The organism is Janibacter corallicola NBRC 107790 (assembly GCF_001570965.1).
Taxonomy (GTDB): domain Bacteria; phylum Actinomycetota; class Actinomycetes; order Actinomycetales; family Dermatophilaceae; genus Janibacter; species Janibacter corallicola.
Genome location: NZ_BCSR01000001.1, coordinates 163,724 through 219,335, shown reverse-complemented (window position 1 = coordinate 219,335; position 55,612 = coordinate 163,724). Strand labels below are relative to the sequence as shown.

Annotated in this window: 55 protein-coding genes (2 of these 55 cut by a window edge); 27 read left to right on the top strand and 28 right to left on the bottom strand. The window is 71.6% G+C overall.

The features are described from left to right. On the bottom strand, positions 1-673 hold the 5' portion of the coding sequence (locus JCO01S_RS01135; RefSeq protein ID WP_068249577.1) for an HNH endonuclease signature motif containing protein. The gene continues 647 nt to the left of window position 1, outside the view; the window shows 673 of its 1,320 coding nt (coding positions 1-673); the start codon lies at positions 671-673; its stop codon lies off the left edge, out of view. A gap of 104 nt (positions 674-777) precedes the next feature. Next, on the bottom strand, positions 778-2,121 hold the full coding sequence (locus tag JCO01S_RS01130) for an alpha-hydroxy-acid oxidizing protein (RefSeq protein WP_068249574.1): 1,344 nt from the start codon (positions 2,119-2,121) through the stop codon (positions 778-780). 60 nt (positions 2,122-2,181) lie between these two features. On the opposite strand from JCO01S_RS01130, the gene JCO01S_RS01125 reads away from it, so the two are divergent. Together JCO01S_RS01125 and JCO01S_RS01120 are read left to right on the top strand one after the other, a co-directional pair. Continuing rightward, on the top strand, positions 2,182-2,967 hold the full coding sequence (locus JCO01S_RS01125; RefSeq protein WP_068249572.1) for a phytanoyl-CoA dioxygenase family protein: 786 nt from the start codon (positions 2,182-2,184) through the stop codon (positions 2,965-2,967). Positions 2,968-3,052: 85 nt separating this feature from the next. Beyond that, positions 3,053-5,194 carry a DUF5005 domain-containing protein gene (locus JCO01S_RS01120; protein WP_068249570.1) on the top strand — a complete coding sequence of 714 codons (2,142 nt, stop codon included), beginning with the start codon at positions 3,053-3,055 and terminating at the stop codon, positions 5,192-5,194. Here the strand turns inward: JCO01S_RS01120 and JCO01S_RS01115 are convergent. Further along, positions 5,155-6,024 (bottom strand): arylamine N-acetyltransferase family protein, encoded by an 870-nt coding sequence (locus tag JCO01S_RS01115; RefSeq protein WP_068249568.1) that lies wholly within the window; start codon positions 6,022-6,024, stop codon positions 5,155-5,157. The genes JCO01S_RS01120 and JCO01S_RS01115 overlap by 40 nt on opposite strands. Before the next feature lie 56 nt (positions 6,025-6,080). On the opposite strand from JCO01S_RS01115, the gene JCO01S_RS01110 reads away from it, so the two are divergent. Further along, positions 6,081-6,599, top strand: coding sequence for a 2'-5' RNA ligase family protein (locus JCO01S_RS01110; protein ID WP_068249566.1), 519 nt, complete (start codon positions 6,081-6,083; stop codon positions 6,597-6,599). Between the two features lie 7 nt (positions 6,600-6,606). Here JCO01S_RS01110 and JCO01S_RS01105 read toward each other — a convergent pair whose 3' ends face one another. After that, positions 6,607-7,341 carry a hypothetical protein gene (locus JCO01S_RS01105; RefSeq protein ID WP_157074425.1) on the bottom strand — a complete coding sequence of 245 codons (735 nt, stop codon included), beginning with the start codon at positions 7,339-7,341 and terminating at the stop codon, positions 6,607-6,609. 64 nt (positions 7,342-7,405) lie between these two features. Between JCO01S_RS01105 and JCO01S_RS01100 the strand changes: the two genes are divergently transcribed. The 4 genes from JCO01S_RS01100 to JCO01S_RS01090 all read left to right on the top strand — a co-directional run bounded on the left by JCO01S_RS01100 (position 7,406) and on the right by JCO01S_RS01090 (position 11,671). After that, complete coding sequence (locus JCO01S_RS01100) at positions 7,406-8,014, top strand: class I SAM-dependent methyltransferase (RefSeq protein ID WP_068249562.1); 609 nt, start codon at positions 7,406-7,408, stop codon at positions 8,012-8,014. Between the two features lie 216 nt (positions 8,015-8,230). Beyond that, positions 8,231-9,931 carry a sodium:solute symporter family transporter gene (locus JCO01S_RS01095; protein ID WP_068249560.1) on the top strand — a complete coding sequence of 567 codons (1,701 nt, stop codon included), beginning with the start codon at positions 8,231-8,233 and terminating at the stop codon, positions 9,929-9,931. A 15-nt stretch (positions 9,932-9,946) separates the two neighbouring features. Continuing rightward, the gene (locus JCO01S_RS16055; protein ID WP_218002198.1) at positions 9,947-10,078 is read left to right on the top strand and encodes a putative transporter small subunit; all 132 of its coding nucleotides are present in this window, start codon (positions 9,947-9,949) and stop codon (positions 10,076-10,078) included. Positions 10,079-10,135: 57 nt separating this feature from the next. Beyond that, complete coding sequence (locus JCO01S_RS01090) at positions 10,136-11,671, top strand: FMN-binding glutamate synthase family protein (protein ID WP_068249558.1); 1,536 nt, start codon at positions 10,136-10,138, stop codon at positions 11,669-11,671. A 6-nt stretch (positions 11,672-11,677) separates the two neighbouring features. Here JCO01S_RS01090 and JCO01S_RS01085 read toward each other — a convergent pair whose 3' ends face one another. Together JCO01S_RS01085 and JCO01S_RS01080 are read right to left on the bottom strand one after the other, a co-directional pair. After that, positions 11,678-12,580 (bottom strand): SDR family oxidoreductase, encoded by a 903-nt coding sequence (locus tag JCO01S_RS01085; protein WP_068249555.1) that lies wholly within the window; start codon positions 12,578-12,580, stop codon positions 11,678-11,680. 98 nt (positions 12,581-12,678) lie between these two features. After that, on the bottom strand, positions 12,679-13,923 hold the full coding sequence (locus JCO01S_RS01080) for an MFS transporter (protein ID WP_068249632.1): 1,245 nt from the start codon (positions 13,921-13,923) through the stop codon (positions 12,679-12,681). Between the two features lie 92 nt (positions 13,924-14,015). Here JCO01S_RS01080 and JCO01S_RS01075 point away from each other — a divergent pair, with 92 nt between their 5' ends. The 5 genes from JCO01S_RS01075 to JCO01S_RS01055 are packed head-to-tail and all read left to right on the top strand — an operon-like array spanning position 14,016 to position 21,595. Then, on the top strand, positions 14,016-15,515 hold the full coding sequence (locus JCO01S_RS01075; RefSeq protein WP_068249553.1) for a pyridoxal phosphate-dependent decarboxylase family protein: 1,500 nt from the start codon (positions 14,016-14,018) through the stop codon (positions 15,513-15,515). Next, positions 15,512-16,918 (top strand): lysine N(6)-hydroxylase/L-ornithine N(5)-oxygenase family protein, encoded by a 1,407-nt coding sequence (locus JCO01S_RS01070; protein WP_068249551.1) that lies wholly within the window; start codon positions 15,512-15,514, stop codon positions 16,916-16,918. The genes JCO01S_RS01075 and JCO01S_RS01070 overlap by 4 nt, the downstream gene beginning before the upstream one ends. Continuing rightward, complete coding sequence (locus JCO01S_RS01065) at positions 16,915-19,248, top strand: GNAT family N-acetyltransferase (protein ID WP_068249549.1); 2,334 nt, start codon at positions 16,915-16,917, stop codon at positions 19,246-19,248. The genes JCO01S_RS01070 and JCO01S_RS01065 overlap by 4 nt, the downstream gene beginning before the upstream one ends. After that, positions 19,245-21,074, top strand: a complete 1,830-nt coding sequence (locus JCO01S_RS01060) for a penicillin acylase family protein (RefSeq protein WP_157074424.1) — start codon at positions 19,245-19,247, stop codon at positions 21,072-21,074. The genes JCO01S_RS01065 and JCO01S_RS01060 overlap by 4 nt, the downstream gene beginning before the upstream one ends. After that, complete coding sequence (locus tag JCO01S_RS01055) at positions 21,071-21,595, top strand: GNAT family N-acetyltransferase (protein ID WP_068249545.1); 525 nt, start codon at positions 21,071-21,073, stop codon at positions 21,593-21,595. Before JCO01S_RS01060 ends, JCO01S_RS01055 begins: the two co-directional genes overlap by 4 nt. A gap of 28 nt (positions 21,596-21,623) precedes the next feature. Here JCO01S_RS01055 and JCO01S_RS01050 read toward each other — a convergent pair whose 3' ends face one another. Then, positions 21,624-21,938, bottom strand: a complete 315-nt coding sequence (locus tag JCO01S_RS01050) for a hypothetical protein (protein ID WP_174521055.1) — start codon at positions 21,936-21,938, stop codon at positions 21,624-21,626. A 139-nt stretch (positions 21,939-22,077) separates the two neighbouring features. On the opposite strand from JCO01S_RS01050, the gene JCO01S_RS01045 reads away from it, so the two are divergent. From JCO01S_RS01045 to JCO01S_RS01035, 3 genes are read left to right on the top strand one after another with little or no spacing between them, the layout of a single operon-like run. Beyond that, on the top strand, positions 22,078-23,256 hold the full coding sequence (locus tag JCO01S_RS01045) for a thiolase family protein (protein ID WP_068249628.1): 1,179 nt from the start codon (positions 22,078-22,080) through the stop codon (positions 23,254-23,256). Next, complete coding sequence (locus JCO01S_RS01040; RefSeq protein WP_068249543.1) at positions 23,256-24,008, top strand: enoyl-CoA hydratase/isomerase family protein; 753 nt, start codon at positions 23,256-23,258, stop codon at positions 24,006-24,008. The genes JCO01S_RS01045 and JCO01S_RS01040 overlap by 1 nt, the downstream gene beginning before the upstream one ends. 1 nt (position 24,009) lies before the next feature. Then, complete coding sequence (locus JCO01S_RS01035) at positions 24,010-24,477, top strand: aminoacyl-tRNA deacylase (protein ID WP_068249541.1); 468 nt, start codon at positions 24,010-24,012, stop codon at positions 24,475-24,477. 3 nt (positions 24,478-24,480) lie between these two features. On the opposite strand, the gene aroQ is transcribed toward JCO01S_RS01035, so the two are convergent. Both aroQ and JCO01S_RS01025 read right to left on the bottom strand, forming a co-directional pair. Further along, complete coding sequence (aroQ, locus tag JCO01S_RS01030; protein ID WP_068249539.1) at positions 24,481-24,927, bottom strand: type II 3-dehydroquinate dehydratase; 447 nt, start codon at positions 24,925-24,927, stop codon at positions 24,481-24,483. Positions 24,928-24,955: 28 nt separating this feature from the next. Beyond that, positions 24,956-25,714 carry an SDR family NAD(P)-dependent oxidoreductase gene (locus JCO01S_RS01025; RefSeq protein WP_068249626.1) on the bottom strand — a complete coding sequence of 253 codons (759 nt, stop codon included), beginning with the start codon at positions 25,712-25,714 and terminating at the stop codon, positions 24,956-24,958. Between the two features lie 109 nt (positions 25,715-25,823). On the opposite strand from JCO01S_RS01025, the gene JCO01S_RS01020 reads away from it, so the two are divergent. The 4 genes from JCO01S_RS01020 to JCO01S_RS01005 all read left to right on the top strand — a co-directional run bounded on the left by JCO01S_RS01020 (position 25,824) and on the right by JCO01S_RS01005 (position 29,543). Continuing rightward, a complete protein-coding gene (locus JCO01S_RS01020; protein ID WP_084342522.1) occupies positions 25,824-26,777 on the top strand; it encodes a methylenetetrahydrofolate reductase in 954 nt (317 codons plus the stop codon). 14 nt (positions 26,778-26,791) lie between these two features. After that, complete coding sequence (locus JCO01S_RS01015; protein ID WP_068249622.1) at positions 26,792-27,631, top strand: SMP-30/gluconolactonase/LRE family protein; 840 nt, start codon at positions 26,792-26,794, stop codon at positions 27,629-27,631. Positions 27,632-27,726: 95 nt separating this feature from the next. Continuing rightward, positions 27,727-28,893, top strand: coding sequence for a CE1758 family FMN-dependent luciferase-like monooxygenase (locus tag JCO01S_RS01010; RefSeq protein WP_068249620.1), 1,167 nt, complete (start codon positions 27,727-27,729; stop codon positions 28,891-28,893). Beyond that, positions 28,890-29,543 (top strand): FMN reductase, encoded by a 654-nt coding sequence (locus JCO01S_RS01005; protein ID WP_068249537.1) that lies wholly within the window; start codon positions 28,890-28,892, stop codon positions 29,541-29,543. The genes JCO01S_RS01010 and JCO01S_RS01005 overlap by 4 nt, the downstream gene beginning before the upstream one ends. Before the next feature lie 82 nt (positions 29,544-29,625). Here JCO01S_RS01005 and JCO01S_RS01000 read toward each other — a convergent pair whose 3' ends face one another. From JCO01S_RS01000 to JCO01S_RS00990, 3 genes are all read right to left on the bottom strand, one after another. Next, complete coding sequence (locus JCO01S_RS01000) at positions 29,626-31,095, bottom strand: hypothetical protein (RefSeq protein ID WP_068249535.1); 1,470 nt, start codon at positions 31,093-31,095, stop codon at positions 29,626-29,628. 41 nt (positions 31,096-31,136) lie between these two features. Beyond that, positions 31,137-31,448, bottom strand: coding sequence for a hypothetical protein (locus tag JCO01S_RS00995; protein ID WP_157074423.1), 312 nt, complete (start codon positions 31,446-31,448; stop codon positions 31,137-31,139). A gap of 71 nt (positions 31,449-31,519) precedes the next feature. Continuing rightward, on the bottom strand, positions 31,520-32,479 hold the full coding sequence (locus JCO01S_RS00990; RefSeq protein WP_068249531.1) for an NAD(P)H-dependent flavin oxidoreductase: 960 nt from the start codon (positions 32,477-32,479) through the stop codon (positions 31,520-31,522). Between the two features lie 59 nt (positions 32,480-32,538). On the opposite strand from JCO01S_RS00990, the gene JCO01S_RS00985 reads away from it, so the two are divergent. After that, positions 32,539-33,228 (top strand): peptidylprolyl isomerase, encoded by a 690-nt coding sequence (locus JCO01S_RS00985; protein ID WP_068249529.1) that lies wholly within the window; start codon positions 32,539-32,541, stop codon positions 33,226-33,228. 2 nt (positions 33,229-33,230) lie between these two features. Beyond that, positions 33,231-33,566 carry an MGMT family protein gene (locus tag JCO01S_RS00980; protein WP_068249527.1) on the top strand — a complete coding sequence of 112 codons (336 nt, stop codon included), beginning with the start codon at positions 33,231-33,233 and terminating at the stop codon, positions 33,564-33,566. Between the two features lie 107 nt (positions 33,567-33,673). Here the strand turns inward: JCO01S_RS00980 and JCO01S_RS00975 are convergent, their stop codons facing one another. The 10 genes from JCO01S_RS00975 to JCO01S_RS00930 are packed head-to-tail and all read right to left on the bottom strand — an operon-like array spanning position 33,674 to position 43,986. After that, positions 33,674-34,162: a MarR family winged helix-turn-helix transcriptional regulator gene (locus tag JCO01S_RS00975; RefSeq protein ID WP_068249525.1), complete on the bottom strand. Its 489-nt coding sequence runs from the start codon at positions 34,160-34,162 to the stop codon at positions 33,674-33,676. Between the two features lie 14 nt (positions 34,163-34,176). After that, complete coding sequence (locus tag JCO01S_RS00970) at positions 34,177-35,034, bottom strand: alpha/beta fold hydrolase (RefSeq protein WP_068249523.1); 858 nt, start codon at positions 35,032-35,034, stop codon at positions 34,177-34,179. Next, complete coding sequence (locus tag JCO01S_RS00965; protein WP_068249521.1) at positions 35,031-35,711, bottom strand: isochorismatase family protein; 681 nt, start codon at positions 35,709-35,711, stop codon at positions 35,031-35,033. Before JCO01S_RS00965 ends, JCO01S_RS00970 begins: the two co-directional genes overlap by 4 nt. Next, the gene (locus JCO01S_RS00960) at positions 35,708-36,397 is read right to left on the bottom strand and encodes an SRPBCC family protein (RefSeq protein ID WP_068249519.1); all 690 of its coding nucleotides are present in this window, start codon (positions 36,395-36,397) and stop codon (positions 35,708-35,710) included. Before JCO01S_RS00960 ends, JCO01S_RS00965 begins: the two co-directional genes overlap by 4 nt. Beyond that, positions 36,394-36,903 (bottom strand): (2Fe-2S)-binding protein, encoded by a 510-nt coding sequence (locus tag JCO01S_RS00955; protein ID WP_068249517.1) that lies wholly within the window; start codon positions 36,901-36,903, stop codon positions 36,394-36,396. Before JCO01S_RS00955 ends, JCO01S_RS00960 begins: the two co-directional genes overlap by 4 nt. After that, a complete protein-coding gene (locus tag JCO01S_RS00950; protein WP_218002197.1) occupies positions 36,900-39,308 on the bottom strand; it encodes a xanthine dehydrogenase family protein molybdopterin-binding subunit in 2,409 nt (802 codons plus the stop codon). The genes JCO01S_RS00955 and JCO01S_RS00950 overlap by 4 nt, the downstream gene beginning before the upstream one ends. Continuing rightward, complete coding sequence (locus JCO01S_RS00945) at positions 39,305-40,138, bottom strand: FAD binding domain-containing protein (RefSeq protein ID WP_068249514.1); 834 nt, start codon at positions 40,136-40,138, stop codon at positions 39,305-39,307. Before JCO01S_RS00945 ends, JCO01S_RS00950 begins: the two co-directional genes overlap by 4 nt. Positions 40,139-40,191: 53 nt before the next feature. Further along, a complete protein-coding gene (locus JCO01S_RS00940; RefSeq protein WP_068249512.1) occupies positions 40,192-41,592 on the bottom strand; it encodes an MFS transporter in 1,401 nt (466 codons plus the stop codon). A gap of 46 nt (positions 41,593-41,638) precedes the next feature. Continuing rightward, complete coding sequence (locus JCO01S_RS00935; RefSeq protein WP_218002195.1) at positions 41,639-42,901, bottom strand: FAD-dependent monooxygenase; 1,263 nt, start codon at positions 42,899-42,901, stop codon at positions 41,639-41,641. Between the two features lie 53 nt (positions 42,902-42,954). Next, positions 42,955-43,986 carry a 2,5-dihydroxypyridine 5,6-dioxygenase NicX family protein gene (locus tag JCO01S_RS00930; RefSeq protein WP_068249508.1) on the bottom strand — a complete coding sequence of 344 codons (1,032 nt, stop codon included), beginning with the start codon at positions 43,984-43,986 and terminating at the stop codon, positions 42,955-42,957. Positions 43,987-44,268: 282 nt separating this feature from the next. Between JCO01S_RS00930 and JCO01S_RS00925 the strand changes: the two genes are divergently transcribed. The 6 genes from JCO01S_RS00925 to JCO01S_RS00890 all read left to right on the top strand — a co-directional run bounded on the left by JCO01S_RS00925 (position 44,269) and on the right by JCO01S_RS00890 (position 51,339). After that, complete coding sequence (locus tag JCO01S_RS00925; RefSeq protein WP_068249506.1) at positions 44,269-45,042, top strand: maleate cis-trans isomerase family protein; 774 nt, start codon at positions 44,269-44,271, stop codon at positions 45,040-45,042. A gap of 129 nt (positions 45,043-45,171) precedes the next feature. Beyond that, positions 45,172-45,807 carry a TetR/AcrR family transcriptional regulator gene (locus JCO01S_RS00920; protein WP_068249504.1) on the top strand — a complete coding sequence of 212 codons (636 nt, stop codon included), beginning with the start codon at positions 45,172-45,174 and terminating at the stop codon, positions 45,805-45,807. Positions 45,808-45,810: 3 nt separating this feature from the next. Next, entirely contained in the window at positions 45,811-46,779 is a 969-nt protein-coding gene (locus JCO01S_RS00915; protein WP_068249502.1) for an ABC transporter ATP-binding protein, read from the top strand. Further along, positions 46,776-48,365 carry an ABC transporter permease gene (locus tag JCO01S_RS00910; RefSeq protein ID WP_068249500.1) on the top strand — a complete coding sequence of 530 codons (1,590 nt, stop codon included), beginning with the start codon at positions 46,776-46,778 and terminating at the stop codon, positions 48,363-48,365. Before JCO01S_RS00915 ends, JCO01S_RS00910 begins: the two co-directional genes overlap by 4 nt. A 771-nt stretch (positions 48,366-49,136) precedes the next feature. Continuing rightward, a complete protein-coding gene (locus JCO01S_RS00895) occupies positions 49,137-50,441 on the top strand; it encodes a YncE family protein (protein ID WP_068249494.1) in 1,305 nt (434 codons plus the stop codon). A gap of 10 nt (positions 50,442-50,451) precedes the next feature. After that, a complete protein-coding gene (locus JCO01S_RS00890) occupies positions 50,452-51,339 on the top strand; it encodes a diacylglycerol/lipid kinase family protein (RefSeq protein WP_068249492.1) in 888 nt (295 codons plus the stop codon). Here the strand turns inward: JCO01S_RS00890 and JCO01S_RS00885 are convergent. From JCO01S_RS00885 to JCO01S_RS00860, 6 genes are all read right to left on the bottom strand, one after another. Beyond that, the gene (locus JCO01S_RS00885) at positions 51,315-52,142 is read right to left on the bottom strand and encodes an iron ABC transporter ATP-binding protein (protein ID WP_068249490.1); all 828 of its coding nucleotides are present in this window, start codon (positions 52,140-52,142) and stop codon (positions 51,315-51,317) included. The two genes, JCO01S_RS00890 and JCO01S_RS00885, sit on opposite strands and share 25 nt — an antisense overlap. Next, complete coding sequence (locus JCO01S_RS00880; RefSeq protein WP_245634294.1) at positions 52,139-53,143, bottom strand: iron chelate uptake ABC transporter family permease subunit; 1,005 nt, start codon at positions 53,141-53,143, stop codon at positions 52,139-52,141. Before JCO01S_RS00880 ends, JCO01S_RS00885 begins: the two co-directional genes overlap by 4 nt. Continuing rightward, on the bottom strand, positions 53,133-54,146 hold the full coding sequence (locus JCO01S_RS00875; protein ID WP_245634293.1) for an ABC transporter permease: 1,014 nt from the start codon (positions 54,144-54,146) through the stop codon (positions 53,133-53,135). Before JCO01S_RS00875 ends, JCO01S_RS00880 begins: the two co-directional genes overlap by 11 nt. A gap of 9 nt (positions 54,147-54,155) precedes the next feature. Beyond that, on the bottom strand, positions 54,156-55,094 hold the full coding sequence (locus JCO01S_RS00870) for a siderophore ABC transporter substrate-binding protein (RefSeq protein ID WP_218002194.1): 939 nt from the start codon (positions 55,092-55,094) through the stop codon (positions 54,156-54,158). A gap of 89 nt (positions 55,095-55,183) precedes the next feature. Beyond that, entirely contained in the window at positions 55,184-55,471 is a 288-nt protein-coding gene (locus JCO01S_RS00865; RefSeq protein ID WP_439645683.1) for a WhiB family transcriptional regulator, read from the bottom strand. Then, a protein-coding gene (locus JCO01S_RS00860; RefSeq protein ID WP_068249485.1) for a pyridoxamine 5'-phosphate oxidase family protein crosses the window boundary here: on the bottom strand, positions 55,468-55,612 show its 3' end. Its footprint extends 326 nt past the window's final position; only the last 145 of its 471 coding nucleotides appear in the window; its start codon lies off the right edge, out of view — the gene reads right to left on this strand; it ends in the stop codon at positions 55,468-55,470. Before JCO01S_RS00860 ends, JCO01S_RS00865 begins: the two co-directional genes overlap by 4 nt.

Here is a 55,612-nt window from a genome sequence, read left to right as displayed (position 1 = left end):
GGGCCGACTTGGCCCTGCGGTCCTCGTCCTCCTGGTCCTTCTCCGGCTCCAGCAGCCGCCCGGCCTGGGCGATGGCGACTCCGAGCTGCTTCGGAGTCAGGCCACGCACCCGCTCGGTCACCGCCCCCTCCGGGCCGGAGCGCACGACGTCGTCGCGAGCGCCCTCGAGCAGAGCGCGCAGCGTCCCCTCCAGCGCCTCCTCCTGGGCGACCGGCGCGACCTGGCCGCGGAACTTGGTCAGCTGGTCCGCCTTGCCGAGCGGCAGGTCCCCCGCCTCGAAGGCCTCCCGCACCTCGCCCAGGGCCTCCCCCGCAACGCCCGAGTACCGGCCTGCGCGGTCTGTGCCCACCGTGGCCACCCGGACCACCGAGCCCACGTGGCGAGTCGTCGGGTCCGGAGCACGTTGCCCCTCCGCACGGGTGACCCAGTCGTGCACGGTCCACGCCGACTCCTCGGGCAGGCCGCGGCTCAGCCCCTCACGCACCAGGCCCACCTCGGTGACGTCGAGCAGCTGTCGCAGCCGGCCGAGGTCCCCGAGCGCATCGATCACCTCGCTGTCGCCGAGCTGCCAGAAGTCCTCATCACCACCCGCCGCCCGGACCAGCGACCGCAGCGCGTCCCGCAGGCCGGGGGCGGTCCCGTACCTCTCGTGCAGCTGCGTCATCGTCGACATGCTTCGATCATATGTTCGACCACTGACAATGCACCCGGCCCGACCGGATCTGTGGAGGACACCTCGCCGGTCAGCGGGGTTGTGGACGGGATCCCGACTCGAGGTCAGGGCGCCGTGGGCACGTCCCCGCCGAGCAGGTCGCGCGTGACGTCCGCGATCGAGGCAGCCCCCACCAGTCCCATCATCAGGTCCAGCTCCGCGAGGACGCCGTCGACGACGGCGCTGACCCCCTTCGCACCGTCGAGGGCGAGCCCGTAGATGTGGGGGCGGCCCAGCAGGCAGGCATCGGCGCCGAGCGCCAGCGCGACGAAGAGGTCCGCACCGGTGCGGATCCCGCTGTCCATGAGCAGCGTCGGCTCCGGCCCGACGGCCTCCCGGATCCGCACCAGGGCGTCCAGCGCGGCGATCGAGCGGTCCACCTGCCGGCCACCGTGGTTGGAGACGACGATCGCGTCGACCCCGGCGTCGAGGGCCCTCCGGGCGTCCTCCTCGTGGAGCACCCCCTTGAGCACGACCGGCAGCGAGGTGCGCCGGGTGAGCGTGGCGATGTGCTCCCAGGACAGCCCCGGGTTGGAGTAGATGTCGAGGAAGGTCTCGACCGCCGCCCGCGGCTCCGGCGAGCGCAGGTTGGCCCGCAACCGCCCCGGGTGCTCCCGGGCCATCGACAGCAGGGTGGCGATCCCTCCCTTCGCTGCCCTCGCGAGCTGCACCGGCCGCCGCGGGTCGAGGCCGAGGTCGCCACCACCGGCGCCGCCGGCCAGCCGCTCACGGACGAGTGCCATGAACCGGGGGTCGGAGGTGTACTGCGCGATCCCCTGCCCGCGGGCGAAGGGGAGGCTGCCCAGGTCCAGGTCCTGCGTGCGCCAGCCGAGCATCGTCGTGTCGAGGGTGACGACGAGCGCCTCCGCGCCGGCGGCCTCCGCCCGGGCGATCATCGAGTCGACGAGCTCCTCGTCGACGGACCAGTACAGCTGGTACCAGAAGGGGGTCCCGGCCATCGCGCGCGCCGTCGCCTCCATCGGGCAGCTGCCCTGGCTGGAGAAGACGTACGGGATCCCGCTGGCGTGGGCGCCCCGGGCGATCTGCACGTCCGCCTCGGCGGCGACGAGACCGGCCGCACCCACCGGCGCGAGCAGCAGCGGCGCCGGCAGCTCGGTGTCCAGGACGCGGGTGCTCAGGTCCCGCTGCGTGGTCGCGTGCAGCATCCGGGGCACGACCCGCCAGCGGTCGAAGGCCTCACGATTGGCCCGGGCGGTCGCGCCCGTGCCCGCGCTGCCCGCCACATAGGCCCACGCCCGGCGGCTCATCGCCCGACGGGCGCGGCGCTCCAGCTCGGTGACGTCGGTGGGCACGGTCGGCGTGAGGCCCAGTGCGCCGGGCCGGTAGATCGCGTCCTGCCGGGCACGGCCCGGACCGGGGGGTGGCGGCGACTCGGCGGGGGTGCTCATGACGGGAGCCTAAGGGGCATCCCACCACGACCCCCGCGCACCGCGCATGATGGAGAGACCATGACGCTGACTGACTCCGAGATCGAGGCCTTCGTCCGCAACGGCTTCGTCCGCGTCCCCGGCGCCGTGCCGGAGGAGACTGCGCTCGCCTGCCGCGACGAGCTGTGGCGCGCGAGTGGGTGCCAGCCGGACGACCCGGCGACCTGGACCCGACCGGTGATACGCATCGCCTCGATGTCCACCCCACCCTTCGTGGCCGCCGCCCGCGCCCAGCCGCTCGAGGAGGCCTACGACCAGCTCGTCGGCCCCGGCGGGTGGCAGCCGACGGCGGGCCTCGGCACCTTCCCGCTGCGCTTCCCCAGCGCCGAGGACCCCGGTGACGCCGGCTGGCACGTGGAGGCGAGCCTCGCAGGCGACGAAGGGGAGATGCGCGTCAGCCTGCGTTCGCGGGGGCGCGCGCTGCTCGCGCTCTTCCTCTTCAGCGAGGTCGGTGAGGACGACGCGCCGACACGGGTGCGTGTCGGCTCGCACCTCGACGTGCCGTCGCTGCTGCACGGTGCCGGCGAGGCCGGCAGGGAGTGGATGACCTTGTGCCAGGAGGCGGTCCCCGCGTCCGCGGGACGCCCCGTCGAGCTGGTCACGGGGGCACCGGGCGACGTGTACGTCTGCCACCCCTTCCTCGTCCACGGCGCGCAGCCGCACCGCGGGAGCCGCCCACGCTTCATGGCCCAGCCGCCGGTGGTGCCGACCGGTGAGCTGGACCTCGGGACCGCCGAGCCCACACCCGTGGCCAGGGCCGTCCTGGCAGGACTCGGCTCGGCCGGCGGCGTGGGCAAGCAGGGGTGATCCGAGGATGCGCCGCCGTGGGTGCGATCCGTGCGCGAGGACGACCCGACCGAGCTGGCGACAGGTCCTGCCTCCGGCTGTCGCCGTGCTCCTGGCCGTCGTCGTCATCGGCGAGGTGGCGTGGGCGGCCTTCGTCCTCGCCGGGTCCGAGGACCTGGAGCCGCACGAAGTACCCGCGGTCGTCGCGGCGGACCCGGTCGTCGCCGAGAGCGTGGCCAGGCAGTACAACGGGCTGCCGGGCGCTCCCTTCGACCTGCGTGCCGTGGCTGATGAGGACGCGGCGCACTCGGCGCTGGCCGACGGGTCCGCACGCGCGGCCCTCGTGGTCGCGCTCGACGGGACGAAGGACCGTCTGCTGCTCGCCTCGGGCAACGACGACACCCTCGACGACGCGATCCGCCAGCGGGTCGAACACGCCGAGCAACGTATCGGCCGAGGAGTCACCGTCGACGTCGTCGGGCCTACCGACGCGGACGAGCGAAGGGAGGCAGCCCGACTCGCCGTCGCCCTGGCCATGGTTGTCGGCTTCCTCATCGCCGTCGGCACGAGCCTGCGCGCCGGACCGGTGGCGCCCGGCCTGCGGCAGGGGTTGCGGCGCATGCTCGCCATCGGGGCACTGTCGCTGCTCTGCGGCGGCGTCATCGGGGCCCTCGCCCTCCACGGAGACGCCTGGGCCGTGGTGCTCGTGCCGGCCACCGTCGCCGGCACCAGTGCGGTCACGACCCTCGCCCTCGAGGCGCTCTTCGGGTGGGCGGGTACAGGTCTGGCCGTCGTCGCCTTCTTCGCCACCGGTGCACCGGTGCTCGCCCGGGTCGACCCCCATCTCGTCGGCGAGCCCTGGGCCGGCATCGCCTCCCTCGGACTGCCCGGCGCCGGGCTCGAGGTGGCGACCGAGCTGAGCCTGCGCGGCGGTCTGCCGACGAGCCCGGTCGCCGTGATCCTCGTGTGGCTGGCAACCGCGCCGCTCGTCATCGTCCTGGCCCGGGTCGTTCGCCGGCACCGCGAGGTGCCCGCCCCGGACCACGACCACGGAGGGCACCACATCGGCGGGGTGCGCGGGTGGCGGATTCGTGTCCTCGGGGTCGTCGCCCCCCTCACCGCGGCGATGCTCGTGCTCACCGTCGTCGTACCGCACGCCGAGGTCGCCGCAGCACCACGACGGGCCTCGCTGGCCGCAACCGCCGACTGCGTGCGCTCCGGGAGCGTGACCTCCGTCGCCGACCTCAACCGGATCGCCGAGATGCGCGGAACCGACGAGTTCCGCGGCGGCGACGTCGGAGCCGATGCCCTGCTGCAGGACGGCCGCCGGGCTTGGCTCTTCGGTGACACCCTGCGTGAGGGGGTGGCCGGATCCAGGTACGTACGCAACTCGATGCTCCTGACGGACAAGGAGTGCATCCGTGCCGTCGTGCTCGAGAGCGATGGGGCGCTCATACCGGACCGTCCGGGAGGCGGCGAGAACCCGGTCGGGTACTGGCCGATGTCGACGGTCGTCGACCGGCGCGCCGGCTACGACCTCCTGTACGTCACCACCCAGCGGGTGCGCACGACCGGCTCGGACGCCTTCGGTTTCACGAACCTCGGGCTGTCCATCGCCGTCTTCGTCGTCCCGGTCGGTGGGACTCCGCAGCTGCTCGAGCGACGCGACATCGGACCCGACCGTTCCGATCGCAAGCACCCGACGTGGGGTGCAGCGACGACCCTCACCGGCCGTGGCGACCACCGATGGCTCTACGTCTTCGGAACGGCCAACCCCGGCACCGACGAGGCGTGGGGCTACTCCCTTCGCGTGGCCCGTGTGCGACCCGATGACTTCCTGGACCCGTCCCGATGGCGCTACTGGGACGGCTCGACGTGGTCCGGCAGGGAAGACGACGCGACCGAGATGATCCCGGCCCGCGACGGAGTCTCGCAGACGCTGAGCGTCTTCACGCAGAACGGCAGGTGGTATGCGCTGAGCAAGCGAAACGACCTGCTCGGCAACGACATCACGGTCTGGAGCTCCGACGCCCCGACCGGCCCCTGGTCCTCGGGCACCTCGGTCAAGAAGGTTCCGAAGGGCGGTACCGGTCAGGTGCGCTACATGCCGCTGGCCCACCCGACGCTCTTCCCGAAGGAGGGAAGTGTCGTGACCTCGTACAGCAACAACGACACCGACAGCGAGCGAGTCGCCGCCGACCCGCTGCGCTACCGGCCCCACTTCGTACGCGTGCCGCTCCCGCAGTGAGTGCCCGCTGCCATGTCGAGCGCGACAGGCAGGCGCTCGATCTCCTCGTCGGAGAGGTTCCCCAGCTCCTGCAGCAGGGCCACCCCTTCGTCCCACCCCACCCCACGCCGCTGCGTGGGCGCATCCGGACGCCGGGTCGTCACCGCGAAGCCATCACCCTCGCGCGCGACCCCGACGTGCTCCCCCGGCAGCAGGCACCCGAAGGACAGCCCCGTCGTGAAGTGCGAGTCCGGGTGGGTACTCGTCCAGTGGTGCCCCATCGCCACGTCCACCGGTCGCACCGGCAGCTCGTCGAAGAGGTGCATGGTCTGCCAGCCCTCGTCGGTGGCACGCTCGATCGCCCAGGACGGCTCCCGGGTCGCTCCGGGGAGCACGCGGTAGCGCCAGCCGTCCGCTTCCACCTCGCCCCCCTCGACGAGCGGGAGGGAGGCGCTCGGCGGCCACCCGATCCCGACGTCGACGACCCGTTCCGCGCCCTCGACCCGGACGACGAGCACCATGTGCGTGCGGGCGTGGTCCGCGCCCCCGACACGGCCCAGCCGGCGATCCACGTCGTACCCGAGTCTCTCGAGCACGGCCGCGAAGAGCGTCGCGTGCTCGAAGCAGTACCCACCGCGCCCCCGGCCGACGAACTTCTCCTGCACCTGCGCCAGCGCGACGCCCGGGTGCTGCCCGAGGAGGATGTCGAGGTTGTCGAAGGAGAAGGTCAGCACGTGGGCGCGGGACAGCTCGTCGAGCGCCGGGACCGACGGCGGGCGGGCAGCCACCCCGGTCCGGGAGAGATACCCCTGCAGATCCAGCTCGCCGATGCGCCACGGGTCCTCGGTCATGCCACTCACGCTACGGCCCCTCGCTCGTCGGTGCCCGGGCAGGAGAGGATCCGACCATGCACTCCGTCCTCCAGCTGCCCGTGCCGCCACTGGAGGACTGGGTGCGCGAGCGCACCCACCACTACGACGCGGGCTTCGTCTCGGGCGACCCGCGGTTCGGCCACGCGCACGTCACCGTGCTGGCTCCCTTCGTCCCCGACCCGAGCCCGCAGGACCTGGCGGCCGTGGCCGACATCGTCTCGGCCACACCGCCCTTCGAGGTCCGGCTGGGTGAGGTGGACACCTTCCCCGACGGGACCATCCACCTGCGCGTCGAGCCGGAGGGCGCGGTGCGCGGGCTGACCCGGGCGGTGCTCGCGGCCTTCCCCGGGCTGACTCCCTACGAGGGGATCTACGGCCCCGAGCCGCGACCCCACCTGACCCTCGACGCCGCCTCCGGGGAGGTCTCGGAGCAGAGCACCCGGGCCCTGCTCTCCGACCTCGTGCCGGTGACCTGTGTGCTGGAGCGCCTCCAGCTCGCGTGGTGGGAGTCGGGCAACTGCCACGTCGTCCGTGGCTGGGACCTGGGCGCCTGAGCCCCGCTCAGGCGGCGACCGTCCGGCCCTGCAGGATGCGCCAGGTGAAGACCAGCCCGATCGTGTAGACGGGGCCGACGACGACGGAGGCGAGCCCACAGGTGCACAGCACCACGACGGTCCCGACGACTCCGGTCAGCAGGAGGTAGATCAGCACGTCGCCGACGCGCGTCTTGGCCAGCTCGAAGCTGGAGCGCATCGCGTCGATCGCCTCCTGCCCCTCGAGCACCCCGACCTGGGTGAAGACCAGCAGGAACGCGGCGATGATCCCGGGGATGATGCACAGGACGGTGCCCACCATGACGACGAGCGTCACGAGGATCCCCGCCAGGAGAACCTGCAGCCAGGGGATCCGGGTGAACATCCGCCCGAGGTCGGTGCGACCTGTGTCGACCACGTCGAGGGCACCACGGACCATGGCGACCGACAGCACCCACCCCGCGACGGTCATCACGAGGCCGAACAGCAGCCGCACGAGTCCGGCCACAGCCATCTCGCCGCCCGACGGCACACCCGAGTCGAACGGCCCACCGGGCAGCAGGAGGTTCGTGACCACGGCGTAGATGTAGTAGAGCACCAGGCCGATGCCCGCGAGGATGGCGAAGGGGGCCACGTTCTCCGTGAACTTCTGCCACGCGTACTTGATCGCCTCGATGGCGTCGTAGGGCGCACCCACCGGTGCGGGGCCTCCGGGAGGCGGCGGCATGGCCGGGGGCGGTGGTGCGGGCGGCTGCTGACTCATGGGGTCAGCCAACCCGAGGCGGCCCCGCGGGGCAAGTTCCGAGCCGCGCTCGTATCGTGTCGTCATGGCGCCTGAGCAGAGTGAGTGGATGCGGATCGTCGAGCAGGACCCGAGCCACTCGAGCTGGTACATCGAACGCTTCCGCGAGATGGCGGCGAAGGGAGACGACCTGCACGGCGAGGCCCGGCTGGTCGACGCGATGCTCCCCCGCGGCTCCCGCGTCCTGGACGCCGGGTGCGGCCCCGGCCGGGTCGGGGGACGGTTGCACGAGCTGGGGCACCGGGTCGCCGGAGTCGACGTCGACCCCGAGCTCATCGCGGCCGCCGAGGAGGACCACCCCGGGCCCGACTGGCACGTCCAGGATCTCGCCGAGCTCGACCTGCGCGAGGACTCCGGGCAGCGGCGCCGCTTCGACCTGATCGTCTGCGCCGGCAATGTCATGACCTTCCTCGCGCCGAGCACGCGCGGGGACGTCCTCGCCGGCTTCGCCGAGCACCTGGCCGAGGGCGGCCGGGCAGTCATCGGCTTCGGCTCCGGGCGCGGCTACGACTTCGCCGACTTCTTCACCGACGCCGCCCGGGCCGGCCTGCGCGAGCAAGTCCGCCTCGGCGGCTGGGCGCTCGAGCCCTGCAGCGACGACGGAGGATTCCTCGTCGCCGTCCTCGGCCGCTGAGCCGACTCCCCCTTCGCCCGTCGGGGGCCGCGCCATACACCAGTGAAGTGCGCCACACCCACCCGGGGTGCATGGGCATGCACACTTCGTTGATCTCATCGGGCAAAGTGCCCATTTGAGGGCAATTGATGCCGAATGGCACGACTGGCCATGCAGTGTGGGCCGGGGTTATGTTCCGCTCGCCGCACCCCGACAACCACACAGCGAAAGGAAGGCATGCCCAGCGAGCCGCCCTTGGGAATCGTCACCGTCGTCCTCCTCCTGCTCCTCTTCTACGGACTGACCATGTACATGTCCGTGAAGATCTCCCGGGGCGAGGACGAGAACGCCGATGACTACATGACCGCCGGCCACGGCATCGGTTTCGGCATCTCCGCCGCCTCGATGACCGCGACCTGGGTCTGGGCGTCGTCGCTCTACGCCTCGGCGACCTCCGGGTACCTCTACGGGATCTCCGGCCCGATCCACTACGGCCTGTGGGGCGCGCTGATGATCCTCTTCATCTACCCCTTCGGCAAGCGGATCCGCGCCGTCGCGCCACGGGCCCACACGCTGGCCCAGGTCATGGCCGTGCGCCACGGACGCTCCAGCCAGCTGATGCTCGCCGGCTCCAACGTCCTCGGCAGCGTCATCTCGCTGATGTCGAACTTCATCGCCGGGGGCGCGCTCATCGCGATGCTCTCGCCGCTCTCCTTCATCCAGGGCGTCCTCGCGATCGCCGGCGGCGTCCTGCTCTACACGATCTGGTCCGGCTTCCGCGCCTCGGTCCTCACCGACTTCGCCCAGGTCGTCGCCATGCTCGGCGCGGTCGTCGTGCTCGTGCCCGCCTTCTTCTTCATCCTCGGCGGGACCGACCTGCTGCGCGAGGGCGCGACCAACCTGACCCCGCAGCAGGCCAACTTCTTCTCCTCCGAGGCCTTCCTCTCCCAGGGCGCCCCGTACATCGCCGCGGTCCTGGCCTACGCGATCGGCAACCAGACCATCGCCCAGCGGCTCTTCGCCGTGCGCGAGGACCTGATCAAGCCGACCTTCGTCACCGCGACGCTCGGGTACGGCGCGACCGTCATCGGCATCGGCATGCTCGGCGTCCTCGCCCTCTACGCGGGGATCGAGCCCGCGGGCGGCAACCCGAACAACCTGCTCCCGCAGCTGGCCTCGAACCACCTGGCGACACCGCTCATCGTCCTCTTCTTCGTGCTGATCATCGGCTCGCTGTCCTCGACGGCCGACTCCGACCTCGCGGCACTCTCCTCGATCGTCATGACCGACATCTACGGCGTCAGCGCCCGCCGCAGCGGCCACGCCGTCAACCCGCGCACGATGCTGCTCATCGGACGGATGACGATGGTCCTGGCCACGGCGGCGGCGGTCGCCTTCGCGGCACTGCAGCTGAACATCCTCGACCTGCTCGTCTTCGTCGGCGCGCTGTGGGGCTGCCTGGTCTTCCCGGTCATCGCCTCCTTCTACTGGTCGAAGGTGACCAACTCCGCCTTCACCGTCTCGGTGCTCGTCGCGCTGGCGCTCTTCCTCCCGGTCCGCTTCAGCTGGATCCCCCGCACGACGGGGACCGACCTGGTGGTCGAGGTGATCGGCATCGTCGGCATCGGCGTCGTCATCGGCCTGATGCTCTTCGGCTTCTTCGGCCCCCGGGTCGGCATCGTCGGCGGCGCGGTCGGGGCGGCCGTGCTCGCCCCCTTCGCCCTCGGCGTCATCGCGGACTACCCGGCCCTGTCCGGCTCCCTCGTGGCCTATGCCGTCTCCACCCTGGTGTGCGCCGGGATGACCCTGGCCTCCGGGGCCGAGCCGTACGACTTCGCCGACATCGCCCGGCTCACCGACGACTTCGACCCGGAGGACGACCCCGGCTCCCCCGCCGGACTCGTCGACGACAGCGACGACGAGCACGCCACCGTCTGAGGAAAGGAACCGAACATGTCCGTCACCGCACTGACCGTCTACGTCCTGATGTGGCCCGTCATCGTCGCCATCGTGCTCGCCGTGATCTGCACCGGCTTCGTCAAAGAGATGCGGGCCGTCCGGAAGAAGGGGCGCGATCTGGTCTGAGTACCGTCGTGGCGTGGTATCCCGGACTGGGAGACCACGGCTCGGAGGGAGCAGACCATGGCGCGAGGTATCGGCAAGGGACTGATCGGCACGGGTGCGGCGGTGGCCGCGGTCGGCGCCCACGACCTGCTGCAGAGGAAGCACTCGGTGCTGCGCAACTACCCGGTCATCGGGCACATGCGCTACCTGCTGGAGGGGCTGCGCCCCGAGCTGCAGCAGTACTTCATCGAGCGCAACTGGGACGGCCGCCCGTACAACCGTGACGTGCGCTCGGTCATCTACGAGCGGGCGAAGGGGATCCACGGCGAGCTCTCCTTCGGCACCGAGCGCGACGTGCACCGGGCCGGCTACGAGCACCTCGTGCACTCCACCACCCCGCTGGACCCGCCCGACGAGCCGCCTCGGGTGCGAGTCGGCGGGCCGGACTGCAGCCGGCCCTACGACATGTCCCTGCTCAACGTCTCGGCGATGAGCTTCGGGGCCCTGTCCGCCAACGCGATCCTCGCCCTCAACGAGGGCGCCCGGCGAGGCGGCTTCGCCCACGACACCGGCGAAGGAGGCCTCTCGGACCACCACCTGGAGCGGGGCGGCGACCTGGTCTGGGAGATCGGGTCGGGATACTTCGGCGCCCGCACCACTGACGGCGAGTTCGACCCGGACCAGTTCCGGGAGCAATCGGCCCACGAGCAGGTCAAGTGCGTCTCGCTCAAGCTCTCGCAGGGTGCCAAGCCCGGCATCGGGGGCGTGCTGCCCGCGGCGAAGGTCTCACCCGAGATCGCCCGGGTGCGCGGGGTGCCCGAGGGGCAGAAGTGCGTCAGCCCGGCCAGGCACACGGCCTTCTCCACCCCGGTGGAGCTCATCGAGTTCATCGCCCGCATGCGGGAGCTCTCCGGCGGCAAGCCGACCGGCTTCAAGCTGTGCGTCGGCTCCCGCAGGGACGTGCTGGCCATCTGCAAGGCGATCCGCGAGGTCGGCACGGCCCCGGACTTCATCATCGTGGACGGCTCCGAAGGGGGTACCGCCGCCGCCCCGCTGGAGTACGAGGACCACGTCGGGATGCCGCTGACGAACGGGCTGATGCTCGTGCACAACGCCCTCGTGGGCACGGGGATCCGCGACCGGATCAAGGTCGGCGCGAGCGGCAAGGTCGCGACCGGCAACGACATCGTCCGGCGCCTCATCCAGGGCGCCGACTACACCAACGCCGCCCGCGCGATGATGATGGCCGTCGGCTGCATCCAGGCCCAGCGCTGCCACACCGGCACCTGCCCGGTGGGGGTGACGACCCAGGACCCGCGCCGGGCGCGCGCCCTCGACGTCGGGGACAAGAGTGCCCGCGTGCACCGGTACCACGAGGCGACCGTCGACCAGGCCGTGCAGATGATGGCGACCATGGGCGCCCGCCAACCGGAGGATCTGACCCCGGACATGTTGCGGCACAACGTCTCCCACGAAGAGGTGCGCTCCTACGCGGAGCTCTACGAATGGCTCGCGCCCGGTCAGCTCCTCGCCGAGCCGCCGCGGGACTGGGCAGCGGACTGGCAGGCCGCCTCGGCGGACCGCTTCCTCCCCTCGCCCGGCGGGGTGCGCTGAGACGGGTCAGAAGACCGGCTTGCCGCCCGTGACCCCGAGCACGGTGCCCGAGACGTAGCCGGCCTCTGCGGGGGCCGCGAGGTAGACGAAGGCCGGGGCGACCTCGGCCGGCTGCCCCGCCCTGCCGAGGGGGGTGTCGGCGCCGAAGGCCTCGATCTTCTCGACCTTCTGGGTGGCCGGCTGGAGCGGTGTCCAGATCGGACCGGGAGCGACGGCGTTGACGCGGATGCCCTGCGGCCCGAGCTCTGCGGCGAGGTTGACCGTGAAGTTGTTGATGCCCGCCTTGGTCGCCGCGTAGTCCAGCAGCGAGGTCGAGGGCTCGTAGGCCTGGATCGAGCTGACGTTGATGATGCTGCCGCCCTCCCCGAGGTGGGGCACCGCCGCCTGGGTCAGCCAGAGCAGCGCGTGGAGGTTGGTGCGCAGGATGCGCTCGATCCGCTCCGGCCCCATCTCGGCCAGCCCTGCGTCCCTGGCGTACTGGACGCCGGCGTTGTTTACGAGCACGTCGAGACCGCCGAGGTCGGCGACGACCTGCCCGACGAGCTCGGTGCACGTCGCGTGCTCGGTCAGGTCACCGGGGCACAGCAACGCCGTCCGGCCGGCCTCACGCACCCAGCGGGCGGTCTCCTCGGCGTCCTGCTGCTCCTCGGGGAGGTAGGACAGCGCGACGTCCGCTCCCTCGCGGGCGAAGGCGATGGCCACCGCGCGTCCGATGCCGGAGTCACCGCCGGTGATCAGGGCCCGCAGCCCCTGCAGGCGGCCGCTGCCGCGGTAGCTCTCCTCGCCGTGGTCGGGCACGGGGTCCATCTCGGCGGTGGCCCCCGGCAGCTCCTGCTGCTGGGCCGGGAAGCCACCCTGCTCGGTCGTGGGCATCCGGGCTGCCCGGCTGCTGGCGGTGCTCTCAGTCATGGGGACCTCCGTGGTGATTTCCTCAGGGACGTGCACCCCGGTCACCTACCCGGGTCGGGTGGGTCCGACACCCGACCGCCCGGAGTCCTCCGGCGACGTCAGCGGCCTCCGGCGGGCGCGTGCCGCCGCTGGTGCCGGGCACCGAGAACGGTCCCGAGGAGGACGAGGGCCACGGACGCGCCGAGGACGCCGACGTAGCCGATGTACTCGGCGGCCGCGAGCGCCACGCCGGCCGCCACGAAGGAGACCGCGAGCGCGATGCAGCTGAGCATCGTGAAGTCGGTGCCCGCGGAGTCCGCCCGCGCGTAGTCCATGTTGATCGTGTAGACGACGACGTTGGCCATCGCGTAGGCCGCCATGAAGACGCAGAGGGCGATCGTCGTCCACCCGGTCGGGGCGGACCCGAGCGCGAGGGGCACGAGGCAGAGGATGGCCAGCGCGAGCACGACGCCGCCGAGGACGAGCACCCGCAGCCGGCCCCAGCGGGAGACGAGGGCACCGGCGCCGAGCGAGGAGAGCACGGCCGGGACGGAGGCGATCGCCCCCGAGACGACCCCGATCCTCGTCAGGGACCACCCGGCGTCCACGAGCGCCGGGGAGACGATCGCGTAGCCGACGGCCGCACCGATGTAGTACAGCGGGATGACGACGAGGACCCAGCTGCGGCAGCCCGGCTGGCCGAAGACGGTCAGCAGGTCCCGGTAGCCCGCCCGGCGCACGCGCACCTCGCGGGCCGGCTCGCGGTAGGCGATGACGACGACGAGCGCGACGGCGGTGAGCGCGGCGAGGAGGATCATCGCCGGGACCCAGCCCCACTGGTCGTGGACGATGACCGCGACTCCCCCGCCGACCACGGTGCCGAGGTAGTTGCCGCCGACCTGGATGCCGTTGCCCAGGCCTCGCTCTCCCGAGGTGAGCAGGCGCACCGCGAGGGCGTCCGCGGCGATGTCCTGGGTGGCCGAGAAGAGCACGAAGAGGGTCGCGATGGCGATGACCGGTCCGAGGTGCTCCGAGGGGGGCGCGAAGGGGGTGAGGGCCAGCAGCGCGAGGACGAGGCCGAGCTGCAACGGCACCAGCCAGGAGCGGTAGTGGCCGAAGCGCGTGCTGCCGAAGCGGTCCACGAGCGGGGCCCAGAGGACCTTGATCGGCCAGATGATGCCGATGGTCTGCAGCAGGCCGAGCGTGGCGAGCGAGGTGCCGCCGTCCCGGAGGATGGCGACCAGCCCGATCGTCAGGAACCCCACGCCGAGGTACTGCGTGAAGTACAGCGCCGTGATGAGGCGGAACCGCCCCGATTCCAGCGATTCGGTCGCTGCGGGGGTGTGTGTGCCGGTGGTCGTCATGGTCACGGACGGCTTTCTGTCGAGAACGCGGTCGGATGTACCTTAGACAAGCCTTGCTTAAGTAAGGTAAGCCTAAGTTCAAGGATTCGTCTGTGGACAGTCAACTTCTCACGCACGACAGCGTCGCCGACTACCTCGCCGGCATGACCCGTGTCACCGAGCTCGTGGCCCGGCACCTGGCGGCCGACTCCCCCTCGACCGGCGCCACCGTCGCCGACCTCGCTCCCCGCGTGGCCGCGGTCGACCTGGACCGCCCGGCCGTCGACCTCGACAGCGCCCTGGCGGAGGTCGGCGATCTCTACCTGCGGGACGCGGTCTGGTTCCACCACCCCTCCTACGTGGCCCACCTCAACTGCCCGGTCACGCTGCCGGCCGTCCTCGCCGAGGGGATCCTCGCGGCGGTCAACACCTCGGTCGACACCTGGGACCAGAGCGCCGGCGGCACCCTCATCGAGCAGCGCCTCGTCGACTGGACCGCCGAGCGGATCGGCCTCGGTGGGCAGGCCGACGGCGTCTTCACCAGCGGCGGCACCCAGTCCAACCTCCAGGCGCTCGTCCTCGCCCGCGGCGAGGCGATGGGCGACCTCCGGGGCGAGGCGGCCACCGCCCACCGGGCCCGGCTGCGCGTGCTCACCACCGCCCACGCCCACTTCAGCGTCCTCAAGGCCACCCGGGTCATGGGTCTGGCCGAGGACGCGGTCATCGACGTCCCCACCGATGCCTCCGGCCGGATGCGCCCCGATGCGCTCCGCCGCGAGCTGGACGCCCTGCGCGAGCGTGGCGAGGTCGCCATGGCCGTCTCGGCCACGGCCGGGACCACCGACCTCGGTGCGGTCGACCCCCTTCGTGAGCTCGCAGCGATCTGCGCCGACCACGGCGTCTGGCTGCACGTCGACGCCGCCTACGGTGGCGGGCTGCTCGCCTCCCGTCGGCGCCGGCACCTCCTCGAGGGCATCGAGCGGGCCGACTCGGTGACCGTCGACTTCCACAAGACGTGGTTCCAGCCGGTCAGCTCGAGCGCGGTCATCGTCGCCGACGGCCGGACGCTGCGCCACGTCACCCACCACGCGGACTACCTCAACCCGCGCACCTCGGTCGCGCCCAACCTCGTCGACAAGTCGATGCAGACGACCCGGCGCTTCGACGCGCTCAAGCTGTGGCTCACCCTGCGGGTCGTCGGCGCCGACGCCGTCGGCGAGATGTTCGACGAGGTCATCGACCGGGCACGGGAGGTCTACGACGTGCTCGTCGAGGACGAGCGCTTCGAGGTGGCCGCCGAGCCCGTGCTGAGCACGGTGCTCATGCGGTACCGCCCGGAGGGGCTCAGCGCCGAGGACGCGGACCACCTGGCCCCACGGATCCGCCACGAGCTGCTCGGGAGCGGTGACGTCATGGTCGCCGGCACGACCATCGACGGGCGGGCGTGGCTGAAGTTCACCCTGCTCAACCCGCACACGCCGCTGGAGCACCTGCGCGGCATCCTCGAGACGATCGCGCGCACCGGGGAGGACCTGCGGGCGGAGGACGCCGCCGACGAGGAGCTCCTCGGCGGGGACCTGTCCGCGGACGACCTCACGGAGGTGATCCGATGAAGCCCTTCGAGACGCTTGCTGCGCAAGCTCCTCAGGGAGCAAAGACGTATGACGTCGTCGGGATCGGCGTCGGCCCCTTCAACCTCGGCCTCGCGGCCCTCACCCAGGACCTGCCCGACCTCGACGCGGTCTTCCTCGAGGCACGGGAGGGCTTCTCCTGGCACCCGGGGATGATGATCGAGGGCGCGACGATCCAGGTGCCCTTCATGGCCGACCTGGTGACGATGGCCGACCCGACGAGCCGGTTCAGCTTCCTCAACCACCTCAAGCAGGTCGGCCGGCTCTACCCCTTCTACATCCGGGAGGACTTCAACCCCCTTCGCGCGGAGTACGACGCCTACTGCCGGTGGGTCGCCGAGCAGCTGGACACCATCCGGTGGGGCCACGAGGTGACCGCGGTCGAGCGGGACCCGGGCACCGGGACCTACACGGTCACCGCCCGTCGCGGCGACGGGTCGCGCACCACCGTGCACGCCCGCCACGTCGTGGTCGGCATCGGCACCTCTCCCAGCGTGCCGCCCGTCCTCGACGGGCTCGACGGCCCCGTGACGCACAGCGCGGACTACCTCACCCGGCGCGAGCAGCTGCGAAGCCGGCGCAGCATCACCGTCGTCGGCAGCGGCCAGTCCGCCGCCGAGATCTACCTCGACCTGCTCGAGGGCATCCCCGAGCACGACTACCACCTGACCTGGATCACCCGCTCGCCGCGCTTCTTCCCCATGGAGTACACGAAGCTCACCCTCGAGATGACCTCACCGGAGTACGCCCGGTACTTCCGGGCGCTGCCGACCGGTCGGCGCGACCGGCTCGGGCGCGAGCAGCGCAGCCTCCACAAGGGCATCAGCGGCGACCTCGTGGACACGATCTACGACACCCTCTACCGGATCCGTGTCGAGACCGGGCAGCCGGTGCCGACGACGCTGCTCACCGGTGGTGAGCTGCGCGAGGCCGCGTGGGATCCCGAGGCCGGCTACACCCTGCAGGTGCACCACCAGGAGCAGGGGCTCGACTACCGCGTCGAGACCGAGGGGCTGGTCCTGGCGACCGGGTACCGGCCGCGGGTCCCCGGCTTCCTCGAACCGGTGCGCGAGCACATCCACTGGGACGAGCGCGGCCGCTACGACACCGCCGCGGACTACAGCGTCGACCACGACGGGAGGATCTTCGTGCAGAACGCCGAGGAGCACACGCACAGCCTGCTCGCGCCCGACCTGGGCATGGGTGCCTACCGCAACTCGGTGATCATCCGGGCCGTGACGGGCAGGGAGGTCTACCCGGTCGAGGAGCGGATCGCCTTCCAGCAGTTCGGGGTCCACGAGCTCGACTCGCCGGTGGCGACCCGCGACGAAGGGGGACCCGTCCCCCTTCGCGCCGACCGGACCCCCGTGGAGGTGGGCCGATGACCGCCACGCACCTCACTCCCCTCGGCCGGATCACCATCGAGCCGGTGCTCCCCACCGAGCACGCCCGGCTGCTGCACACGTGGGTGACCGACCCGAAGGCCCACTTCTGGGAGATGCAGGGCTTCACCCCCGAGCAGTCTCGCGCCGAGTTCGACCAGATCGACGCCGACCCGCACCACGACGCGTGGCTGGGGCGCCTCGAGGGCGAGCCGCTCTTCCTCGCCGAGACCTACGACCCCGCCCGCAGCCCGCTCGCGGCGCACTACCCGGTGGCCGAGGGCGACCTGGGGATGCACGTCCTCGTGGCGCCGGCGTCGGCGCCGGTGCACGGGCTCACCTCGCAGGTCTTCCGGGCGGTGATGCACTTCTGCTTCCGCGACCCCGCCGTCACGCGGGTCGTCGTCGAGCCGGACGTGCGCAACGCCGCGATCCACGCGAAGAACGCGGCCGCCGGCTTCGTGCCCGACCGGGTCATCGGCCTGGCCGAGAAGGACGCGCTGCTGAGCTTCTGCACCCTCGAGGATTTCCTCGCCAGCTCGCTCGAACGCGGCGGCGAGCGCCACGACCCGGACCTGGCCCACCTCGAGCCCGGGGTCGTTCAGCGAGCGCACCGCCACCTGGCCGCGAAGGCTCTCGGGGAGTTCACCCACGAGCGGCTGCTCGCGCCGGAGCCGACCGGTGACGGGCGCTGGGTGGTGCGTGCCGGGCAGGCCCGTTACACCTTCGCTGCGAGTCGGCACGCGCTCGAGCACTGGCGGGTCGAGCCCGCGAGCATCGAGCGGGTCGTGGACGGCGCACCGGCGGAGGTCGACGCCCTCGCGGTGGTCTCGGAGCTGCACGCCGACCTGGGCATCCCGGACCACCTGCGCTCGACCTACCTCGAGGAGCTGAGCGGCACCCTCGCCCACCTCGCGTGGTGCTGGCACCACGAGCGGCACACGAGCCGCGAGCTGCTCGACGCCGACCTGCAGACGATCGAGGCGGCGATGAGCGAGGGGCACCCGGCATTCGTCGCCGGGAGCGGCCGGATCGGCTACTCGGCGAGCGACCAGGCCGCCTACGCGCCGGAGACCGGCGCCGACGTGCGCCTGCAGTGGGTCGCCGTGCGCCGCGGCGCCGCGCACCTCTCGCTCGCGGAGGGGCTGAGCGAGCAGGAGCACTACGCGGCCGTGCTCGGCGAGGCCGAGCTCACCCGCTTCGCCCGACTCCTCGAGGCGAAGGGGGCCGTGCCGGAGGAGTACCTCTACCTGCCCGTCCACCCGTGGCAGTGGGACCACAAACTGGCGGTGACCTTCGCCGCGGACATCGGCCGGGGCGACGTCGTCCCGCTCGGGCGGGGCTCGACCCGGCACCGCGCCCAGCAGTCGATCCGCACCTTCCTCGACGCCGACCACCCGGAGCGCGGGTACACCAAGACGGCGCTGGCGATCCAGAACATGGGCTTCCTGCGGGGGCTCTCGCCCCGGTACATGCGGGCTACCCCGGCGATCAACGACTGGGTCGCCTCGGTCGTCGGCGCGGACCCGGAGCTGGCGGCGTGCGGGTTCGGGGTGCTGCGGGAAGTCGCCGCCGTCGGCTACACGGGTGATGCCTACCACGCCCTCGGTTCGCCGAACGCGCACACGAAGATGGTCGCCGCCCTGTGGCGGGAGTCGCCGGTGCCGCGGCTCGCGACCGGGCAGCGGGCGGTGACCATGGCCGCGCTGCTGCACCGGGACTCCGCCGGCACGTCGCTGCTCGGGGAGCTCGTCGCCGCATCGCCGCTGGGGCCCAGCGAGTGGGTGCGGGCCTACCTGCGGGCCTACCTGCGCCCGGTCGTGCACTGCCTCGGCGTGCACGACCTGGCCTTCATGCCGCACGGGGAGAACCTCATCCTCGTGCTCTCCGAGCACGTGCCCGTCGGCGCCTTCATGAAGGACGTCGGGGAGGAGGTCGTCGTCATGTCCGAGCGTCCGCTGCCGCCGGAGATCGAACGGATCCGCACGGTCCTGGACCCGCAGGTGCAGTCCCTCTCCATCCTCACCGACGTCGTCGACGGGGTCCTGCGTTACGTCGCGGAGATCCTCGATGACGACGGACTGCTGGCCGGCGAGGACTTCTGGGCGCTCGTCGCCGAGTGCATCGCCGACCACGCCCGGGAGTACCCGGAGGCGGCAAGGCTGGACCTGCTGCGCGAGGACTTCGAGCACTCGTGCCTCAACCGCCTCCAGCTGCGCAACACCCTGCAGATGGTCGACCTCACCGATCCCGCCGGCTCGCTCATCACGGCCGGCCGGCTGGCGAACCCGCTGCACACCGCGCAGGCGAGGGTGGCGGTGGGCTCGCCGTGACCCGGCGCTGGCGAGTGGAGCGGGACGCCCACGGCATCCCGCACTGCTGGGGCGCCACGCTCGAGGACCTCGCCTTCGCCCAGGGCTGGTCGGCGGCGATCGACCGGGCCTGGCAGATCGAGGTGGAGCGGCGGCGCTCGGAGGCGAGCGTCGCCGGCCTCCTCGGGGACGAGGACTGGGACGCCTTCGCCACCGCCGCGGGACTGGCGCAGATCGCCCGGTCGGCGGTGACGGGGCTCGACCCGGACACCGAGGCGTGGCTGCTCGCCTTCGTCGACGGGGTCAACGAAGGCCTCGAGGAGGGTGCCTCCCGGTCACCGGAGCTCACCGCGGCAGGGGTCCAGCCGCAGCGGTGGGAGCCGTGGGACCCGGCCGGGGTCTTCCTCGTGCAACACGTGCTCATGGGCTCCTTCGGCCACCAGCTGTGGCGTCGGCGCGTCCGGGCCACCCTCGGGGAGGACGCGCTGGACCTGCTCTCCCACGAGGGCGTGCCGCTCGGGGGCAGCAACGCCTGGGCGCTCACCGGGTCACGCACCAGCACCGGCGCCCCGATGATCGCCGCCGACCCGCACCGCGTCCTCGAGGCTCCCGGCATCTACCAGCAGGTGCGGCTGGGCACCCCCTCCATCGAGGTCGCCGGGCTCGCCTTCGCCGGGGTCCCCGGGGTCGCCCACTTCGGGCACACGGGCTCGGTCGCCTGGGCGATCACCCACGCCATGGCCGACTACCAGGCGATCGGCGGCACGGGGAGGATGCCCGCACCGATCACCCCGGCCGGCGTCGAGCGCGACATCGGGCTGGCCACCATGCGCCGGCTGCTGCTGGCCCGGACCGTCGACGACGTCGATGCGGCGCTCGAGGACTGGGTGGAGCCCGTCAACGCCGTGCTCATCGCGGGCGCCGACGGCCGGGTGCGCGAACGGGTGGCCGGCCGGATGGTGACGACGGACGGCACCGTGCCGGTCCCACCGGCCCGCCGTGACCTCGCCGAGGGCGAGGTCGTCGTGCACGCCAACGACCGGCGCCCCTCCGTCGCCGCGCTCGGCGAGGAGTTCGCCGCACCCCACCGGGCCCGCCGCATCGCGGCCCGGCTCGCCGAGCGCGAGCGCTGGGACACCGCGGGCCTCGCGAGCGTCCAGACGGACACCCACCTCGGCTCCTGGCCGACCTTCCGGCGCCTCCTCGGCGGTGTCACGGCCACCGGCCCCGCAGCGGACGTCCTCCGCCGGCTGCTCGCGTGGGACGGGCGGATGGACGCCCACTCCGCCGAGGCCGCGGTCTTCGCCACCTGGCGCACCGAGCTCGTGCGCCTCGTCGCCGACCACCCCCGTCTCGCCGCGCTGCACACCCCGACCGGCCTCGCCCCGATGTTCGCGCCGTGGACGGACACCGTGGCCCGCATCGGGGCCGGCATCGAACGGGTCGTCCACGTCGGCCACGACTGGGGACTGCCCCTCGGGGAGCTCGCCGCCGAGGCCCTCGCCCGCGCGGCCGAGGCGCTCGACGGGGCGACGTGGGGCGATCGGCACACCGCCCCCTTCGTCCGGACCGTGCCGGGCCACGCCCCGGCCAGCGGTCCCCTCGGCGGGGACGGGGACTGCGTCCTGGCGACGGCCGCTGCACCGGGCCTGAGCGACCTGTGCTGGCGCGGACCCGCCGCCCGTCTCGTGTGGTCCATCGGCGGCGACAGCTCGTGGATCGTGCCGCTGGGGGCCGACGGCGCCCACGACCGGCCCCACGAGAGGGACCAGCACGACCTGTGGCGCACCGGAAGGCTGCTGCCGGTGCGCGACGACGACACCCCACCCCCCGAGGAGACCCGATGACCGACCTGACCTTCCGCCCCCTTCGTCCCGCCGAGGACGCACCGCTCATCCACGACTGGGTCACCCAACCACGCGGCCACTTCTGGGGCATGGCCGACAAGAGCGTCGAGGAGATCCGCGACATCTACGCCTTCGTCGACTCGCTCGAGGCGCACTGGGCGTGGATGGTCGAACGTCACGGCCAGCCGGTCGCCCTGCTGCAGACGTACGAGCCCGAGCACGACCCGATCGCGAGGGCCTACGCCGTGGCACCCGGCGACCTCGGTGCGCACGTCTTCGTCGCTCCGGGGCAGGACCCGCTGGGGGTCGGCGCCGCGATCTTCGACTGGGTCTTCGCCGACCCGACCGTCCAGCGCCTCGTCGGCGAGCCGGACGCCTCCAACCGGGCCATCCTGCATCGGCTGGAGCAGAGCGGCTTCGAGCTCGGGGACCGCATCAGGGTCGGGGAGAAGGACGCCCGCTTCGTCTACCTGACCCGCGAGCGCTTCACCTCGCTCCTCGCGGCCTCCGGTCGTCGCTGAGGAGTCCCGCCACCACCGGCGAAGGGACTCAGCGCCGGTCGGACAGGGCGTAGGAGGCCGCGGCCGAGACGGCGGCGACGCCGAGCACGGACGGCCAGGCGCCGACCTTCTTCGCGAGCGGGTGGGAGGCACCGAAACCGCCGAGGTAGATCGCCGAGAGCGCCGCGGTGGTGGCGGGGTCGGTCTTCGCCGACCAGCTGCGGCCTGCGAAGAGGCCGGCCGCGCCGAGGACGACGCCGCCGAGCGGACGCAGGCCGGTCTCCCGGGCCACGAGGAAGCCGCCGACGAGCCCGAGGGCGGCGACGGGGGCGGTCTGGACTGTCTCGGCGCTGCGCAGTGACATGAGGCTCACGCTACCGAGGTGGCGGCCGAGCCTCGAAGGGTGGCGGGGGACGGGCATCGCCCTTCGCACCCCAGGGGCCGGACGAACGTGTCATGGGATGCTGCCCCTGTCGTCCCACACCCGAGCACGGAGCATGGACATGAGCACCGAGAAGATCATCGTCGTCGACGGAGCCCGAACGCCCACCGGTAGCTTCGGAGGCATCTTCAAGAACGTCCCGGGCCACGAGCTCGGTGCCACCGCGGGCCGGGAGGCGCTGCGCCGGGCCGAGGTGGCGGGCGAGGACGTCTCCGAGGTCGTCATGGGCTGCATCGGCCAGGTCGGCCCGGATGCCTACAACGCGCGCCGCGTCGCCGTGGCCGCGGGCCTGCCCACGAATGTGCCCGCCTACACGGTCAACCGGCTGTGCGGCTCCGGCCTGCAGGCCATCTGGTCCGCCGCGATGGAGATGCGGTGGAACGAGCTCGACTTCACCCTCGCCGGCGGCGACGAGTCGATGACCCGGATGCCCTTCTACGACTTCGGCGCCAGGAGCGGGTACAAGCTCGGCAACCGGACGCTCGAGGACGGCACGGTCCTGATGCTCACCGACCCCTTCCACGACATCCACATGGGCGTCACCGCGGAGAACGTCGCGACGAAGTACGGTGTGTCCCGGCAGGAGCAGGACGAGTTCGCGCTCGAGTCGCAGCGCCGGGCCGCCTCGCCGGAGGCGCAGGCCGCCTTCGCCGAGGAGATCGTCCCCGTCGAGGTCGGTGGCCGCAAGCCCTTCACCGCCGACGAGGACGAGCACCCCAAGCCCGACACCACCCTGGAGACCCTCGCGGGGCTGCGTCCGGCCTTCAGCAAGGACGGCACGGTCACCGCCGGGAACGCCTCCGGGATCAACGACGGCGCGGGTGTCGTCGTCCTCGGCCGCGAGTCGGCCGTCGCCGAGCGGGGCCTGACCGGACTCGTCAGCCTCGAGGCCGTCGCCACCGCGGCGATGGAGCCGGAGCTCATGGGATACGCCCCGACCCACGCGCTGCGGGCGCTCTTCGAGAAGACCGGGACCACCCCCACGGACATCGGCGTCATCGAGCTCAACGAGGCCTTCGCCTCCCAGGCCGTCGCCGTCATCCGCGACACCGGCCTCGACCCCGCGCGGGTCAACCCCTACGGCGGGGCCATCGCCCTCGGGCACCCCGTCGGGGCGACCGGCGGGATCCTCACCGTCCGCGCCGCCAAGCACATGGTCCGCAACGACCTCGAGCTGGGCATCGTCACCATGTGCATCGGCGGTGGCCAGGCCCTCGCCGCGCTCTTCAGGAGGGTCTGATGGAAGAGCCGGTCAACTACTCGGTGGCCGACGACATCGGGCACATCGAGCTCAACCGTCCCGATGCGGCCAACACCATCGACCTGCCGCTCGCCCGTGCCCTGGGCGAGGCCGCCGAGCGCGCCGCCGGCGACACGAACGTGCGCGCGGTCCTGCTCAGCGGTGCCGGCCCGCGCTTCTGCGGCGGCGGAGACGTCGGCCGTTTCGCCGGGGCGGAGGACCCCAGTGGCTACGTCCACGAGCTGGCGATGACGGCGGACGCAGCGATCGAGATCCTCCAGACCATGGCCAAGCCCGTCGTCGTCGCCGTCAGCGGAGCCGTCGCCGGCGGCGGTCTGGGGATCATGCTCGCCGGCGACGTCGTCGTGGCGGCCGCGGGCACGAAGTTCGTCTTCGCCTACCCGAAGATCGGCCTCACCCCGGACTGCGGAACCTCGGTGGCGCTACCGCTGGCGATGGGCCGCCAGCGAGCGCTCGCCTTCGCCCTGCGGGGCACTCCGCTGTCCGCGGACGAGGCCCGCGAGGAGGGCCTCGTCGCGGAGGTCGCGGCGGACCCGCTCGAGCGGGCGCGGGAGCTCGCCACCATCTGGGCCGCCGGCGCCTCCGAGGCCTATGGCCAGGCCCGCCGACTGCTGCGGGCCGGTGCCGACCGGCCGCGGGAGGAGAGCCGTCGGGACGAGGCCGACACGATCGCGGCGCGATCGACGAGCGCGGAGGCCCGCGACCTCTTCGCGGCCTTCCTGGGGCGCTGACGTGTCCGGCGCGGAGCGGGCCGAGCAGGCCCTCACCGAGAGTGGCATCGACTTCACGATCACCCGGCACGGGCGGGTCGGCTCGCTCGAGGAGGCGGCCGCGGCCCGCGGGGTGGCGCCCGAGGACATCATCAAGACCCTCGTGGTGCGCCGGGGCGAGGGAGACTTCCTCCTCGTCCTCGTGCCCGGCGGTCGGCAGATCTCCTGGCCGAAGCTGCGCGCCCACCTCGGCGTGAACCGGATCTCCATGCCGGACAAGGAGACCGCCCGCGAGGTGACCGGATACGAGCGGGGCACGATCACCCCCTTCGGCTCGTTGACGACGCTGCCGGTCATCGCCGACGCGACGGTGACCGGCCGCACCATCTCCCTCGGGGCCGGTGACCACGGGGTCGCCGCGACGCTCGAGGCCGATGCCGCTCTCGCGGCCCTCGGCGCGCAGGTCGCGGACGTGACCGACCCCGCCTGACCGCTACCTGTCGGAGACGAGCGCGGCCAGGCGCCGGATCGCGAAGTCGTATCCCTGCGTGCCGCAGCCGAGGATGACCGCGGCCGCGATGTCCGAGAGGTAGGAGTGGGCCCGGAAGGGCTCCCGGGCGTGGACGTTCGAGATGTGCACCTCGACGAAGGGGGCCTCCACCGCCGCGAGGGCGTCCCGGATCGCGATCGAGGTGTGGGTGTAGGCACCGGCGTTGACCACCAGGCCCGCGCTGCCACCACGGGCCCGGTGGATCGCGTCGATGATCTCGCCCTCGCCGTTGCCCTGGAAGCACTCCAGCGCCAGGCCCAGCTCCTCCGCGACCGCGACGCACCGGGCCTCGACGTCGGCGAGCGTCTCGGTGCCGTAGATCCCGGGCTCGCGGGTCCCCAGCAAGTTCAGGTTGGGACCGTTGATGACGGTGATGGTCGCTGCGCTCACGGCAGGCTCCCTTCGGGCCGGGCGGCGATCAGCGCGGGGCCATGCGCAGGGCGCCGTCCATGCGCACGACCTCGCCGTTGAGGTAGTCGTGGTCGATGAGCGAGAGCGCCAGCTGGGCGTACTCCTCCGGTCGACCGAGTCGCTGCGGGAAGGGGACTCCCTTCGCCAGGCCCTCGCGGAACTCCTCCGAGACCGTCGCGAGCATCGGGGTCTCGACGATGCCGGGGGCGATCGTGAGCACGCGGATGCCGTGCTGGGCGAGGTCACGAGCGGCGGGCAGGGTGAGCCCGATGATGCCGGCCTTGCTGGAGGCGTAGGCCGCCTGCCCGATCTGGCCCTCGTAGCCGGCGACGGAGGCGGTGTTGACGATGACACCGCGGGCGTCGTGCTCCAGCGGCTCGGTCCTGGCGATCTCCTCGGCGGCGAGGGTGAGCACGTTGAAGGAGCCGATGAGGTTGATCTGGACGACCTTGGCGTAGAAGCCCAGGTCGTGGGGGCCCTTGCGGCCGAGGATGCGCATCGACGGGCCGATGCCCGCGCAGTTGACGACGGAACGAAGGGGGACACCGGCACCGGCCGCGGTGGCGACGCCCTCGCGCACCTGGTCCTCGTCGGTCACGTCCACCTCGACGTACTGCACGCCGTCGACGGCAGGGGCCTTGCCGATGGAGTCCGGGAGGTCGAAGGCGAAGACCTTCGCGCCCCGACCCGCGAGCTCCGCTGCCGTGGCCGCTCCCAGCCCGGAGGCACCCCCGGTGACGATCGCGGCCGTGTCCTTGACCTGCATGTGCATGCTCCCTCGTGTCGTGGTGGCTGTGCCCCGAGCCTAACGGCGCGCCACCACCCGCGGGCGAGACGCCCGCGCGGGCGATCCCGGCTCCGGATACGGTGCGGGCATGTCCATCGATCCCCCTGCGACGCAGCACGTCGGCGGATCCTTCCCCGGCCCCAGCAGCAACCCCCGCGAGGTGCTGCTCTTCGGCCTGACGCCACCCCGGGTGAGCACCGACCCGCAGCGGTTGCCGGAGATCGCCGAGCGGACCATGGCGCGGGTCGAGGACCTCCCGGTGGACGCCCTCGTGCTCTACGACCTCGTCGACGAGTCGGACCGCAACAACGCGCCACGGCCCTTCCCCTTCGTCGAGACCCTCGACCCGACCGACTACCTGCTGGAGCACCTGACCGACTGGGACCGCCCGGCGATCGTCTACCGCTGCGTGGGCAAGTACGGGCAGGACGAGCTGGGCGACTGGCTGGTCGGGGCGCCCGAGCGACTCCTCACCGTCTTCGTCGGCTCCTCCACGCGCGGCACCCCGATGCGCACGAGCCTGCAGGAGGCACTCGAGCTGCGCCGGCGGGTCCGCCCCGACCTTGCGCTGGGCGCCGTGACCATCCCGGAGCGGCACACGCAGCGCGCCGACGAGCACGAGCGGCTGCTGGCCAAGCAGCGCGCGGGCGCCGGCTTCTTCATCAGCCAGGTCGTCTACGACCTCACGGCGGCGAAGAACCTCGCCTCGGACTACCGCTACTCCGTGGTCGAGGAGGGCCTGGAGGCTGCCCCGCTGATCTTCACCCTCTCGCTGTGCGGGTCCGCGAAGACCCTCTCCTTCCTCGAGTGGCTCGGCGTGCAGGTCCCGGCGTGGATGCGCAACGAGATCCTGCACGCCACGGACCCGCTCACGTGGTCCCGTGAGCACGCGCTGAGCGCCGCCCGTGAGCTCGCCGGCTTCTGCCGGTACCTGGGCGTCCCCTTCGGCTTCAACGTCGAGTCGGTCTCGGCGCGGCGCGTGGAGATCGAGGCGGCCGTCGAGCTGACCCACGAGATCTCGGAGCTGCTCGAGCGCGGCTGACTAGGCTCGTGACCATGCGCGCCGAACGCCTGACCGACTCGATCACCCACCACGGCGAGGGGGCCTGCTGGTGGCCCGGCTGGGGCGGCCTCGCGTGCGTCGACATGCTCGCCGGTGACGTGCTCCACCTCGCCGGATCCGGGCAGGTGACCCGCACCCAGGTCGGTGACGTCGCCGCGATGATCCGCCCCCGCGCCGCCGGTGGCGCGGTCGTCGCGGTGGAGCGGGGACTGGCGCTGCTCGACGAGGAGGGCGGGGTCGACCCCCTTCGTCCCGTGTGGGAGAGCCCCGCGATCCGGATGAACGAGGGCGGGGTGGCCCCAGACGGGAGCCTCTACGTCGGGTCGATGGCCTACGACCAGGCGAAGGGGGCGGCCCGCCTCTACCGGGTGCGGCCCGGCCGCGGACCGGAGACCGCCCTGGACGCGGTGACGATCTCCAACGGCATCGACTTCTCCCCGGACGGGCGGCTGGCGTACTACAACGACACCCCGACGGGGCAGATCGCCTGCTTCGACTTCGACCCGGAGTCGGGCCTGACCGGCCGCCGGGTGCACGCCAGGGTCGAGGGCAACCCCGACGGGCTCACCGTGGATGCCGAAGGGGGCGTGTGGACGGCCGTCTTCGGCGGTTCCAGGGTGGAGCGGTGGTCCCCCGAGGGCGTCCGTGACGCGGTCATCGAGGTCGGGGCGGCACAGGTGACCTCGTGCGCCTTCGGCGGTCCGGACCTGGAGCAGCTCTTCGTCACGACCTCCCGGGAGAACCTCGCCGAGGGCGTGGACCCGGCTGCCGGGTCGGTCTTCGTGGCGCGGCCGGGGGTGCGGGGGAAGCTGGTGACCCCCTTCGCCGGGTGAGGATCCTGGGGCGCAGCACCGCCCACGCGGAACGGGAATGAACCACGCGGGATGCTGGTTGAACGGTCAACAACCTACTGAGAGGCGGGATGACCATGCAGTTCGGGATCTTCACGATCGGCGACGTCACCACCGACCCGACCACCGGGCGCACCCCCACCGAGGGCGAGCGGATCGACTCGATGACCAAGATCGCGCTCAAGGCCGAGGAGGTCGGCCTCGACGTCTTCGCCACGGGCGAGCACCACAACCCTCCCTTCGTCCCGTCCGCCCCGACGACGCACCTGGCCTACATCGCGGCGCAGACGAAGCACCTGACGCTCTCCACCGCGACCACCCTCATCACGACGACCGACCCGGTGCGCATCGCGGAGGACTACTCCTTCCTGCAGCACCTGTCCGAGGGCCGGGTCGACCTGATGATGGGCCGCGGCAACACCGGCCCCGTCTACCCGTGGTTCGGCAAGGACATCCGCCAGGGCATCCCGCTCGCGATCGAGAACTACCACCTGCTGCGCCGGCTGTGGCGGGAGAAGAACATCTCCTGGAAGGGGCAGTTCCGCACCCCGCTGCAGGGTTTCACCGCCACGCCCTTCCCGCTGGACGACACCCCGCCCTTCGTGTGGCACGGGTCCATCCGCTCCACGGAGATCGCCGAGCAGGCCGCCTTCTACGGTGACGGCTTCTTCCACAACAACATCTTCTGGAACATGGAGCACACCGCGGCCATGGTGAACCTCTACCGCCAGCGCTTCGAGCACTACGGCCACGGCGCTGCCGACCAGGCCTTCGTCGGCCTCGGCGGGCACGTCTTCATGGCCGACTCCGAGGCCGAGGCCAAGAAGATCTTCCGCCCCTACTTCGACAATGCGCCGGTCTACGGGCACGGCCCCTCCCTGGAGGACTTCACCGCGCAGACGCCGCTGACCGTCGGCACCCCGGATCAGGTCATCGAGCGCACCCTCGGCTTCGCCGACTCCGTCGGCGACTACCAGCGCCAGCTCTTCCTCGTCGACCACGCCGGGGTCCCCCTGGACACCGTCCTGGAGCAGATCGAGATCCTCGGCAAGGAGGTCGTGCCGACGCTGCGCACGGAGTTCGAGCGGCGCCGTCCCGAGCACGTGCCGAGCGACCCGCCGACGCACGAGACGCTCGCCGCCCAGGGCCCGGCGAGCCCGCACCGGCAGGTCATCTCCTCTCCCGTCGCCATCGCCGAGCAGCAGGCGGCCGCGGAGGAGACCACCGTGGGAGCGGCCCGATGAGCCGGCGCATCGTCGTCGTCACGGCGGGCCTCTCGGAGCCCTCCAGCACCCGACTGCTCGCCGACCAGCTGGCCGACGCCACGCGGGCCGCGGTCGGCGGGCGCGGCGAGGAGGCGCAGATCGACGTCATCGAGCTGCGTGAGCTCGCCGTGGAGATGGCCCAGACGATGGTCTCGGGCAACCGGCCGACACCCGGCCTCGTGGACGCGCAGCGGCTGGTGGCCGACGCCGACGGCATGATCGCCGTGACACCGGTCTTCACCGCGAGCTACTCCGGGCTCTTCAAGACCTTCTTCGACCTGCTCGGCAAGGACGCGCTCATCGGGGTGCCGGTCCTCGCGGCCGCGACCGCGGGCACCGCCCGGCACAGCCTCGTGCTCGAGCACGCGCTGCGTCCGATGCTCGCCTACCTGCGTGCCGTCGTCGTGCCCACCGGCGTCTTCGCCGCGACCGACGACTTCGGCGGGGACACCGGCCTCGATACCCGGGTGCACCGCGCCGCGAGCGAGCTGGCCGCCCTCGTCGTCGCGGACACCGCGGGCTCGGCGGGCTTCTCCCCCACCACGAACGACGAACGCTCCAGCGCCCACGGCCTCGAACCGGTGACGGACTTCTCCTCGCTGCTGCGCGGGCACGACGGGCGGGGCTGAGGGCGCGCGGTGGGGCCGCTGATTCGAGGTCGGAGCGCGCGAATAGCCGGGCGCCCCGACCTCGAATGACCTGCGGCGTCCGTCAGCGACGCCGGCGCAGCGATGTCGGCAGCCCCGCGATCGCCGCGACGCCGAGCGCGGTCTTGGGCTCGTAGCCCACGCGCCACAACCCGCCGTGTGCGGCAGCGTCGCTGAAGAGCTCCTCCGGATGGGAGCGCTGCGGCGCCTCGCGCACCAGGTCCCGCACGAGCAGCGCCGCCATGAGCGGACGGACGGTCTCGGGCTGGAAGACCTCGACCCCGAAACGGTGGGCTCCCCCGTAGGCCGCGCCGAGCACGGGGTTCTTCGTCACCGACCTCGTCCAGGTGGCCGGGGCGACGTTGAAGGAGACCCGCTGCCCGGAGGCCTCGGCCTCGACACCGCGCCAGCGCTGCAGCCGCTTGGCGATGACGTAGTTCGGACCCTGCTGGGGCACGATGACGTCCGCGATACCGAGCTCGCCGTCCTCCGCGCTGCGGTAGGCGGGGGCGAAGAGCCGCCCCCGGGCCATCGCGCGGGTCGGTGCCTGCACCGCCTTGATGCCGAAGCCGCGGCCGGACCACCGGGAGCGCGCCTCCGCGACGACCTCGGGCGGGACGACGAAGGCATCCGTCGGTGTGGCCAGCCAGGCGAGCGCGGTCCGGGGTCCGTCCCCGGTCAGCCGGGACATCAGGGCGTCGACGGCCGCGGACACCCGCACGTGCACCCCGGAGTCGGCGTAGGCGTGCATCCCGATCGCGAGCGGCGCCCCGCCGCGCTCCCGGCGGATCCACTCCAGGACCTGACCGGGCTGGTGGATGACGTCCGCGCCCTCCTCGCCGTCCTCGTCGACGGGGAAGGTCAGGGTGCCCGAGCCCCGGTGGGCCATGGCCTTCTTGTACCGCCAGGCCTTGCTCCGGGGCAGGTCCACGGCCATGACGTCCGCGCCCCAGGAGAGCAGTGTCTCCAGCGGGCCCATCTCTGCGCCGGCGCCGATGAGCAGCACCCGGTGCCCGCCTGCGTCGAGCCACTCCGGGTGGTCGATGACCTCGCCGACCGCGGCCGCGAACGAGGGCTCGACGACGCCGGCGTCCACCCACGCGGCGAGCTGGCCGCGCAGCCGCTCGCCCTCGAGGACGCTGCCGCGGTAGGGCACCTGCAGGGTCTGCACGCGCGGCCCGGTCCCGCGCACCGACTCCGTGGCGAAGGGGGCGCCCTCGGCCGGGAGGTCGGCCGCCTCCAGCGCCACCTCGTCACCGTGCCGGTCGACGAGGACCATCCGGGAGCGCATGGAGGCCAGCCCGTCGGCGGCGATCCGGCGGGCGGCGTCCGCGGAGGTCGCACTCGCGGCCGTGGCCTCGTGGACGAGCCCGACGTAGCCCTTGCGCCAGTCCTCGGCCGTCTCGATCCGTTCGGCCAGGCCGGGGTCGACCCCGCGCACGGAGTCGGCGAGGATCCCCTTCGTCGTGGTGCTCGTCCCGCGCCTCCCCTCGCCGTCGGAGGGGAAGTGCACGCCCGGTGAGGTCTCGCTCATACCGTCATTGTGCGTGACGTGGCTCACAGCGGGAACCGGGGTCAGCCGAAGTGGCCCCAGGGCCGACCGCCATGACGCAGGATCTCGGCGATCTCCCTAACGGCCCGCTCGCTCTGCTCCCAGCCGACGACCTTCGTCTCCCACGCGAAGGTCCACCCGTCGCGCACCTCGACGGGCCAGGGGCTGCCCAGGAGCCTGCCGAGCAGGGTGAAGGGCAGGACCAGCAGGAGCAGCAGCATCTCGAGGAGGATGACCACGCTCCACAGGAGCAGCGGCACGATGAGGACGAGGAAGATGATGCCGTCGATGACCTCGATCCCGGTGCCGGAGGCATTCGACCAGGCGTCAGGCATGCGGCACTTCCGCCGCCACGGCAGCCACCGGCGACTCACCCGCCAGACGTGGTGCTCGTCGTCGCGCACCTTCATCCGCGGCCTCCGGGGGTCAGCTCGGCGACGACGGTGGCGGCGTCGGTCCCGCTGGTGAGCCGCTCGACGCCGACCCCCGCGTAGAGCGGCACGTAGGCGACGTCGCCGCGCTCGCGCCCTGCCGCGTGCTCGGCCCTGGCCGCGGCGTCCATCTCGTGCTCGCGGCCGGCCCACTCCCGCACGAAGGGGGTGGCGACCGCCCGGGCGCCGAACTGCGGCGGCCAGGCCAGCTCCTGGGCGACGTCGTGGACCCGCGAGTACCGCGTGCCCGTGGCCCGCGCGAGCGCGGCCCGGGCGGCCTCGGAGTTGTCCGCCTCACGACAGGTGAGGAAGGCGGTCCCGCACCAGGCCGCGGCCGCGCCGGCCGCGAGCACCGCCGCGACGTCGTCGGAGGTGGCGATGCCGCCCGCGGCCAGGACCGGGCGGTCGGTCGCAGCGAGCGCGAGCCGGAGGATCTCTTCCGTGGGCATCGCGTCACGGCCGTGGCCACCCCCTTCGCCACCGCGGGCCACGAGGCCGTCGACGTCGGCCGCGAGCGCCTCCTCGATGTCCGCCTCGTCGCCCACCTGGCTCACCACGGGCAGACCGGCCTCCCGCAGCCGGGCGACCGGCTCGGCGAGGGGGCCGAAGGAGACCGACACGAAGGCCGGCCGTTGCTCGCCCTCGAGAGCGAGCACCGCCTCGACCTGCTCGGTCACCGAGGGCGGCCACGCCATCAACCCGATGCCGAAGGGAGTGCCCTGAGGTGCGACGGAGTCGCCTCGAAGGGCGGTGCCTCCCGCCCCGGCGATCGCTGCCTGCTCGGCGATCCAGGCCCGGGAGGAGGTGCCGCGGGTCCCGACCATCCCGAGGCCGCCGCCCTCGGTGACGGCATGGGCGAGCCGGCCGCCGGCGGCCCCGGCCATGGGGGCGGACACGATCAGAGTGCGTTCGAGCAGGGTGGCGAGCGAGGTCATGGGGTCATGATGCCGCGCCTGCCACGGTGGGGCCCGCGGACCTTCGTAGACTCACGTCCATGACCCTCCGCCGCCTCGCCCCCGTCGCCGCTGCCGCCGTGCTCGTCCTCGCCGGGTGCGGCTCGGGATCGGACGGCTCGGGCGACTCCTCGAGCAGCGCCTCGGGCGGCTCTTCCAGTGCGGACTCGGCCAGCGGCGAGACGCAGTGCCCGGCCGAGGACGGCTCGTCGCAGCGGACGACGAGCTTCGAGCAGGCGCCGCCGATGTGCATCGACACGAAGAAGAAGTACACGGCGACGCTGGAGACCGACGCCGGCGAGATCGAGATCGCCCTGGATGCCAAGAAGGCGCCGAAGACGGTCAACAACTTCGTCGTGCTCTCCCGATACCACTTCTACGACGGGCTGACCTTCCACCGGGTCATCACGAACTTCATGGCCCAGGGCGGCGACCCGGAGGGCAACGGCACGGGCGGGCCGGGCTACACCTTCGAGGACGAGCTGCCGAAGAAGGGCGCCTACAAGGTCGGCTCGGTCGCGATGGCCAACAGCGGGCCGGACACCAACGGCTCGCAGTTCTTCATCATCACCGGGCAGGCGGGGGTCGCGCTGGCGCCGGACTACAGCCTCTTCGGGCAGGTCACCGACGGGCAGGACGTCCTGCAGCGGATCGCCGAGGACGGCTCCGACGGCGAGGGGGCTCCGGAGGTCGAGCACACGATCGAGAAGGTCACGATCGAGCAGGGGTGAGCATGGACGAGGTGCTCGTGGAGAAGGTGCTGCGGGCGGTGGAGCTGGTGCCCTCCGGCCGGGTGGTCTCCTACGGCGACCTCGCCGAGCTCGTCGGCACCGGGCCACGTCACGTCGGGGCGATCATGCGCGAGTACGGCTCCGGCGTCGCCTGGTGGCGGGTCGTCAACGCGGCCGGGGACCCGCCGAAGTTCAAGCGGGAGACGGCCTTCGAGCACTGGGCGGACGAGGGTCTGCTCGTCAAGCGCAACGGACGCGGCTGCCGGATGGCGGAGTACCGCGCCGACCTGGAGGAGCTGGCCCGGGCCCACGCCGAGGCGGTCGCCGACCTGACCTGAGCGGCGCCCCCTCAGCGCTCGCGGCGGAGCCGGTCCGCTCCCTTCGCCGCCGTGCTCTGCGTCGTCACGGGGATCCACGCCAGCCCGACCCGCCGACAGCCAGGACCTCAGTCGTCGGCAGCCGCGAGCTCGGACGCGAGCTCCACCCACCGTTTGCTGAGATCATTCATCTCGGCCATGATCTCGTCCTTGCGCCGTCGGTTGTGACCGAAGAGGATCCCCTCGAGCTCCACGCGCCGTTCGCGCGCCCGAGCGAGCTCACTCTCCCCGAGGGAGGTGATCTGCACGACCTTGCGGCGGGCATCGATCGGCGACCGGGTCCGGACGATGAGTGAGCGGCGCTCGAGCCGTCGCGCGACGTCCACCATGGTCGAGGCGTCGAGCGCAGCGGCATGGCCCACCGACACCTGGTCGGACCCGTCGTAGGCGTCGAGGACGTCGAGGACCGCGAACTGCGGTCCGGTCAGCTGAGAGCCGATCATGCGCGACCACAGGGCGGTGTAGGACTGGTAGAGCCTGCGGATGACGAAGCCCGGCGCATTGCCCAGCTGGTCAGGTGTCTCCGCCCGCCGAACCTCAGACCTGGTCCCCGTCATCCGGTATCCCTCCGTCACAAGGCGTCGATCGCGCCCAAGGCCTCCCTGAGAGCTTGGTTAGCCCCCACTCGGTTGTCCCAGAAGACCATGTGTCCGGCCTCGGGAACAACATGGGTGGAGGCGGCCGGGTTCCCGCTGGTGACCTCCGCCATGACGCTCTCCGGCACGACGGGACTGTCGGACCCGCGGATGAAGGCGACGGGAGCGGGCACCCGCGGCCACCACTGGAAGAAGTCCTCGCTCTCGAACGCGTCGTGCGTGGCGCCGATCGCCTCGGGTTCGCAGGACCCCAGCCACCGGGCCCGGATCTCCTGCTCCCGCCGGGGCCACGACGGCCACGAGGAGGCGACCTCGTCGGCGCTCGTGCCGCGCAGCGCCTCCTCGACCTGCCCCATGAAGGCCGCCCGGCTCGTCGGGTACGGATCGCGGCCCGGGCCGGAGGTCGGCGGGTCCACAGCGATGACGCCGCCGTGCTCCACCCGCCCCCGGGCGGCAACCAGGGTGACGATCCTGGCACCCATCGAGTGGCCCAGGAGGACCGCTCCCGTCCCGGGCACCAGCGCCTCGACGATGCGCTCGACGTCACCTGCGTAGGCCTCGGTCGAGTAGTCCTCGCCGGACTGGGACAGCCCGCGACCTCGGACATCGGTGACGAGGACCCGCCGGGTGGTGGCGAGGTCCCGCGCGACGAAGTCCATGCCCATCGCAGGCATCGAGATGCCGGGCACGAGGACGACGGGGGCGAGGGTCGCCCGGTCGGGTCCCGGATAGTCCAGGACGTGCAGACCCACCTCGCCGTCGACCCACCGGCTCGACGCTCCGGTCGCCGGCAGGTCCGCCAGCGCTGTCAGGGAGACCGTGCGGTCCGTCATGCTGTTCCTCCTTCGTCCGGTTCACCGGACAGATAAGCGAGCGCGTCCTCGAGGTCGACGACGTCGCCGTACTTTGCCTGGATGTCGAAGAGATTGGCCTCGTGCGGGCCCTGGGCGCGGTCACCGACCGCCTCACGGGGCACGAGGACGGAGAAGCCGTCCTGCACGGCGTCCACGGCGGAGGCTCGGATGCACCCGCTGGTGGTCGCGCCGGTGAGCACGACGGTGTCGCACCCCCGAGCCCGTAGCAGCGCGGCCAGGGTCGTCCCGTGGAAGGCCGACGCCCCCTTCTTGTCGATCACGACATCCGTCGCGTCCTCGACGGGGAGGCGCGGATCGAGGACGATCGCCTCGCTGCCCTCGAGCATGCCGCGCATCCCGGCCGCCTTGGTGAGCCAGGTGACGACGCCGGGCTGCACCTCGGCCCGGCTGTACACGATGCGCGTCACGATGACCGGGTGGCCCTGGGCGTGCGCCGCGTCGATGAGTCCGGAGGTCGCCGTGACGACGTCGGTGAGATCGGAGCCGGCGTCGAACTGCGGCTCGGTGAATCCGCGGGTCAGGTCGATGACCACCAGTGCGGGCCGAGAGCCTCGGTCGACGCTGCCGCCCCACCCGGCACGGTCATAGGTCGCCCGAGTGGTCTCGTCGACCCCATTCGTCGGGGTGCTGGTCATGACCGACCTCCCTGCCGCCGGCCGAAGGCCCGCGTGAGGATCCAGCCCTCGATGCAGCCGGCGACGAAGGTCGCTGCGATCGTCAGCCGACGCCTGGTCGCCTCGTCGAGCAACCCGGTACCAGTGGCAGTACCACGAGGGGGCGAAGGGGGGAGTCCGCTCCCTCTCGTGGTGGTCATGGCACCGACGGGCGAGCGCTGGTCGACCGTGGCCCCGACCTCGTCCGGGACGGCCTCCGCGGGCTCCTCCAGGAGCGAGGCCATGTTCGTGGCGAATTGCGCGAGGATCTTGTTGGAGACCGAGGCGATCGCCCCCTTGCCGAACTGCACGAACTTCCCGCGGATGTTCAGGTCCGTGGTGATCTGCAGCAGCGACCCGTCCGGGTGCTCGACGACTGCGAGCCACACATCGGCCTCTGCGTCCCCGTTTCCCTTGACGTCCGTGCCGCGGCCCACCAGGCGCATGGTCCGCGCGATCTGGTCCACCTCGACGAATCGCAGCACCCCCTCGAAGGAGGCACCGATCGGCCCGACCCGGAGGCCGACCCGACCGCGATAGCCGTCCTCGCCCTCGCGGTCCAGCAGCTCGGCCCCGGGCAGGCAGGAGGCCACCCGCTCCACGTCGTTGATGAGGGCGAAGACCCGCTCGGGGTCAGCCGTCACGACAGCCGTGTTCTCGATCTTCATGCGGGTGCTCCTTCGGAGGTGTCCGGGGTCTCGCCGCGGCGGTGCCGGGCGACCCGGCCGACTGCGTCGACGATGGTCTCGTAGCCCGTGCAGCGACAGAGGTTGGCCGAGACGAGCTCTCGGATCTCTTCCCTGTCGGAGCTCTCCAGGTGGGGGATGCCCCCCTCGGCGAGCATGAGCATCCCGGGAGTGCAGAACCCGCACTGCAGCGAGTGGCAGTCCGTGAAGGCCTCCTGGAGGTCGTTCAGGCCGCCTTCGTCGGCGAGCGACTCGACGGTCCGGACCTCACTGCCGTCGGCCATGACCCCCAGCACGAGGCAGGATCGCGTCGGCTCCCCGTCGACGAGCACGGTGCACGCACCGCAGATCCCGTGTTCGCAGGCGACGTGGGTGCCGGTGGCTCCGACCCGGTGGCGAAGCACGTCGACGAGGGTCTCGCGGGCCTCGACGAGGAGTTCGTGCTCCTCACCATTGACGGTCAACTCGATGAGATGGCGGTCATTCATCGGGTACCTCCTGAGAGTGCGGCCTGCACGGCGCGCGGGGTGATGGGTGTCCGGTCGATCTGGGACCCGGTGCGGTGGAGTGCGTCGTTGACCGCCCCGAGGAGGGCGCCCGGAGCCCCGATGGTCCCGCCCTCTCCCGCCCCCTTCGCGCCGGTCTCGTTGTAGATGCACGGCGTCTCGAGGTGGGCCATCCTGATGTCGGGGGTCTCCATCGCCGTCGGGACGCAGTAGTCCATGAAGCTTGCGCACGAGGGCTCCCCGTTGGCGTCGTAGGTGATCTCCTCGTAGAGCGCTCCGGCGATCCCCTGGGCGATGCCACCGCGGGCCTGCCCCTCGACGACGGTCGGGTTGATCGCCACGCCGCAGTCCTCGACGCAGAAGTAGCGCAGGATCTGCACGGCGCCCGTGGTCGCGTCCAGCTCCACGACAGCTGCCTGGGTGGCGTTGGAGAAGGTGCCGTCGTTGGTGACGTCGAAGGAGGCCGACGCGTGGAGGCCGGGACTGACGCCCTTCGGCAGCCGGTGCGACTGGAGGTAGGCCACGTTCGCGATCTGCTCGTAGGTGAGCCGCTGGTCGGGTAGGTCCCGTCGCTGGACCGCGCCGTCCCGCAGGTGGAGGTTGTCCGTGTTGGTCTCCATCAAGTGCGCGGCGATCTCGACGAGGTCGTCCCCGAGAGCACGCGAGGCGAGCTGCACGGCGCTGGCCCCGATGACTGCCGACCGCGAGGCGAAGGTGCCGAACCCGTATGTGATGCGGTCGGTGTCGCCCTGGTGCAGCTGGACCCGTTCGACGTCGACCTGCAATGCATCGGCGACGACCTGGGCCATCGTCGTCTCGTGGCTCTGACCGTGACTCATCGTGCCGCTCGTGACGGTGATGGTCCCGTCGAGATCCATCCGGATGTCGGAGATGTCGAAGCCGGGGACGACGAGCATCTTGCGAGCGGCGAAGGCCGAGCTGCCGTACCCGGTCCGCTCGCTGAAGCACGCGTAACCGATGCCGATGTGGCGTCCCTGCTCGCGGGCGCGGCTCTGCCACTCGTACCACCCCTCCTCGCGGACCATCTGCTCGCACAGGTCGAGCGACTCCAGGTAGGAGCCGGGGTCGTACGTGATGTTGTTGATCGACGTGTAGGGGAACTCGGTGATGAGGTTGCGCCGGCGCACGTCGAGCGGGTCCATGGCGAGGGCTCGCCCTGCTCGGTCCATGATCTGCTCGAGAAGCATGACGTACTGGGGGCGCGAGACCCCTCGGTACGGGGCGGACGGCGCCTTGTTGCTCGCGACCGCGAGGGCCCGCACGCGGTAGGCGCCGAGTCGGTAGACCCCGGGCATCTCGGCGGAAGCCATGAGGGGTTCGATGCCGGCCGTGAAGGGGTAGCACGAATAGGCACCCATGTCGCAGGCCACGTCGACGTCCAGCGCGAGGAACTCACCGTCCTCCGCGAAGGCCGCCCGCGCCGTGTAGTGCTGCTCCCGGGCGAGGAACGAGGCGGTGAGGGCGTCCTTGCGGTCCTCGATCCACTTGACCGGCTTGCCGATGCGTTTGGCCGCCGCGGCGACCGCCATCTCCTCGCGCCCGACGACGCACTTGATGCCGAAGCCACCGCCCATGTCGGGGACGACGACGCGCACCTGGCGTTCGGGCAACCCCAGGCTGGCCGCCGTGGCGGTACGCACGAGGTGCGGCACCTGGGTGGGGGTGTGGAGCACGAGCTGGGACTCACGCGCGTCCCACTGGGCCAGGGCCGCCCGCGTCTCCATCGGCAGCGCGTTCTGCCGCCCCGTGTCCAGGGAGACCTCGATGACCCGGGCCGCTCGCTCGAAGGCGTCGTCCACCCCGGGTGTGTCGAAGAGGGAGACGTCGACGAGGACATTGTCCGGAGCCCCGTCGTGGATCCGCCGGGCGCCGTCGGCCATCGCGGCGTCGGCGGAGACGATCGCCTCGTACTCCTCGTACTCCACGCGCGCAGCCTCCACGCCGTCCTCCGCGGCGTGCGGCGTCCGTGCGATGACGATGGCGATCGGCTCACCGATGAAGCGCACGACGTCGTGGGCGAGGACGGGCATGTCGGTCGGTCGGAACTGCTCGAAGGGCCGGTCGAGGAGGGCGGTGATCGGGGCCATCACGAGGTCGTCCGCCGAGAAGGCGGCCACGACGCCGGGCACCGCGCGAGCGGCCTCGAGGTCGACCTCGAGGATCCGCCCGAAGGCGACCCGACTGCGGACGAACTGGGCATGGAGCTGCCCGGTCAGGTCGATGTCGTCGACGAATCGCCCGGCGCCCGTCAGGAGCCGGGGGTCCTCACGCCGACGGACCCCTGCACCGATGAAGGCCCCGTCCCGGGACATCGTGGGAGAGCGCAGCGTGGCCTCCCCGCTCGATGGCTGCTCAGGTGTGCTCATCGCTTCCGTGCCTCCTCCACGGCATCGGTGACCATGCCGGTCACCAGGCCGCGCTGGTAGTCGTCGTCCACCTCGAGGTCGTCGAGGTCGGCGCCGACGGCTGTCCGCAGCGCGGCCTCGTCTGCCTCGTCGTCCAGTGCGGACTCGGCCCGTGGCAGTCGGCTCGGAGCCGGAGCGGCCCCGCTGACCACGACCCGGGACCCGGCTGCCCCTCCGGGCGACGGGAGAACCACTCCCGCCGCAGCCAGGGCGAAGTCGCCGTGCCGCAGGCCGTACTCGGCGAACCCGGTGGCCCCCTCGGCCGCGGGAAGGACCACGCGAGTGACGATCTCGTCCATCTCGAGCGCCGTCGTGTAGAGACCGAAGAAGAACTCCTCGGCGGCGATCTCCCGCTCGCCGGTGGAGCCCTCGGCGACGATCCTCGCTCCGAGGAGGACGCACAGGAGCGGCCACTCGGCGGAGCCGTCGGCGTGGGCGATGCTGCCGCCCACGGTCCCGCGGGTACGAATCGGCAGGTGCCCGACGTGGCGCATCGTCGTCGCAACCATGCGATGGCCACGGCTCCCACGGACGATCGGGCTCTCGAGCACCGCCTGGTGCGTGGTCAGAGCGCCGATCGCCAGCTCGTCGTCGACGAGCTCGATGGCATCGAGACCCGGGACCCTGGTGATGTCGACGAGGTGCTCGGGTCGCGCCAGCCGGAAGCTCATCATCGGGACGAGCGACTGTCCACCGGCGATGACCTTCGACTCCTCACCGAACTCGCTCAGCAGGGCGAGCGCATCGCCGACGCTGGCCGCGCGGTGGTAGTTGACGGGTGCGGGTTTCACAGGACTCCTGGGTCGTAGAGGTGTGGCCGTGCTGGGATCTCACATGCGGGTGATCACTCGAACGCGGCGGCCGGCGCGGACGTCGGTGCGGCGTCCACGTCACGGTCGTCGGTCACCGCGTCCAGATCCATCCCCTTGGTCTCGGGGGCGAACTTCACCATCATCGCGACGGAGATGAACACGAGGACCATCAGGACGAGGAAGGTGGTGACCTTGCCCAGGACCGGGAACATCCACGCGCTGAACAGCAGCGGTGTGAGCCCGGTCGCGACCCGGCTGGCGGAGGAGGACCACGCGAAGCCGCTCGCCCTGACCTCGGTCGGGTACATCTCTGCGATGTAGGCGTACAGGACCGGGATCGCCATCTGGATGACGAAACCGAAGACCCCGATGGCGATGAGTGCCAGACCGGTCATCTCGAGGGTTGCCCCGATACCGACCAGGGCGACCGACCCCAGGCTGGCGCTCACTCCCAGGAGCCACTTGCGACCGGTGATGTCGACCAGGTAGGTCGACAGCGCACACCCGAAGATGCCGATGGCGCTCATGATGGTCGAGCCCAGGAAGGCCACCGTGAACGAGGCGCCGGCGTCGGACAGGAGGGTCGGCAGCCAGCTGAGCGCGGCGTAGTAGACGACCATGATGCTCACGAAGAGCATCCACGCGGTGAGCGTGATCATCGGCATCCGGCCCCAGATCATGCGCAGCTGCCGAGCAGCAGCCACGAAGCCGTTGACCTTCGCCTCGACCACCGGCGGCTTGATCTCGTAGTCCTCCGGCGTGGCGCCCGTCGCACGAACGAGCCGATCGATGACCTCGCGCGCCTCCGCCTCACGACCGACCTTCGCCAGGTAGATGGGCGACTCGGGCACACCTCTGCGCACCCAGAACGTGAGGAGGGCCGGGAGCACCATGATGCCGAGCATCACGCGCCAGTTGTGGTCCACACCGAGCAGGGCCCACGCCGACAGCCCCGCCAGGGTCGCACCGATCGGCCAGAAGAGGTCGAGGGCCGTCAGCACCTTTCCGCGCACCCGCTTCGGTGAGAACTCACCGACGATCGCGTAGTCCACGGGGATGCATCCACCCAGTCCGAATCCGGCGATGAAACGGAACGCGAGGAAGACCTCGTAGTTCGGGGAGAAGGCGCCGAGGACGGAGAACAGGGCGAAGATCGCCAAGGTGATGCTGAAGGCCCTCTTGCGGCCGAGTCGGTCGGCAATGCTTCCCCAGACGATCGCGCCGACCGCCATGCCGACGAGATTCGCCGTCGCGACATAGCCGCGGGCTCCCGTCGACAGGTCGAAGTCGAGCGCGACGAGTGGAGTCAGGAAGCCGTTGAGCGCGATGTCCCACGCGTCGAACAGGTACCCGAGTCCGCCGATGAGGAAGATCTTGCCTTGCACATTCCATTTCCAGGGAAGGTCCTGGACGATCTGGTCTCCAGTGCGCATACGTATCTCCATTGATTGATAGGCCCGGAGCCGCTCGAGCAGTCGCTCAGCGACGGAACTGGTAGTGGTATGACTCGGTGTCTGCGTTGTTGAGCGGACTGCCGCTCCAGAGCCAGTCGTAGGAAACGTCGGACTCGCCGTTGAAGGTCGCCAGCTTCTTGTCCCGCTCCTCCTGCTCCGGCCCGTCCGGCAGGTGGTAGAAGTCCTTGTTCCGGAAGGAGGCGTCCTGGACCATGCCCGCGTGCTTGGAGCGGCGCGAGACGTACCGGGCCAGGGCAGCCGGGATGTCCTCACGGGTCACCGCGCCGAGCTCCTCGGCCAGCACTCCCGCATCCTCCATGGCCTGCGAAGCACCCTGCGCCTGGTAGGGCAGCATGGCGTGGCAGGCATCCCCGAGCAGCGCGACATGGTTGTCGACCCAGACCGGGTCGCGGCGGCGGTGGTACATGGCCCAGACGCTGCAATCGTCTCCGGCCTTGGAGAGCATCGCGGCGACACGGTCGTCCCAGTCCCGGTACTGCTCGAGCATCTCCTCGACCGTCGCGGGACGGGACCAGGTGCGGGCGATGTCGTCGTCGGCGGGGACGATCGCCACGATGTTCAGCATGTCTCCGCCACGGATCATGTAGTGGACGAGGTGCCGGTCCGGGCCGTACCAGATGGTGCTCTGGAAGCGGTCGACCAGCCAGCGTGTCGCCGGGTCCTCACGGATCGCGTCACCCGGAACGAGCACCCGGTAGGCCATCTCGCCGGAGAACTCGAGAGTGTCCTCGGCGCCGAGTGCGTCCCTGACCGCTGAGCGGATGCCGTCAGCGCCGACGACGACATCACCCTGGAAGCGGCGTCCGTCGGAGGTGATGACGACCGGTCGGGCCGGGTCGCTCTGGTCGACATCGTTGGCCTGCGCGCCGGTGACGACCTCCACCACGGGCCCGTGACCCGCTGGATCGACGCACGCGTCGTGGATGACCTGATGGAGGTCGGCGCGGTGGTAGTGCCAGTAGGGGGCGTTGTAGATGTCCTTGACGTGCAGGCCCAGCGCCGTGAGGCCGATGACGCTGCCGTCCTTCCACCGACGCCGGACCTGGTCCTGCGGCTCCGTCTTGATCCTCTCCAGCTCCGGCAGCAGACCCAGACCCATCAGGACCCTGGCGGCATTGGGCGCGGTCTGGATGCCTGCGCCGACCTCGCCGAGCTCGTCGGCGCGCTCGAGGACGGTGACGCGCAGGCCCTGCTGGCGCATGGCGAGGGCAGCGGTGAGGCCGCCGAGGCCGCCGCCGACGAGGACGACCTCGAGGGATTGACTCATGGACACGAATGACTCCTTGGACGTGGAGGGGACAGGGGACGGAGGGGGGTGGGTCAGGGCTCGATGAGGGTTCCGTCGGCCACGACGGTGCGCCCGTCGAGCTCCACGGTGCAGCCACGCATGGCGATGTCGAGGTGGGCGTAGGAGTCGCGGTGCAGCACCGGGTGCGGCCCGGTGGACCACAGGAAGTTTCCGGCAAAGGCCCTGGCCTCCATGCCCATGACCTCGTGCTTGGCGTACATCGCCTGGGCGAACCAGTCCGCGCTCTTCATCAGGCCCCACCCCATGTGGGAGAGGTAGCGCGCCCACTTGTCGTCGGAGTCGCCGAAGTAGGTCTCGATCATGTGCGCGTCGGCCCCGCCGCTGACGGTGTCGATGTGACCGCCGGAGACCTCGAGGGTGACCGCCTCGCGGATGTACTCCTTGAACGGCAGGATGATGTCTCCCGGCGCGAGGACGATCTGGCCATCGGAGATCTCCGGCCAGCACAGCACCATCGTGCTCGGCCAGTGGTCCCATCGACCGGGGTCGTCCGCGAACCCGACCTGGAAGTCGCAGCGCACGTTGTGCAGGTCGACGGTGAGGTCCGTCCCGGCCCGGCTCGTGACCCGCATGGTCGTCGACTCGTTCACGAGGTTCTGCCCGGCCAGCACGCGGTCCTTGTCCTGTGCCGTGGGCATGTTGCGGACGAGGACGTCGGGAGCATCGCAGACGAAGAGGATGCGCGTCCCCGCCCCCAGGATCTCGTCCTGGATCGGCGCGTGGATGAAGCCCTCCCGCGTCAGGTCGAGCACGAGGTCGGCCTCCTTGAGCAGGTTCTGGGCCACCGAGTCCTGCAGGACCGAGCTCAGTCCGGGGCCGGCTCCGGTGTGCGTGCTCGGTACCGGGTCAGGGTTCCCACCCGGGACCGTCGCCGCCACGACGTGGGCGCCGCAGGCCTTGGCCGCCGCAAAGGAGGCGGCCACGTAGTCCTGGCGACTCGACGGCTCTGCCAGCACGACGACGTGCTCGTTCGGCTGGAGCTTGCACAGGTGCAGCTCTTCCGTGAACGCCTGAACGAGGTCCGCTGAGGTCAGCTGGTTCATCTCGATCTCTCTCTCAACTCGGCTCTGAGCGAAGTACGAACTCATTTCTATACGCATGATTCGTGCCGAGTCAAGGGGTCACCCGGCTTCGCGTTGCCACCTGGAGCGATGCCGGCAACGACCTGCCGGGGCGTCGCACAGAGCCCCAAAACCCCTTGTTTCTGGCGCTTATATCACCACTTTCGCGCCGTCACCCCACTCTGGCGCCCCCCACCGGATCGCCCGAAAACCGCTCTTCGCCACCCCTTGCCATCGATGCATTTCTTCGTGTACGAATCATCTATGACTCTCACTGACTCGACGCGCCACATCGGCCTGATCGTCCCGAGCTCGAATCTGACGATGGAGACGGAGCTTCCCGAGATCTTCGGGCGCCGCAGCCAGGTGCACCCCGAGGACCGGTTCGTGTTCCACTCCAGCCGGATGCGCATGAAGCACGTGACTCCGGAGGAGCTCAAGGCCATGAACGCCCAGACCGACCGGGCCGCTCTCGAGCTGGCCGACGCCCGGCCGGATGCCGTCGCCTCCGCCTGCCTCGTGGCGATCATGGCCCAGGGGCCCGGCTACCACTGCACCGCCGAGGACCAGATGCGCGCCGCACTCGAGAGCGAAGGAGTGACCTCCCCGGTCATCAGCAGCGCTGGTGCACTGCTCCGCGGGCTCGCAGCCCTGGACGCCCGCCGGGTCGTCATGGTGACTCCGTACATGAAGCCCCTGACCACGCTGGTGGCCAACTACGTCGAGGACGCGAACATCGAGGTCCTCGACACCCTCTCGCTCGAGGTCTCCGACAACATCGCGGTGGCCAACCTCGATCCGACCGACCTCGTCGAGCACTGGAAGCGCCTCGACCCACGGGCGCTGGAGGAGGCCGACGTCCTGGTGCTGTCGGCCTGTGTGCAGATGCCGTCGCTCGCTGCCATACAGGCGGTCGAGGACGCTTACGGAAAGCCGGTGATCTCCGCCGCGGTCGCCACCGCCTGGGCGATCCTGCAGGACCTCGGCCTGTCCACGCACGTCCCCGGCACAGGCAGCCTTCTCGACGGCAGCCACTAGTCACCCCACACGACCTGCGGGGGCGCGAGCGGCGGACGTCGACACCCGGCCCCCGCGGGTCCGTCCAGTGCAGCAAGGTCACCCTGCGCCCGGTTGCCTTGATCTGAACAACGGTTTAGTCTGCTGAACATGAGTTCAGCAGATGACCGCACTGCCCGGGCACGCATCCGCGACACCGCCCTGGAGCTCTTCGCCGAGCACGGCGAGGGGATGGTCACGATGCGCCAGATCGCCGAGCAGGCCGGCGTGTCCCCAGCGCTGGTGGTCCACCACTTCGGCTCGAAGGACGGGCTCCGCGACGCGGTCGTGGAGCACGTGCGCGCCTGGCTGGACGACCTCATCGACCGCAGCTCCCAACCCGACGTCACCACCGACCTCGCGGCCGGGAACTGGGGCTCCATCGCCGAGCTCGTCGCGCCGGAGGCCCTCGACGGCACCCTCGCGGCGATGCCCCGGTACCTGCGCCGCCTGCTGCTCTCCGGCGACCCGGTGGGGACCGACCTCATCCGCAGCTGGCACACCCGCACCGTCGAGGTCTTCAAGGCCTGGGACGCCGCGGGGGTCATCGACGCCGGGGAGAACCCCCGCATCCGCGCCGCGATCTGCATGACCGCGGACTTCGGCCTCTTCCTCCTCGCCGACCAGTGGCGGGAGGTCCTGGGCACCGACCCGCTCGGGGACGGTCTGCCGCAGTGGGCGGCGGAGTCCATGAGCGTCTACGGCGCCCTCTTCACCGGCAGCACCCACCCCTCCGCGCAGGAGTAGGACATGAGCGACACCCCGATCATCCACACCGCCGACCTGCACAAGACCTACGGCCGCACCCACGCCCTCGACGGGCTCGACCTCGACGTCACCCGCGGCGAGGTGCACGGCTTCCTCGGCCCCAACGGCGCCGGCAAGTCCACCACCATCCGCGTGCTGCTCGGCCTCACCCGCGCCGATCGCGGCACCGTGGAGCTCCTCGGCGGCGACCCGTGGCACGACGCCGTCGAGCTGCACCAACGCCTCGCCTACGTCCCCGCCGGCGTGACCCTCTGGCCCGGGCTGACCGGCGGGCAGTGCATCGACGTCCTCGGGCGGGCGCACGGCGGGCTGGACGAAGGGAGACGCGCCGACCTGGTCGAGCGCTTCGACCTCGACACGAGGAAGAAGACCCGCGACTACTCGACCGGCAACAAGCAGAAGGTCTCCCTCATCGCCGCCCTCGCCGCCGACGTCGACCTGCTCCTGCTCGACGAGCCGACCTCGGGGCTGGACCCGCTCATGGAGCAGGTCTTCCAGGACTGCGTGCGCGAGCGCGTCGAGGAGGGCACCACGGTGCTCCTCTCCAGCCACATCCTCGGCGAGGTCGAGGCCCTCGCCGACCGGGTGACGATCATCCGCGCCGGGCGGGCCGTGACGAGCGGGACCCTCGCGGACCTGCGGCGCAGCACGAGCAGCCAGGTGCATGCCGTGACCGACACGGCGGTCGACCTCGACGGCATCCCCGGGGTCACCGGCCTCGCGGAGTCGAGCAGCGACGGTCGTCCCGAGGTGCGCTGCCACGTGGACGCCACAGCGGTCGCCGAGGTCGTGGGCCGGCTGCACGCGGCCGGCGTGCACACCCTGACGATCACCCCGCCGAGCCTGGACGATCTCTTCCTCGAGCAGTACCGCGGGGACGGGCCCTTCGAGGCTCCTCGCCAGGGCTCGTCGCACCCCAGCGACCGGGGCCAGGGGGCCGAGGCGCGATGAACAGCATCAGCACCACCGGCGTCGGGACGAGCCTGCGGGTGCAGTGGCGCACCGGGTGGAAGGGGGCGAGCGCCTGGGTCATCGGCCTGGCCGCGGTCGTCGCCCTCACCGCCGGCTCGATCACCGACCTCTACGACACCCCGGCGAAGCTGCGCAGCTATGCCGACTCGAGCGACTCCCCAGCGCTGCGGATGCTCAACGGCGACGTCGCCGGGCTGGGGACCCTCGGCGGGACGCTCGCCAACGAGCTCGGCTTCGTCTTCGGCTTCGGCCTGCCCGTCATGGCGATCGCGCTCACCGTCCGCGGGACCCGCCGGGAGGAGGAGGCAGGGCGGCTCGAGCTGCTGCTCGCCTCGCGGATGGGGCGCCAGGCACCGCTCGTGGCGGCCGTGCTCGTCGCGCTGCTCTCCTTCCTCGCCCTCGGCGCGCTCACCGCCGTGATCTTCGTCGGCAGCGGCACCGAGGTCGCCGGCGCGCTCGCCTTCGGCGGGTCGATCGTGGCCCTCGGAGCGGTCTTCGTCGGTGTCACCGCCCTGCTCGCGCAGGCCTTCGGGCACAGCCGCTCGGTCTGGGGCGCCGGTCTGGCGATCATGCTCGTGGCCTACATCGTGCGCGGCGCCGGCGCCATCGACCACACCTGGGTCGTGTGGCTCTCCCCGCACGGCTGGCAGGACCAGGTGGCCGCCTTCGGGCAGCTGAGGTGGACCCCCTTCGTCGTGAGCGCGGTGGTGACCCTCGCGCTGCTCGGCCTGGCCCTCGTGCTCTCCGCCCGGCGGGACGTCGGTGCCTCGCTCATCGCCCCGAGCACCGGCCCGGAGCGGGCCGCGCCGGCCCTGCTCCACCCCTTCGGCCTGGCCGTGCGCGACCGGCGTGGCGGGATCCTCGGCTGGGCGGTGCTCGTCGCGATCCTCATGGGCACCTACGGATCGCTGACCCAGACCGTCATCGACGCCGTGCAGGGCAACCCCGACCTCGCGGCCTTCCTCGCCGGCGGCGAGGAGGGCATCGTGAAGTCGATGAGCGCGATGTTCGTGCTGCTCCTCTCCATGCTCGTCAGCGGGTCGGTCCTGCAGTCCCTCGGCTCGCTGCGCACCGAGGAGACCTCCGGTCGGCTCGAGCTGGCGCTGAGCGCGCCGCGCGGCCGGGTCGCCTGGCTGCTCCCCCACCTCGTCGTCGTCGCGGTCGGCACCCTCGTCGTGGCCGTCGTCGGCAGCCTTGCCCTCGCACTCACGACGGCCGCCGCCCTCGGGGACTCCGAATGGGTCGGGACCCTGCTGCGTGCAGGCGCCGACCACCTCCCGGTGGCGCTGCTCCTCGGCGGCCTGTCGGTGGCGCTCTTCGGCTGGCTGCCGCGCCTGCAACCGGTGGTCTGGGCGGTCTTCGCGATCGCGGCCGTCGTCGGCTACATGGGCCCCGGGCTCGACCTGCCCGAGGCGCTCGTCGAGTGGTCACCCTTCGGCCTCGTCGGCAACGTCCCGGCCGAGTCCCTCGACGTCACCGGCGCCCTCGTCGCCGGCGGCCTCGGGCTGCTCCTCGTGGCGCTCGGCCTGCTCGGTTTCGTCCGCCGGGACGTCCCGCACGCCTGACCCTCGCACCCGCTCACGCAGCTCGTCCTGGCTCCGGCGGCGGGACACCTCCCTGCGGGCCCACAGGATCCCGAGCAGCACGGGGACCACGTAGCGGGCCTGGTCGATGATCCGGCCGAGCCACCCGGGCAGCTGCCAGTCCGGCCAGGGGATCGCCGGCAGGTCGGGCCACGGGATGGCAGGCAGGTCCGGGAGCACGTCGGAGGGGATCCGCGCCAGCAGCCAGACGAGCACCGCCGCGCCAGCGACGGGGAGGAGCACCGTGGCCGCTCCGGCGGCCACGTGCCGGCTCGCGTAGAGCACCGGACGGGCGCGCATCCGCTCCTCCCGGAGGGCGGGCGGGGCTACCCGGCTCCGGCTCCAGGTCCAGGCCGCGACGGTTGAGGAGAGCGGCGAGGAGCGCGTCGGCGCGCTCCCCCGAGAAATGGGTGGCCCGCAGCGGCGAGCCGGTGGCGGTGAAGCACACGACCACGGCACCGGCCGTCCCGGCGAGAGGGTCGTCCTCCTCCGGGGAAAGGGTGAGCTCGCGCTCCGGCTCCTCCAGCGACGCGACCTGCTCGCCGTCCCGCCACCAGGTGGCGGAGTTCTTCCACGTCCGCCCCACGGTCCTCTCGACCCGGTGATGGTGCCCGTCGACATCCATCCGGAAGACCTGCTGTGCCACGCCACCAGTGAACCAAGGGTCGATGCCCGTCGGTGCGTCCCCCGGGCGATCCCGGCCCCGTCCACTAACCTCGGGGCGGAGTCGTCACACCCAGGGGAGCTGCTTTCGTGAACACCAACAACGAGTCCGCCGACACCGCGCGCCGACGGATCGCGCTCGTCGTCGCGGTCGCCGTCGTCATCGTCCTGCTGCTCGCCCTGTGGCGGGTCGTCACGGCCGTCGACGAAGGAGGCGAGCAGCAGGCGTCCGCCAGCTCCACGACCTCCCAGACCTCCGGCAAGCAGGATGAGGACGAGAAGAAGAAGGACGCCTCCTCCTCACCGACGACCCCCGACAAGGTGGAGTCCCCCGCGCCGAAGGAGACCCCGGTCGACGAGATCGGCAAGGAGGCGAAGCCCGCGAAGTCCGACCTGATCCAGGTCCAGCGCATCTCCGGGGAGCTCAGCCCGAAGTCGGTCGTGGCCTCGGACAGGGGCCAGGTCTTCGCGCAGAACATGATGTACACCCACACCATGAGCGTCTTCACTGCCGCCGGTGCGCTGCAGAAGACGATCAGCGACACCGTCGAGCTGGCCGACTTCGGCATCAAGGGCCACCCCGGCCAGAGCCAGGGCGCGCCGGTCGAGATGGCCTTCAGCCCCGACGGTGACACCGCGTGGGTGAGCAACTACTCGATGTACGGGCAGAACTTCCTCCCCGAGGGCGCCGACGCCTGCGCCGGCCCGCAGGGCATCTCCAACTCCTACCTGTACAAGATCGACACCAAGAGCCTGCAGATCGAGGACGCCATCGAGGTCGGCGCGGTGCCGAAGTACGTCGCCGCCACCCCCGACGGCAAGCAGGTGCTCGTCACCAACTGGTGCTCCATGGACCTCTCGGTCGTCGACGTGAAGAAGGGCAAGACCGTCAAGACGATCCCGCTGGGCGGGGACAACCCGCGCGGCATCGAGGTCACCGACGACAGCAAGACCGCCTACGTCGCGCTCATGGGCAGCGACCACACCGTCAAGGTCGACCTGGCCTCCGGCGACGTCACCGACTTCGTCTCGACCGGGGACGGCCCGCGCCACCTCGTGCTCTCCCCGGACGGCACGTACCTCTACATCACCAACAACGGCGCGAACACCATCAGCAAGGTGGACGCGAAGAGCGGTGAGGTGGTCGACACGGCGAGCGTCGGCAACCGACCCCGATCGATGACGATCAGCCCCGACGGCGCAGCCGTGTACGCGGTCAACTACGACGACTCCACGATGAGCAAGATCCTCACCGACGACATGGAGGTCGTGCAGACCGTGCAGACCGACGCGCACCCGATCGGCATCACCTACGAGCCGACCAAGAAGCGGGTGTGGGTGGCCTGCTACGGCGGGACGATCCTCGTCTTCGACGACGCGCACGAGAAGAAGTGAGCCGGCGCCGGTGAGGACGGCGATCGTCGCCAACCCGACCCGGGCCGGGTGGGAGCGGGCGCTGGACGGCCTCGCCGACGCCGCGCAGGATGCCGGCTGGCCGGAGCCCATCGTGGCGCTGACCAGCCGCGAGGAGACCGGCCGGTCCCAGGCCCGGGCCGCGACGGAGGCAGGCGCCGAGCTGGTCCTCGCGGCCGGCGGTGACGGCACCACCCGGGCGGTCGCCCAGGGCCTCGCCGGCAGCGGCGCCGAGCTCGGCATCGTCCCGATCGGCACCGCCAACCTGCTGGCACACAACCTCGGGCTGCCCACCGACGTCACCGGCGCGCTGCAGACCGCCCTGCGCGGTACCCCGCGGGCGCTCGACCTCGGTCTCGCCCGGATCGACGAGGACGAGGACGAGCAGCCCTTCGTCGTGCTGGCGGGGATGGGTCACGACGCGGCGACCGTCGCGGCGACCCGCCCGGAGCTGAAGGACCGGCTCGGCTGGCCCGCCTACCTCACGCCCGCGGCCCGGCACGCGCTGCGCCGACCGGTGCCGGTCACGGTCCGCCACGACGGCGACGACCCGCGGGAGATGCTCGCCTGGAGCATCCTCGCGGCCAACTGCTCCCGGGTCCGGGCAGGCGTGACACTCGCCCCCGGCGGGGCCCTGGACGACGGCCTCTTCGACGTCCTCGAGGTCATCGTCCGCCGGCCGGACCAGTGGTTGGCGGTGGCGGCGAAGGGGGTCCTCGGTCACCGCCGCGACGTGGCCGGGCTGCGCACCCGGCCCGCGGCCACGCTGGAGATCACCGCCGAGGACCCGTTGCTGGTCCAGCTGGACGGCGACACCTACGGACCGGTGGCTCGGCTGCGGCTGCGGTGCGAGCCTCAGGCGCTCTCGGTGCGCACCTGAGGGACGGCCGCGAGCGCCCCGGCGCGGGTGAAGTGCAGCGCGATCCGTTGCCCGTCGACGTCGTGGACGCTCACCGGCACCTGGAAGATCTCCTCCAGCAGGTGCGGGTGCATGATCTCCTCGGGACTGCCCGCCGCGATGACCCGCCCGTCGCGCAGCGCGACGATCTCGTCCGCGACGACCGAGGCCGCGTTGATGTCGTGGACGACGACGAGCACCGTCTTGCCGAGCTCGTCGGCCGCCCGCCGCAGCAGGTGCATCATCTGCGCCGAGTGGCGCAGGTCGAGGTTGTTCAGCGGCTCGTCGAGCAGCAGGTAGTCGGTGTCCTGGGCGAGCACCATCGCGACGAAGGCCCGCTGCCGCTGCCCGCCGGAGACCTCGTCGAGGTAACGCCCCTCCAGCTCCTCCAGCTCCAGCAGCCCGATCGCCCGATCGATCTGGGCCACGTCCTCCGCGTCCGGCCGCAGCCCCCCGATCCGGGAGCGCCCCCGCTGGTGGGGGTAGCGGCCGAAGGCGACGAGGTCGCGCACGGTGAGCCGCACCGCGAGGTGGTTGTCCTGGCGCAGGATCGCCAGGCGCCGGGCGATCTCGTCCGAGCGGGCGGTGAAGACGTCCAGCCCGTCGACGGTCACCCGCCCGGAGTCGGGCTGCAGCAGCCGGGCGATGCACGAGAGCAGGGTCGACTTGCCGGCGCCGTTCGGTCCGACGAGGGCAGTGACGCCGCCCTCGGGCAGGTCGAGGCGCACCCCGTCGACGACGACCGTGCCGTCGTAGGACTTCGTGACATCGGTCAGGGAGATCATGCGCGGCTCCGTCCCAGTAGCAGGGCGATGAAGAGGATGCCGCCGAGGAACTCGACGACCATGGACAGCGACCCCTCGAAGCCGAGGACCCGCTCGAAGAGCAGCTGCCCCCCGACGAGGCAGACCACCGAGGCCAGCGCGGCGGCGGGCAGCGTGTGCTCGTGCTTCGTGCTGCCGACGAGCCGGTAGGCCAGGTGGGCGACGAGGAGCCCGAAGAAGCTCGTGGGCCCGACGAGCGCGGTCGCGGTGGCGACGAGCAGCGCGACCGCGGTCAGCGAGAGGAGCACGACGCGGCGGTGCTCGACGCCGAGGCTCGTGCTCACCTCCCGCCCGAGCGAGACGACGTCCAGCGCCCCGCGCCCGCGCCACAGCAGCAGGCCGGTCCCGGCGACGATGATCGCCCCGATGAGCAGCAGGCCCTGGTCGCGCCCGGTGAAGTCGGCGAAGAAACGGTCCTGCAGCACCGCGAAGGCGGTCGGGTCCATGACCCGCTGCAGCAGCTCGGAGATGCTGCGGAAGAGCCCGCCGATGACGACGCCGACGAGGACGAGCAGGTGCAGGCTGCGGCGCAGGTCCAGCAGCAGCCACGTGTAGAGGAGCAGCGAGAGGCCCACCATGATCACCGTCTCGACGCCGAACTCCACGACCGTGGGGACCCCGTGGATCCCGCTCACCCCGAGCGTCGTGACCGCGACCGTCTGGATGAGCACGTACAGCGCATCGAAGCCCATGATGGAGGGCGTGAGGATCTGGTTGGCGGTCACGGTGTGGAAGACGACGGTCGCGGCCCCCACCGCGACGGAGACGAGCACCATCGTCGCGAGCGTCGTCGCGCGCCGCTCGAGCAGCCAGGCGATGTTGCCGCTCAGGTCGATGGTCAGGTAGATCCCCACCGAGACGAGCGCGGCCGCGAGGAGACCGAGCAGCGCCCGCCGCGGGCGAAGGGGGTCGGCGCCCCCCTTCGCCACCGGTCGGGTGGTGCCCACGTGGTCAACCGACACGACGGGTCCCGGCGAGGAGCATGGTGACGAAGGCGATGCCGCCGACGACGCCGAGGATGGTCCCGATCGGCAGCTCGTAGGGGTAGCGCACGGTGCGGGCGAGGATGTCGCAGAGCAGCACGAGGGCGGCCCCGGTCAGGGCCACCCACGGGATGGCGCGGCGGGCGTTGGACCCGATGAGCAGGGCGATGAGGTTGGGCACGACGAGGCCGACGAAGGGGAGCATCCCCGCGGTGACGACGACGGCCGCGGCGACGATGGAGACGATCGTCATGCCGAGCGCCAGCGCGCGGCGGTGGTCCAGGCCGAGGTTGGTCGCGATCTCCTCCCCCATCCCGGCGACGGTGAGCCGGTCCGCGACGAGCAACGCGATCCCGGTGAGGACCGCGGTGACCCAGAGGATCTCGTAACGGCCCTCGATGACCACCGAGAAGTCCCCCGTCGTCCAGGCGGTCATCGACTGGATGAGCTCGGCGCGGTAGGCGATGAAGGTGCTCACGGCGGCGACGATCCCGGCGAGCATGATGCCCACGAGCGGCACGACGAGGATGTCGCTGACCTCGATCCGGGAGATCACCGCGAGGAAGAGGGCGGTGCCGATGAGGGCGCAGACCGCGCCGAAGCCCATCCGCACGATGACCGGTGCGCCCGGGACGAGGAGTGCCGACAGCAGCAGGCCCAGGCCGGCGAACTCCATCGTGCCGACGGTCGAGGGCTCGACGAAGGGATTGCGGGTCAGCAGCTGCATGATCAGGCCGGAGACGGCCAGGGAGGACCCGGCGAGCACGAGGGCGAGGCTGCGGGGGATCCGGCTCGTGGCGATCAGCTCGAGGGCCTCCCCCCGGGTGGCCTCGTGCAGCAGGTCGGCGGGGCGCAGGTCGGCGACGCCGACGAACGTGGACAGGAGGAACAGCACGAGGAGCAGGCCGAGTGCGGACACGGCGAGGCCCGCCGACCGGCTCCTCCGGTCGGCGGGCGCCGTGGCCACGCGTGCCTCACTCACTGACGGGCCTCACTCGATGCCGGATGCCACCTCATCGAGCATGCGCGGCAGCGCATTCAGCCCCGAGGAGACGAGGTACCAGTCGGTCGCGTCCAGGTAGGTCACCCGGTCCTGCTTCCAGGCGGGGGTCTTCGCGACGAGCGGGTTGTCAAGGACCTGCTTCGCGGTCTTGCCCTCCTCGCCGATCGCGGCGTCCCGGTCGATGACGAAGAGGGTCGAGGGCTCCTTGTCGGCGACGAACTCGAAGGAGACCGCCTGCCCGTGCGGGTCCTTCTTCAGGTCCGAGGCGGTCGGCTCGACACCGGCGGTGTCGTGGATGATCGACCCGGAGCGGGTCCCCGGCCCGTAGGCGGAGATCTTGCCGCCGCTGACGAGGAGGATCATCGCGTCCTTCGCCCCCTTCGCGTCCTTGCGGACCTCCTCGACCTTGTCCTCGACGTCGGCGTAGGCGTCCTTGGCCTGCTGCTCCTTGCCCAGGACGGTCCCGATCTGGTTGGTCTGCTCCTTGAACTCCTTGAGGTAGTCCCCCTCACCGAGGGTCAGGTCCACCGTCGGCGCGATCTCGTTGAGCTCGTCGTACTTCGCGGCGCTGCGGGCGGCCACGAGGATGACGTCCGGGTCCGCCTCGGCGACGGCCTCGACGTCGAACTCCTTCACATTGCCCAGGTCCGTGACGTCGTCGCCGGCATAGTCCTGCAGGGACTTCGGCAGCCCGGTCTTGGGGACCCCGACGACGCCGTCGCCGCCGAGGGCATCGACGCTGTCCAGGACACCGAAGTCGAGGACGACGACCCGCTCCGGGTCGACCGGCACCTCGGTGGTCCCCTGGGCGTGCTCGACCTTCGTGGTCTCTTCGCCGTCTCCCTCCTTCGCAGAGCTGTCACCGGCACAAGAGGAGAGGGCCAGCGCACCGGTGGCGATCAGTGCGGCGGCGGGAAGGAGGCGCATCATCGAATCCTAGGGTTAGGCAATACTTACTTGGGTTACCTTAGCCATACCTTAACGGGAGTCCAGCCGGGGCCCAGGGACTGGAACCGTCAGGCCCCCCGGGCACGACGCGCTCGACGCACCTCCCGGCGCTCCTGCACGGTCAACCCACCCCAGATGCCGTGGTCCTGCCCTGTGGTCAGAGCGTAGTCGAGGCACTCCTCGCGCACCGGGCAGCCGGCGCAGATGGACGTGGCGCGCGCGATCTGCCAGAGCGCCGGACCGGCGTCCCCGACGGGGAAGAAGGTGTCCAGGTCCTCCCCGAAGCAGGCGGCATCCTCACGCCAGCTCGGCAGGTCGCGGCGGCGCTCCCGGCGGCCGCGGACGAGCGGGTTCAACAGCAGCCACGCTCGGCCCGGGGGTCACCCTGCTGGCGCCCACTGATCTCCTCCGCCCGGATCCGCACCCAGAAGGCCTCCTCGACGTCCCCCAGCCAGGGCATCCCCAGCAGTTTCTCGAGCCGCCGACCGGTGGTCTCG

Coding starts and splice junctions, on each gene's coding strand:
- JCO01S_RS01080 (WP_068249632.1), bottom strand. CDS start 13,923: ATGACGACCACCGGCACACACACCCCCGCAGCGACCGAATCGCTGGAA.
- JCO01S_RS00950 (WP_218002197.1), bottom strand. CDS start 39,308: ATGAGCACACCTGAGCAGCCATCGAGCGGGGAGGCCACGCTGCGCTCT.
- JCO01S_RS00930 (WP_068249508.1), bottom strand. CDS start 43,986: ATGAACCAGCTGACCTCAGCGGACCTCGTTCAGGCGTTCACGGAAGAG.
- JCO01S_RS01040 (WP_068249543.1), top strand. CDS start 23,256: ATGGAAGAGCCGGTCAACTACTCGGTGGCCGACGACATCGGGCACATC.
- JCO01S_RS00910 (WP_068249500.1), top strand. CDS start 46,776: ATGAACAGCATCAGCACCACCGGCGTCGGGACGAGCCTGCGGGTGCAG.
- JCO01S_RS00975 (WP_068249525.1), bottom strand. CDS start 34,162: ATGACGGGGACCAGGTCTGAGGTTCGGCGGGCGGAGACACCTGACCAG.
- JCO01S_RS01065 (WP_068249549.1), top strand. CDS start 16,915: ATGACCGCCACGCACCTCACTCCCCTCGGCCGGATCACCATCGAGCCG.
- JCO01S_RS01110 (WP_068249566.1), top strand. CDS start 6,081: ATGCACTCCGTCCTCCAGCTGCCCGTGCCGCCACTGGAGGACTGGGTG.
- JCO01S_RS01090 (WP_068249558.1), top strand. CDS start 10,136: ATGGCGCGAGGTATCGGCAAGGGACTGATCGGCACGGGTGCGGCGGTG.
- JCO01S_RS01045 (WP_068249628.1), top strand. CDS start 22,078: ATGAGCACCGAGAAGATCATCGTCGTCGACGGAGCCCGAACGCCCACC.
- JCO01S_RS00970 (WP_068249523.1), bottom strand. CDS start 35,034: ATGACGGACCGCACGGTCTCCCTGACAGCGCTGGCGGACCTGCCGGCG.
- JCO01S_RS01095 (WP_068249560.1), top strand. CDS start 8,231: ATGCCCAGCGAGCCGCCCTTGGGAATCGTCACCGTCGTCCTCCTCCTG.
- JCO01S_RS00870 (WP_218002194.1), bottom strand. CDS start 55,094: ATGCGCCTCCTTCCCGCCGCCGCACTGATCGCCACCGGTGCGCTGGCC.
- JCO01S_RS01025 (WP_068249626.1), bottom strand. CDS start 25,714: ATGCAGGTCAAGGACACGGCCGCGATCGTCACCGGGGGTGCCTCCGGG.
- JCO01S_RS00940 (WP_068249512.1), bottom strand. CDS start 41,592: ATGCGCACTGGAGACCAGATCGTCCAGGACCTTCCCTGGAAATGGAAT.
- JCO01S_RS00995 (WP_157074423.1), bottom strand. CDS start 31,448: ATGCCTGACGCCTGGTCGAATGCCTCCGGCACCGGGATCGAGGTCATC.
- JCO01S_RS00965 (WP_068249521.1), bottom strand. CDS start 35,711: ATGACCAGCACCCCGACGAATGGGGTCGACGAGACCACTCGGGCGACC.
- JCO01S_RS01000 (WP_068249535.1), bottom strand. CDS start 31,095: ATGAGCGAGACCTCACCGGGCGTGCACTTCCCCTCCGACGGCGAGGGG.
- JCO01S_RS00885 (WP_068249490.1), bottom strand. CDS start 52,142: ATGATCTCCCTGACCGATGTCACGAAGTCCTACGACGGCACGGTCGTC.
- JCO01S_RS01050 (WP_174521055.1), bottom strand. CDS start 21,938: ATGTCACTGCGCAGCGCCGAGACAGTCCAGACCGCCCCCGTCGCCGCC.
- JCO01S_RS00990 (WP_068249531.1), bottom strand. CDS start 32,479: ATGACCTCGCTCGCCACCCTGCTCGAACGCACTCTGATCGTGTCCGCC.
- JCO01S_RS01130 (WP_068249574.1), bottom strand. CDS start 2,121: ATGAGCACCCCCGCCGAGTCGCCGCCACCCCCCGGTCCGGGCCGTGCC.
- JCO01S_RS00955 (WP_068249517.1), bottom strand. CDS start 36,903: ATGAATGACCGCCATCTCATCGAGTTGACCGTCAATGGTGAGGAGCAC.
- JCO01S_RS01020 (WP_084342522.1), top strand. CDS start 25,824: ATGTCCATCGATCCCCCTGCGACGCAGCACGTCGGCGGATCCTTCCCC.
- JCO01S_RS01055 (WP_068249545.1), top strand. CDS start 21,071: ATGACCGACCTGACCTTCCGCCCCCTTCGTCCCGCCGAGGACGCACCG.
- JCO01S_RS01005 (WP_068249537.1), top strand. CDS start 28,890: ATGAGCCGGCGCATCGTCGTCGTCACGGCGGGCCTCTCGGAGCCCTCC.
- JCO01S_RS00980 (WP_068249527.1), top strand. CDS start 33,231: ATGGACGAGGTGCTCGTGGAGAAGGTGCTGCGGGCGGTGGAGCTGGTG.
- JCO01S_RS00925 (WP_068249506.1), top strand. CDS start 44,269: ATGACTCTCACTGACTCGACGCGCCACATCGGCCTGATCGTCCCGAGC.
- JCO01S_RS01010 (WP_068249620.1), top strand. CDS start 27,727: ATGCAGTTCGGGATCTTCACGATCGGCGACGTCACCACCGACCCGACC.
- JCO01S_RS01115 (WP_068249568.1), bottom strand. CDS start 6,024: ATGACCGAGGACCCGTGGCGCATCGGCGAGCTGGATCTGCAGGGGTAT.
- JCO01S_RS01125 (WP_068249572.1), top strand. CDS start 2,182: ATGACGCTGACTGACTCCGAGATCGAGGCCTTCGTCCGCAACGGCTTC.
- JCO01S_RS00915 (WP_068249502.1), top strand. CDS start 45,811: ATGAGCGACACCCCGATCATCCACACCGCCGACCTGCACAAGACCTAC.
- JCO01S_RS01105 (WP_157074425.1), bottom strand. CDS start 7,341: ATGAGTCAGCAGCCGCCCGCACCACCGCCCCCGGCCATGCCGCCGCCT.
- JCO01S_RS01085 (WP_068249555.1), bottom strand. CDS start 12,580: ATGACTGAGAGCACCGCCAGCAGCCGGGCAGCCCGGATGCCCACGACC.
- JCO01S_RS00985 (WP_068249529.1), top strand. CDS start 32,539: ATGACCCTCCGCCGCCTCGCCCCCGTCGCCGCTGCCGCCGTGCTCGTC.
- JCO01S_RS00960 (WP_068249519.1), bottom strand. CDS start 36,397: ATGAAGATCGAGAACACGGCTGTCGTGACGGCTGACCCCGAGCGGGTC.
- JCO01S_RS00920 (WP_068249504.1), top strand. CDS start 45,172: ATGAGTTCAGCAGATGACCGCACTGCCCGGGCACGCATCCGCGACACC.
- JCO01S_RS01015 (WP_068249622.1), top strand. CDS start 26,792: ATGCGCGCCGAACGCCTGACCGACTCGATCACCCACCACGGCGAGGGG.
- JCO01S_RS00935 (WP_218002195.1), bottom strand. CDS start 42,901: ATGAGTCAATCCCTCGAGGTCGTCCTCGTCGGCGGCGGCCTCGGCGGC.
- JCO01S_RS01100 (WP_068249562.1), top strand. CDS start 7,406: ATGGCGCCTGAGCAGAGTGAGTGGATGCGGATCGTCGAGCAGGACCCG.
- JCO01S_RS01070 (WP_068249551.1), top strand. CDS start 15,512: ATGAAGCCCTTCGAGACGCTTGCTGCGCAAGCTCCTCAGGGAGCAAAG.
- JCO01S_RS16055 (WP_218002198.1), top strand. CDS start 9,947: ATGTCCGTCACCGCACTGACCGTCTACGTCCTGATGTGGCCCGTCATC.